Source organism: Melioribacteraceae bacterium 4301-Me, from assembly GCA_041538185.1.
Taxonomy (GTDB): Bacteria; Bacteroidota; Ignavibacteria; order Ignavibacteriales; family Melioribacteraceae; genus Pyranulibacter; species Pyranulibacter aquaticus.
Window position 1 is genome coordinate 692057 of record JBGORM010000001.1, and the last position, 57671, is coordinate 749727.

General features: G+C 32.2%; 52 protein-coding genes and 1 tRNA gene (2 of these 53 running past the window's edge). 14 read left to right on the forward strand and 39 right to left on the reverse strand.

From position 1 onward, the window contains the following. The 6 genes from ABRY23_03060 to ABRY23_03085 form a co-directional block, all read left to right on the forward strand. On the forward strand, nucleotides 1-702 hold the final stretch of the coding sequence (locus ABRY23_03060) for a TonB-dependent receptor domain-containing protein (GenBank protein ID MFA3782027.1). The gene continues 1461 nt to the left of window position 1, outside the view; 702 of the gene's 2163 nt are visible here — the last part of the coding sequence; its start codon lies beyond the left edge, outside the window; its stop codon occupies nucleotides 700-702. 161 nt (nucleotides 703-863) lie between these two features. Next, a complete protein-coding gene (locus ABRY23_03065) occupies nucleotides 864-1337 on the forward strand; it encodes a PepSY-like domain-containing protein (protein ID MFA3782028.1) in 474 nt (157 codons plus the stop codon). Nucleotides 1338-1489: 152 nt separating this feature from the next. Further along, a tRNA-Leu gene (locus ABRY23_03070) sits at nucleotides 1490-1576 on the forward strand. Nucleotides 1577-2567: 991 nt separating this feature from the next. Then, nucleotides 2568-4358, forward strand: a complete 1791-nt coding sequence (locus ABRY23_03075) for an ATP-binding protein (GenBank protein ID MFA3782029.1) — start codon at nucleotides 2568-2570, stop codon at nucleotides 4356-4358. Nucleotides 4359-4378: 20 nt separating this feature from the next. Continuing rightward, nucleotides 4379-4861, forward strand: a complete 483-nt coding sequence (gene tadA, locus ABRY23_03080; GenBank protein MFA3782030.1) for a tRNA adenosine(34) deaminase TadA — start codon at nucleotides 4379-4381, stop codon at nucleotides 4859-4861. A gap of 124 nt (nucleotides 4862-4985) precedes the next feature. After that, nucleotides 4986-5627: an adenylate kinase gene (locus ABRY23_03085; GenBank protein ID MFA3782031.1), complete on the forward strand. Its 642-nt coding sequence runs from the start codon at nucleotides 4986-4988 to the stop codon at nucleotides 5625-5627. Nucleotides 5628-6163: 536 nt separating this feature from the next. Here ABRY23_03085 and ftsE read toward each other — a convergent pair. From ftsE to ABRY23_03120, 7 genes are all read right to left on the reverse strand, one after another. Beyond that, nucleotides 6164-6847 (reverse strand): cell division ATP-binding protein FtsE, encoded by a 684-nt coding sequence (ftsE, locus tag ABRY23_03090; GenBank protein ID MFA3782032.1) that lies wholly within the window; start codon nucleotides 6845-6847, stop codon nucleotides 6164-6166. Then, nucleotides 6847-7584 (reverse strand): class I SAM-dependent methyltransferase, encoded by a 738-nt coding sequence (locus ABRY23_03095; GenBank protein MFA3782033.1) that lies wholly within the window; start codon nucleotides 7582-7584, stop codon nucleotides 6847-6849. Before ABRY23_03095 ends, ftsE begins: the two co-directional genes overlap by 1 nt. After that, nucleotides 7568-8581, reverse strand: coding sequence for a 4-hydroxythreonine-4-phosphate dehydrogenase PdxA (gene pdxA / locus ABRY23_03100; GenBank protein MFA3782034.1), 1014 nt, complete (start codon nucleotides 8579-8581; stop codon nucleotides 7568-7570). Before pdxA ends, ABRY23_03095 begins: the two co-directional genes overlap by 17 nt. Nucleotides 8582-8584: 3 nt before the next feature. After that, entirely contained in the window at nucleotides 8585-9832 is a 1248-nt protein-coding gene (gene rho, locus ABRY23_03105; GenBank protein MFA3782035.1) for a transcription termination factor Rho, read from the reverse strand. Between the two features lie 171 nt (nucleotides 9833-10003). Then, entirely contained in the window at nucleotides 10004-11293 is a 1290-nt protein-coding gene (locus tag ABRY23_03110; GenBank protein ID MFA3782036.1) for a folylpolyglutamate synthase/dihydrofolate synthase family protein, read from the reverse strand. 53 nt (nucleotides 11294-11346) lie between these two features. Next, nucleotides 11347-12273: a dihydroorotate dehydrogenase gene (locus tag ABRY23_03115; protein MFA3782037.1), complete on the reverse strand. Its 927-nt coding sequence runs from the start codon at nucleotides 12271-12273 to the stop codon at nucleotides 11347-11349. Continuing rightward, a complete protein-coding gene (locus ABRY23_03120) occupies nucleotides 12270-13028 on the reverse strand; it encodes a dihydroorotate dehydrogenase electron transfer subunit (protein ID MFA3782038.1) in 759 nt (252 codons plus the stop codon). The genes ABRY23_03115 and ABRY23_03120 overlap by 4 nt, the downstream gene beginning before the upstream one ends. 1073 nt (nucleotides 13029-14101) lie before the next feature. Between ABRY23_03120 and ABRY23_03125 the strand changes: the two genes are divergently transcribed. The 3 genes from ABRY23_03125 to ABRY23_03135 all read left to right on the forward strand — a co-directional run bounded on the left by ABRY23_03125 (nucleotide 14102) and on the right by ABRY23_03135 (nucleotide 16646). Next, complete coding sequence (locus tag ABRY23_03125) at nucleotides 14102-14653, forward strand: hypothetical protein (protein MFA3782039.1); 552 nt, start codon at nucleotides 14102-14104, stop codon at nucleotides 14651-14653. A 14-nt stretch (nucleotides 14654-14667) separates the two neighbouring features. Beyond that, nucleotides 14668-15345, forward strand: a complete 678-nt coding sequence (locus tag ABRY23_03130) for a hypothetical protein (GenBank protein MFA3782040.1) — start codon at nucleotides 14668-14670, stop codon at nucleotides 15343-15345. Between the two features lie 119 nt (nucleotides 15346-15464). Continuing rightward, the gene (locus ABRY23_03135) at nucleotides 15465-16646 is read left to right on the forward strand and encodes a T9SS type A sorting domain-containing protein (protein ID MFA3782041.1); all 1182 of its coding nucleotides are present in this window, start codon (nucleotides 15465-15467) and stop codon (nucleotides 16644-16646) included. 67 nt (nucleotides 16647-16713) lie between these two features. Here ABRY23_03135 and rpiB read toward each other — a convergent pair whose 3' ends face one another. Genes rpiB through ABRY23_03150 form a run of 3 tightly spaced genes read right to left on the reverse strand, consistent with a single transcriptional unit; the run spans nucleotide 16714 to nucleotide 19320 of the window. After that, nucleotides 16714-17355: a ribose 5-phosphate isomerase B gene (rpiB, locus tag ABRY23_03140; protein ID MFA3782042.1), complete on the reverse strand. Its 642-nt coding sequence runs from the start codon at nucleotides 17353-17355 to the stop codon at nucleotides 16714-16716. A 1-nt stretch (nucleotide 17356) separates the two neighbouring features. After that, nucleotides 17357-18424, reverse strand: a complete 1068-nt coding sequence (locus ABRY23_03145; GenBank protein ID MFA3782043.1) for a mannose-1-phosphate guanylyltransferase — start codon at nucleotides 18422-18424, stop codon at nucleotides 17357-17359. A 14-nt stretch (nucleotides 18425-18438) separates the two neighbouring features. Then, nucleotides 18439-19320: a hypothetical protein gene (locus ABRY23_03150; GenBank protein ID MFA3782044.1), complete on the reverse strand. Its 882-nt coding sequence runs from the start codon at nucleotides 19318-19320 to the stop codon at nucleotides 18439-18441. Between the two features lie 489 nt (nucleotides 19321-19809). Between ABRY23_03150 and ABRY23_03155 the strand changes: the two genes are divergently transcribed. Genes ABRY23_03155 through ABRY23_03165 form a run of 3 tightly spaced genes read left to right on the forward strand, consistent with a single transcriptional unit; the run spans nucleotide 19810 to nucleotide 22792 of the window. Continuing rightward, entirely contained in the window at nucleotides 19810-20910 is a 1101-nt protein-coding gene (locus tag ABRY23_03155) for a VWA domain-containing protein (GenBank protein ID MFA3782045.1), read from the forward strand. A 10-nt stretch (nucleotides 20911-20920) separates the two neighbouring features. Then, a complete protein-coding gene (locus tag ABRY23_03160; protein MFA3782046.1) occupies nucleotides 20921-22429 on the forward strand; it encodes a sigma 54-interacting transcriptional regulator in 1509 nt (502 codons plus the stop codon). Nucleotides 22430-22471: 42 nt separating this feature from the next. Further along, nucleotides 22472-22792, forward strand: coding sequence for a heavy metal-binding domain-containing protein (locus ABRY23_03165; protein ID MFA3782047.1), 321 nt, complete (start codon nucleotides 22472-22474; stop codon nucleotides 22790-22792). A 119-nt stretch (nucleotides 22793-22911) separates the two neighbouring features. On the opposite strand, the gene ABRY23_03170 is transcribed toward ABRY23_03165, so the two are convergent. From ABRY23_03170 to glgA, 29 genes are all read right to left on the reverse strand, one after another. Then, on the reverse strand, nucleotides 22912-24117 hold the full coding sequence (locus ABRY23_03170) for a dipeptidase (protein MFA3782048.1): 1206 nt from the start codon (nucleotides 24115-24117) through the stop codon (nucleotides 22912-22914). Nucleotides 24118-24202: 85 nt separating this feature from the next. Further along, nucleotides 24203-25801: an MFS transporter gene (locus tag ABRY23_03175; GenBank protein MFA3782049.1), complete on the reverse strand. Its 1599-nt coding sequence runs from the start codon at nucleotides 25799-25801 to the stop codon at nucleotides 24203-24205. Between the two features lie 85 nt (nucleotides 25802-25886). Then, a complete protein-coding gene (gene murB / locus ABRY23_03180; GenBank protein ID MFA3782050.1) occupies nucleotides 25887-26903 on the reverse strand; it encodes a UDP-N-acetylmuramate dehydrogenase in 1017 nt (338 codons plus the stop codon). 6 nt (nucleotides 26904-26909) lie between these two features. Then, complete coding sequence (locus ABRY23_03185; GenBank protein ID MFA3782051.1) at nucleotides 26910-29321, reverse strand: DNA internalization-related competence protein ComEC/Rec2; 2412 nt, start codon at nucleotides 29319-29321, stop codon at nucleotides 26910-26912. Next, nucleotides 29318-30211 carry a metalloenzyme gene (locus tag ABRY23_03190; GenBank protein MFA3782052.1) on the reverse strand — a complete coding sequence of 298 codons (894 nt, stop codon included), beginning with the start codon at nucleotides 30209-30211 and terminating at the stop codon, nucleotides 29318-29320. The genes ABRY23_03185 and ABRY23_03190 overlap by 4 nt, the downstream gene beginning before the upstream one ends. An 11-nt stretch (nucleotides 30212-30222) precedes the next feature. Beyond that, nucleotides 30223-30678, reverse strand: a complete 456-nt coding sequence (gene dtd / locus ABRY23_03195) for a D-aminoacyl-tRNA deacylase (protein MFA3782053.1) — start codon at nucleotides 30676-30678, stop codon at nucleotides 30223-30225. After that, on the reverse strand, nucleotides 30675-31535 hold the full coding sequence (gene prmC / locus ABRY23_03200) for a peptide chain release factor N(5)-glutamine methyltransferase (GenBank protein ID MFA3782054.1): 861 nt from the start codon (nucleotides 31533-31535) through the stop codon (nucleotides 30675-30677). The genes dtd and prmC overlap by 4 nt, the downstream gene beginning before the upstream one ends. A gap of 93 nt (nucleotides 31536-31628) precedes the next feature. Next, entirely contained in the window at nucleotides 31629-32987 is a 1359-nt protein-coding gene (locus tag ABRY23_03205) for a c-type cytochrome (protein ID MFA3782055.1), read from the reverse strand. A 10-nt stretch (nucleotides 32988-32997) separates the two neighbouring features. Continuing rightward, a complete protein-coding gene (locus ABRY23_03210; protein ID MFA3782056.1) occupies nucleotides 32998-33879 on the reverse strand; it encodes a protoheme IX farnesyltransferase in 882 nt (293 codons plus the stop codon). A gap of 1 nt (nucleotide 33880) precedes the next feature. Continuing rightward, nucleotides 33881-34507 (reverse strand): cytochrome c oxidase subunit II, encoded by a 627-nt coding sequence (gene coxB, locus ABRY23_03215; protein MFA3782057.1) that lies wholly within the window; start codon nucleotides 34505-34507, stop codon nucleotides 33881-33883. A 10-nt stretch (nucleotides 34508-34517) separates the two neighbouring features. Further along, nucleotides 34518-34811 (reverse strand): cytochrome C oxidase subunit IV family protein, encoded by a 294-nt coding sequence (locus tag ABRY23_03220; GenBank protein ID MFA3782058.1) that lies wholly within the window; start codon nucleotides 34809-34811, stop codon nucleotides 34518-34520. Between the two features lie 7 nt (nucleotides 34812-34818). After that, nucleotides 34819-35448, reverse strand: coding sequence for a cytochrome c oxidase subunit 3 family protein (locus ABRY23_03225; GenBank protein MFA3782059.1), 630 nt, complete (start codon nucleotides 35446-35448; stop codon nucleotides 34819-34821). Then, the gene (locus tag ABRY23_03230) at nucleotides 35438-37078 is read right to left on the reverse strand and encodes a cbb3-type cytochrome c oxidase subunit I (GenBank protein MFA3782060.1); all 1641 of its coding nucleotides are present in this window, start codon (nucleotides 37076-37078) and stop codon (nucleotides 35438-35440) included. Before ABRY23_03230 ends, ABRY23_03225 begins: the two co-directional genes overlap by 11 nt. A gap of 4 nt (nucleotides 37079-37082) precedes the next feature. Beyond that, nucleotides 37083-37874, reverse strand: a complete 792-nt coding sequence (locus ABRY23_03235; protein ID MFA3782061.1) for an SCO family protein — start codon at nucleotides 37872-37874, stop codon at nucleotides 37083-37085. A 21-nt stretch (nucleotides 37875-37895) separates the two neighbouring features. Then, nucleotides 37896-38825: a cytochrome c gene (locus ABRY23_03240; protein ID MFA3782062.1), complete on the reverse strand. Its 930-nt coding sequence runs from the start codon at nucleotides 38823-38825 to the stop codon at nucleotides 37896-37898. A 12-nt stretch (nucleotides 38826-38837) separates the two neighbouring features. Next, the gene (locus ABRY23_03245; protein MFA3782063.1) at nucleotides 38838-40025 is read right to left on the reverse strand and encodes a quinol:cytochrome C oxidoreductase; all 1188 of its coding nucleotides are present in this window, start codon (nucleotides 40023-40025) and stop codon (nucleotides 38838-38840) included. After that, on the reverse strand, nucleotides 40022-41161 hold the full coding sequence (locus ABRY23_03250; GenBank protein MFA3782064.1) for a quinol:electron acceptor oxidoreductase subunit ActD: 1140 nt from the start codon (nucleotides 41159-41161) through the stop codon (nucleotides 40022-40024). The genes ABRY23_03245 and ABRY23_03250 overlap by 4 nt, the downstream gene beginning before the upstream one ends. A gap of 2 nt (nucleotides 41162-41163) precedes the next feature. After that, on the reverse strand, nucleotides 41164-42531 hold the full coding sequence (nrfD, locus tag ABRY23_03255) for an NrfD/PsrC family molybdoenzyme membrane anchor subunit (GenBank protein MFA3782065.1): 1368 nt from the start codon (nucleotides 42529-42531) through the stop codon (nucleotides 41164-41166). After that, nucleotides 42531-45593, reverse strand: a complete 3063-nt coding sequence (locus ABRY23_03260) for a TAT-variant-translocated molybdopterin oxidoreductase (GenBank protein MFA3782066.1) — start codon at nucleotides 45591-45593, stop codon at nucleotides 42531-42533. Before ABRY23_03260 ends, nrfD begins: the two co-directional genes overlap by 1 nt. Before the next feature lies 1 nt (nucleotide 45594). Then, nucleotides 45595-45789 carry a hypothetical protein gene (locus tag ABRY23_03265; GenBank protein ID MFA3782067.1) on the reverse strand — a complete coding sequence of 65 codons (195 nt, stop codon included), beginning with the start codon at nucleotides 45787-45789 and terminating at the stop codon, nucleotides 45595-45597. A gap of 10 nt (nucleotides 45790-45799) precedes the next feature. Next, nucleotides 45800-46369, reverse strand: a complete 570-nt coding sequence (locus ABRY23_03270; protein MFA3782068.1) for a cytochrome c3 family protein — start codon at nucleotides 46367-46369, stop codon at nucleotides 45800-45802. A 204-nt stretch (nucleotides 46370-46573) separates the two neighbouring features. Then, on the reverse strand, nucleotides 46574-47473 hold the full coding sequence (locus tag ABRY23_03275) for a polyprenyl synthetase family protein (protein MFA3782069.1): 900 nt from the start codon (nucleotides 47471-47473) through the stop codon (nucleotides 46574-46576). 73 nt (nucleotides 47474-47546) lie between these two features. Further along, complete coding sequence (tatC, locus tag ABRY23_03280) at nucleotides 47547-48305, reverse strand: twin-arginine translocase subunit TatC (GenBank protein MFA3782070.1); 759 nt, start codon at nucleotides 48303-48305, stop codon at nucleotides 47547-47549. A gap of 8 nt (nucleotides 48306-48313) precedes the next feature. Next, entirely contained in the window at nucleotides 48314-49615 is a 1302-nt protein-coding gene (gene glyA, locus ABRY23_03285; protein ID MFA3782071.1) for a serine hydroxymethyltransferase, read from the reverse strand. A 30-nt stretch (nucleotides 49616-49645) separates the two neighbouring features. Continuing rightward, complete coding sequence (locus ABRY23_03290; protein MFA3782072.1) at nucleotides 49646-50911, reverse strand: tetratricopeptide repeat protein; 1266 nt, start codon at nucleotides 50909-50911, stop codon at nucleotides 49646-49648. A gap of 23 nt (nucleotides 50912-50934) precedes the next feature. Further along, nucleotides 50935-52200, reverse strand: coding sequence for a hypothetical protein (locus ABRY23_03295; GenBank protein ID MFA3782073.1), 1266 nt, complete (start codon nucleotides 52198-52200; stop codon nucleotides 50935-50937). A 7-nt stretch (nucleotides 52201-52207) separates the two neighbouring features. Continuing rightward, nucleotides 52208-53395: a DNRLRE domain-containing protein gene (locus ABRY23_03300; GenBank protein ID MFA3782074.1), complete on the reverse strand. Its 1188-nt coding sequence runs from the start codon at nucleotides 53393-53395 to the stop codon at nucleotides 52208-52210. After that, nucleotides 53396-53971, reverse strand: a complete 576-nt coding sequence (locus tag ABRY23_03305) for a D-glycero-alpha-D-manno-heptose-1,7-bisphosphate 7-phosphatase (protein MFA3782075.1) — start codon at nucleotides 53969-53971, stop codon at nucleotides 53396-53398. Nucleotides 53972-53977: 6 nt separating this feature from the next. Beyond that, on the reverse strand, nucleotides 53978-55471 hold the full coding sequence (gene glgA / locus ABRY23_03310) for a glycogen synthase GlgA (GenBank protein MFA3782076.1): 1494 nt from the start codon (nucleotides 55469-55471) through the stop codon (nucleotides 53978-53980). Between the two features lie 138 nt (nucleotides 55472-55609). Between glgA and hutI the strand changes: the two genes are divergently transcribed. Then, nucleotides 55610-56866, forward strand: coding sequence for an imidazolonepropionase (gene hutI / locus ABRY23_03315; protein MFA3782077.1), 1257 nt, complete (start codon nucleotides 55610-55612; stop codon nucleotides 56864-56866). Beyond that, a protein-coding gene (gene ftcD / locus ABRY23_03320) for a glutamate formimidoyltransferase (protein MFA3782078.1) crosses the window boundary here: on the forward strand, nucleotides 56863-57671 show its 5' portion. The gene runs 208 nt beyond the window's last position; 809 of the gene's 1017 nt are visible here — the first part of the coding sequence; the start codon lies at nucleotides 56863-56865; its stop codon lies beyond the right edge, outside the window. Before hutI ends, ftcD begins: the two co-directional genes overlap by 4 nt.

Consider the following 57671-nt stretch of genomic DNA (forward strand, 5'->3'; position numbering starts at 1 on the left):
TATGGAACCGGCTATCGAATTCCTTCACCAATCTCTTATTTGAATGAAATTGAAGGAACTACAACTGAAAGTACTAAAATTTATAAGCCGACAGGAGAGGAGTATTCAAAAAGTTATTCACTAGATTGTAATTATAATTTTACTTTTTCCAACAATTTCTTTTTGAAACTAAACCAGACCTTTTTTGCAGTTAAGATTAATAATCCGTATCAAAAATCACTTAACGATAGTAACCAATATAATCTTATAACTCAAGCAGCACCTTTAGAAAGCTATGGAACGGAAACAAACTTACGTTTTGGACTTGAGGATGTTAATTTTTTCGTAGGTTTGTCATATTTAAAAACTGTTAGAAAATATTATAACAATTCTCTTTTACCGTTAACCCCGAAATTCAAAATCGTCTCTATTCTGCAAATTGAAAATGAAAACTTCTGGGAGTTAGACTTAGGAAATATTTATATGGGAAGTCAATATTTAGATAGTGGAGAAAAGATATTACCCTTTGCAACATTCGAGGCGATGTTAAAAATTAAGTTTGGTTATTTTGACTTTATTCTCAATTGTGAAAACATTTTTAACTTTACCCAGTCCGATAGAGAACCACTTGTATTCCCCCCATATCAAGACCCAAGATTTGCCGAAATATGGGGACCAATCGAAGGAAGAAAATTTAATATAGCACTTGTTTTTTCTAAGTAATCGAGAACCCATTAATTATTTTTTGTAAAAAATCACTACTGGCAGCATAAACCAATTTTTAGATAATAAATTACTTAATACCCACTTCAGAATTACTTTAGAATCACTTATTATCTTTATATGGTAAAGAAATAATTATCAACAAAAAAAGGAGATTAAAAATGAAAGCGAAAAATCTTTTAATAGCATTTCTATTTTTTTCTTTCACTGCTTTTGCACAGCAGGTAAACATCCCAAAAGCTGCAAAAGACTCATTTTCAAAACTATATCCAAAGGCAACTGAAGTTAAATGGGATAAAGAAAAACAGGGTTACGAAGCCAGTTTCAAATTGAACGGGAAAGATATGTCTGTTATTTTCGATAAAGAAGGAAAAGTTGTGGAAACTGAAACCGCTATTGAGATTTCTCAGTTACCAAAAGGTGTAGAGAAATATGTAATGGATAACTATAAGGGATTTAAAATTACCGGTGCTGCTAAAATTATTAAAGCAAATGGCGAAGAGTTATTCGAGGCTGAGATAACTAAAGGAAAGAACAGTAAAGATTTATTGTTCGATAAGAATGGAAAAGCTGAGAAGAAGGATGTGAACAAAGAAAAAGAAAATGAAAGCGAAGACAAAGAAGACGAAGACTAACTTTTGTGTGAAAACTAACAGCTTAACAAGCTTTGATTCTTTGTGGATTTTTACTCGATAAAGATTCTGGTGCAGATGAAATATAAATTTTTCATCATTTCTTGCTTAATTAAATGATTAAAACTATTTTTTCAAAGTATTTTTTGAACGTTGCCGAAGTGGCGGAATTGGTAGACGCGCTGGACTCAAAATCCAGTGAGGCTTTAAACCTCGTGCCGGTTCGACTCCGGCCTTCGGTACTAATTCAAGGAAAAAGATAAAAGTAAAAAGTAAAAAGATAAAAGATGCTAGTAAAAAGAAAGAGAAATATCTAACGCCTTGTATGAGTAAGGAATTCCTAAAAATATCCTTAAACCTCGTGCCGGCCTGTCTACCGACAGGTAGATTCGACTCCGGCCTCCGGTACTTATTCAAGGAAAAAGATAAAAGTAAAAAGTAAAAAGATAAAAGATGCTAGTAAAAAGAAAGAGAAATATCTAACGCCCTGTATGAGTAAGGAATTCCTAAAAAATATTCTAACCTGCAACTACCTACATATAGGTTTGACCTCAACCCTCAGTTTTAATTCAAGGAAAAAGATAAAAGTAAAAAGATAAAAGATGCTAGCAAAAAGAAAGAGAAATATCTAACGCCTTGTATGAGTAAGGAATTCCTAAAAATATCCTTAAACCTCGTGCCGGCCTGTCTACCGACAGGTAGATTCGACTCCGGCCTCCGGTACTAATTCAAGGAAAAAGATAAAAGTAAAAAGTAAAAAGATAAAAGATGCTAGTAAAAAGAAAGAGAAATATCTAACGCCCTGTATGAGTAAGAAATTCCTAAAAATATCCTTAAACCTCATGCCGGCCTGTCTACCGACAGGTAGATTCGACTCCGGCCTTCGGTACTTATTCAAGGAAAAAGATAAAAGTAAAAAGTAAAAAGATAAAAGATGCTAGTAAAAAGAAAGAGAAATATCTAACGCCCTGTGTGAGTAAGCAATTCCTAAAAAATATTCTAACCTTGCAACTATCTACATATAGGTTTGACCTCAACCCTCAGTTTTAATTCAAGGAAAATGATAAAAGTAAAAAGATAAAAGATGTTAGTAAAAAGAAAGAGAAATGTCTAACGCCCTGTGTGAGTAATGTATAAGCGAATTATCATATTCATTTTAAAAAAATTAATGAATAAGCACGATTTTCATTATTTTAACACTGTAAAGCAATAAATATAACATACAAAAAATATATGAGCATATTCAAAACCTTACTTAGTAAATGGCATAGTATATCAGTAGAGAAAAAAATAATTGCTACTTGGTTAATTTCTTTATGTGCAATAGTTATACTAAGCAGCATACTTTATTTCTCAAAACAAGAACTTTACAAGAGTTCAAAAGTTGTTACTGATAATGCAAAACTTCGCTCTGAAACACAAGCTATACTAAAAACACTTCAGAAGCTTGAGATATATAGTAAGAATTATTTAATAGCAGGCAGCAAAAAAGATTCGATTAATTATTTTTCAAATCTCGATTCTCTTTTGAGCAATTTAAGGAAATTAGAAGCACTTATTAACAATAATCCAAGATTCTTAAAGTTTTTCACTCCACTTGCAGAAACAATTCGGAAACAATTGTATAAATTAAATCATCTGTCTTTTTCACTGAACCACTCAGAAGTAATGGATTTAGAAGTAATACGCTTAGAGGAAAATGTCTATAAAAAATTAGATAATTATTGGCAAATGTTAGACGATGAAGAAGAAAAAGCGGCTTTAGAACAAATTCAATCTCTTCAGTATAAGGTAAATAAAAACTTAACCTACTTCGTAATACTTATTTTAATCTATATTATTCTTTTAACAACATTGTTTATTGTAATTATTCTTGATGTAAGAAAAAGAAGGAAATTAGCTGTTGAAATAGCACGAAGCAAGAATGAACTTGAAACCATAATTAATACTGCTCCAGCTCTTATTTATGTGAAAAATTTAGAAAGAAAATTTACACTTGTAAATACATCTTTCCTTCATTTTTTTAATATAACAAAAGAAAAAATTCTTTCGCAAACCAATGAAGATTTGATTAGTAAAAATGACAGATGGCTCGCTGATGAAGAAGATAATGCTATTATAGAAAATAAAATTACATTAAATAACATTGAAAGAGAGATTCAGCTTTATAATGGAATTAAACGTTGGCTCAACATAAATAAAGCTCCGCTTATTGATGAAAATAATGAAGTAATAGGAATTGTCGGTGTTATGGATGACATCACCCAAAGAATAGAATTTCAAAACTCTTTATTGGAAAGTCAAAGAAAACTTGAGGAAGTCAACAATCAAAAAGATAAACTCTTTTCTATTGTTGCTCATGATTTACGCAGTCCATTTTACAGCTTACTAGGCTTTACACAACTATTACGAGACGAGTTTGACAATACACCTGACGAAGAAAAAAAAGAATATATTGATAATATTGCAGTCTCACTAAAGAACCTCTTAGCATTAATTGACAATTTGCTTACATGGGCACGTATTAACATGAACAAAGTAAATTTTGAACCTGACATAATATATTTAGATTATGTCATCAAGAAAGTAATTGATTCATTAAAATTTGCAGCCCATCAAAAATCTATATCCATAATAAATAATTGTCCACCAGAACAAAAGGTATATGCTGATTCCAATATGATTGAAACTGTAATCCGAAACCTTGTTTCCAATGCTATAAAATTTACACATGAGAATGGGAAAGTTGAAATTAATGTTAAAGATCAGAAAGAGAATATTTTAATAGAAATTAAAGATAATGGCATAGGCATGGATGAAACTTCTTTATCTTCTCTTTTTCAAAATAATTCTAATCGTTCTTCAAGTGGTACAAAAAATGAGCAAGGTACTGGACTTGGTTTAATAATATGTAAAGAATTCATAGAAAAGAACAACGGAAAATTAAATATCCAAAGTAAAGTTGGCGAAGGCTCTACTTTTTCGTTTACATTACCTAAAAATAATAATCAACAGATTTTATAATTAAGAGAAAAATAGTTATAATGTTATTTGCTGAACATGTTTATAAATTTATGTATTCAGCTTTGCAGGAAGCTGAAAAAGCATTAAATGAGGACGAAGTTCCTGTAGGTGCAATTGTTGTTTATAACAATAAAATTATTGGCAGAGGATATAATCAAACAGAGAGATTAAAAGATTCTACAGCACATGCTGAAATGTTAGCTCTTACCGCTGCTTCTAACAATTTGGGTAATAAATTTTTAACCGAATGTGACTTATATGTAACAGTCGAGCCATGCATTATGTGTACAGGCGCTATTCTTTTATCAAGGATAAAAAATCTATACTTTGCTGCGTTCGAACCTAAATTTGGAGCATGTGGAAGCTTATACAACTTGGTAGATAATTCTTTTTACAATCATAAAGTAAATGTATATTCTGGCATTTACTCTGATGAATCGAAAAAGCTGCTTGCTTCTTATTTTAAGAGAAAAAGAACAACCAATTTTTACTATCCACTTTAAAAAAATCTATATCTAAAAACAATCTATCTCAAAGTTTGCGATGTGTGTAAGTATTAATTAATTTTACAGAAAGCAAAATTATAATGGAAATCATTTTTAAAACCTAATAGCAGTCAAAAGTTCTATGAATATTATCATATTTGGAGCCCCAGGCGTAGGCAAGGGAACTCAAGCTAAAATTTTATCTCAGAAGTTAAATATTCTTCACATTTCCACCGGCGATATTCTTAGAGATGCAATTAAGAATCAAACTGAGCTTGGTAAAAAAGCAAAGGAGATTGTTGATAAAGGTGAACTAGTGCCCGATGAAATTGTTGGTGAAATTGTAAAAGAAACTATTAGAAGTCCTAAATGCAAAAATGGATTTATACTTGATGGATTTCCTAGAAATATTCATCAAGCCAAAATACTGAGTTCCATTTTAAATGAAATCTCAAATTCTGAACCAGTTATCATCAAACTTGTTGCTAATGATGACGTAATTGTTAAACGTCTTTCCTCTCGCTTAATTTGCAGTAAATGCGGAAATATCTTAAATGAAAATGAAGTAAGTGATAATTTTATTTGCCCAGTCTGCAAAGCAAAAAATAGTTATTATCGCAGAAGTGATGATGAGGAAAGTGTAATTAGAAAAAGGTTAGCAATTTATCATCAAACAACAGCGCCGGTTTTAGACTATTATCAAAACAAAGCAAGAATAATAGAAGTTGACGGTACCCTTTCTATCGAAGATGTTACAAAAGAAATCTTGAATAAACTAGAATAACATCATCACTAGTGTTTTATTACAAAATAATGGTCTAAGGAGTATTCTCATTAAAAAATTAGTTAAAATTATTCATGCCGAAGTGTTGTTAAAAGATAAATTCTGTTATAGTTTTGTTGCAATTTCTGAATATGATATAGTATCATTTCAACAGTTTTTCTCAAATGAAGGCTTTGCAAATGAGCACTGCTGTCCAAAATAATTTTGAAATCAAATCCCGAAGGGATGAATTACCAAATAAATTTAGAAAACTTCAAGATTTTGGACTATTCTACTTGTCTTGTAAATCAATCCCTATCTCGTCCCTACGGGACTTTTAACTTCAGTTTGATATTTATTTATTGTATAACTATATAATCCCTAAAGGGATTACATTGGTTTATGCATAATCAAAGCTTTATTGTCCCCTCAGGACAAAATATTTATAGGATAAAGAACAAAGAAATAGATTAAGTCCATTTAGGGACGAAATATATTGGACAGATATGCAAATGAGTGTCATATCAAGAAAGTAATTTTATAAAAAAGAAAAATAATTATAGTTTTTCTTCTTCTTTCTTTTTCAAAATTACTTTGACAGCTTTGCCGTTTTCGAGTTTAATTATTTTTGTATCAAATTTTCTTACTAAATCATAATTATGAGTTGCAAACAAAACTGCAGTACCTCGTGAATTAATTTTCTTTAAAATATCTAAAATTTCTTGGGCTGTCTCAGGATCTAAATTACCGGTTGGTTCATCAGCTAAAATTAAAAGAGGTTCATTTATTATTGCTCTGGCAATTGCAACTCTTTGTTGCTCACCACCGGAAAGTTCTTTTGGCATATTGGTCTGTTTATGTGTTAAACCAACTTCCGATAGCGCATGGTAGACTTTCTTTTTAATTATCTTACGTGGACAGCCAGTGACTTGCAGAACAAAAGCTAAATTATCATAAACTGTTCTGTCTTCAAGCAATTGGAAATCCTGAAAAACAATTCCTAATTTTCTTCTGAGATATGGCAAGTCTTTGGTCTTTATTGTTTCGGAGGAGAACTTATCGAATTGAACATAGCCTGATTGTGGAAGCAAATTCATGTAAATCAGTTGAAGCAAGGTTGATTTACCTATACCGCTTTTGCCAATCAGAAAAACAAACTCACCTTCATTAATCTGAAGATTCAAGTCAGTGAAAACTGGCTGGTTATAGTACTTAAAATCGACATGTGAAAAAGTAAGCATCAAAAGTCCTTTTTCTTTAGTACAAGCTGCACCCTTTCAGAGTTGTCATTACCATGATTAAATGAAAAAGCATCATAACATGCAGTTACATATAGACCTTCGGTCTCTGCTAATTTATAATAAACTTTTAGTGGATAAATTTTCTCTTTGTGAATTTCCTGAACAGTTAAACCATTTTCAAATGTTAATTCAAAAATATTGTAATGAATTCTAGTCTGCTCTTTGTATTTACTAATTTGTTTATAATGAATCCCGTTAAACTTCCCTTTTCTGTTCAGATATTTCTGATATCTTTTACTATTATTTTCAAGGCTAACATCAAAAGTAAAATATCCATAATCAGATAAAACTTTATTCACTTGATTAAACATTCGTTTTAATTGTGTTGTGTTAGTTAAATAATTAACACTATCAAAAATTGAGAATACAATATCGAACTTAGTTCGAAATGGCAGCATGGTCATATCACAGCAAACAAGCATTCTCTCAGGTGTCTCAAAATTTTTTAACATTTCCAATGAAATGTCGGAATAAATAATATTATTAAATTTTTTTTCAAGGAAACGAGATACTTTACCTGTACCACTGGCCAATTCTAAAATACGAGGTTGTTCAAAACCAAAACTCTCAAACAAATCAATTAAATATTTAGCCCAATTTTTATAGTCTACCGACCTCATTAAATATGAATAAATTTTTGCTAAAGAAGTATAAGGTTTTTCAATTTTTACTGTCATTTGGATTGGCAATAATAATTTTGTTGCTTCGATTTGCATAAATTTTTTCAGCCCAGTTTAGTGCAGAAGAGAGGCTGGAGTTATTAGCAATATTTTTGCCTGCAATATCAAAGGCTGTGCCGTGGTCAGGTGATGTTCTTATAATAGGCAACCCAGCAGTAAAATTTACACCTTTGTAAAAATTTATCATTTTAAATGGGATTAAAGCTTGGTCGTGATACATAGCTAATACAGCATCGAAGTTGTTAATTTTTTTTGTGCCAAAAAAGGCGTCGGGCACAAATGGTCCCTCAGCAAAATCAAATTTTTTAATGGCAGGATGGATAATATTAATTTCTTCTTTCCCAATATTTCCTTCTTCTCCAGCATGAGGGTTCAAACCAAGAACAGCTATTTTTGGCCTTTGAATATTAAAATCTTTCCTTAGTGAATCATAAAGAATTCTAACTGCAGCCGTTACTCTTTTTTTTGTAATTAATTTACTAACGCGAAATAAAGGAACATGAACTGTTACCAATCCAGCTTTCAATTGATCAGAAAGAAAAAGCATCAGATAATTTTTTTTATTTGACCATTTAGCTAAAAGCTCTGTATGACCAGAAAAATTTTGACCCGAAAGTTTAATAGCTGTTTTAGAAATTGGATTTGTAATTAGTGCATTGCATATCTTCAACTCATAAACAGAATTAAATGCATGTTTCAAAGATTGAAAGCTTGCTTCGCCCGATTGGCGTGTTGGAAAGCCAGCATTAATTTCATAATTGCCAATATTAATTATAGAAACTAACTCTGGCTTTTCACTACTTTTATAAATTGAATCAACAATTTCAAAAGGAAAATTTGGCTTTATAGAGCTACATATTTTTTCAAATGAATTTTTTGGTGAGAAATAATAGATTTTTCTTTTTTCTGGGTCATAGCATTCGTTAAAAGTTTTTATTGATATTTCTGGTCCTATTCCATTAATATCGCCGCATGTAAATGCTAATCTTATCATCTATCAACTATTCATACTTAACATAAATTCTTTGTTATTTTTCGTACCCTTTAATTTGTCCAACAAAAATTCCATAGCTTCAATAGGGTCGAATTCACTTAAAATTTTTCTCAAAATCCAGACTTTATTCAGTTCATCTTCTTTCAATAACAGTTCTTCTTTTCTTGTACTAGATTTATTAACATCAATTGCTGGAAAAATTCTTCTATCGGCAAGGTTTCTATCAAGTACCAATTCCATATTGCCAGTTCCTTTAAACTCTTCAAAAATAACTTCGTCCATTCTGCTACCTGTATCAATTAAAGCTGTGCCAATAATAGTAAGACTTCCGCCATCTTCTGTATTTCGAGCCGAGCCGAAAAATCTTTTAGGTTTATGTAGAGCTTGGGAATCAACTCCACCAGAAAGTATTCTTCCGCTGTGTGGAATTACAGTATTGTGTGCTCGAGCCAGACGTGTAATACTATCTAACAAAATCATAACATCATCGCCGGCTTCAACCATTCTTTTTGCTTTTTCGATCACCATATTTGCTACTTGAACGTGTCTTTCAGCTGGCTCATCAAAAGTCGAGCTAATTACTTCAGCTTGAACTGAGCGTTGCATGTCCGTTACTTCTTCGGGCCTTTCATCTATTAGCAACATAATAATTTTAACTTCGGGATGATTTCTTGTAATTGAATTAGCAATCTTTTGCAATAAAACAGTCTTACCTGCTTTAGGCGGAGAAACTATTAGGCCTCTCTGTCCTTTACCAATCGGAGCCAACAGGTCAACTATTCTCATGGAATATTCACCGGGAGATGTTTCTAATTTAAGTCTTTTTGTAGGATAGATTGGTGTAAGATTGTCAAATAAAGTTCTTTCTCTTATCTCCTCTGGGTCTTTCCCATTAACAGCTTCAACGCGTAAAAGGGCGAAAAACCTTTCCCCTTCTTTTGGCGGTCTAACTTGTCCGCTAACAAAATCGCCAGTCCTAAGACTAAACCTTTTTATTTGAGAAGGTGAAACGTAAATATCATCTGGCGATGGCAAATAATTATAATCAGCCGAACGTAAGAAACCATATCCATCGGCTAAAACTTCAAGGACGCCTTTTGAAAAAGTTAGCCCGTCTTTTTGCGACTGAGCTTCAAGGATTTTAAAAATAAGTTCTTGTTTACGAAGGTCGCTGTAACCTGTTAGTCCAAATTCTTTGGCTATCTTGTACAGGTCAACAATCTTCTTAGATTGCAGTTCTGAAATATCCATTGGCATAATAAATTCCTAAGAATTGTGAATAATTACTATTTGTTTATACGAGGCCACTCACTTTTGGGGCAATAATTAGACTTTTTTTCTTTGATTAATATTGATAACTCGAAGGAATACGAGGTACACTGAAAAATTAATTTTATTCATACAAAATGTCAAGAAATTTTATTAATTCCATAAAATTTTCTCAACCCCATTAAAGTTTTTTGCTAACATCTTTTTTACTTGACCAAGTAAATACATACTCCCTAAAACTACAAGGACCTCGTTCCCTTTATTTGAACTTATGAATTTCTTTATATACTCTTCAGGTTCTTTAACCATAATTGAATTTATTTTTAACTGCTTGGTAATATCTTGTAACATCTCAATTGAAGCAGCTCTTTCGTAATTAACTGAGGTTATAAGTATCTCATCAAAATGTTCCCTAAGCAAAAAAAGCATTTCAGGTATATTTTTATCTCTCATTACACCAAAAAGCAGTATTCGTTTAGTATATTTTTTCTTGTCCTTAATAAACTCGCCCAGAAAGGATTTTACGCCTTCAGGGTTATGTGCTGAATCAAAAATAACTAAAGGATTATTATTATAAATTTCATAACGCCCTTGAATACCGGAATTTCGAACTACGTTTCTTATTCCTCTATCTATATTTATTCCATTAGACAGAATTAGTATTTGATTTATAGCAGCTATAGCCAAAGCAGCATTAAACAACTGGAATTTGCCCTTTAATGGAGTCTGATAAATGTTATAGTAATTTGGGTTGTTTTTTATTCTTAAATATTCTCCTTTATCATCAACAATTTCTTTTAACAACAATACTCTACTTCCAATTTTCTCAGCAATTTCCTTAATAGAATCAATTGCTTCAGGTGGCATAATTCCAAGTACAACAGGTTTTCCCTTTTTAATAATGCCGGCTTTTTCCCTCGCAATTTTTTGAATTGTATCACCTAACACGTTAGTATGTTCAAGGCTAATTGTAGTTATAATTGAAATTAATGGTTCAATTATGTTTGTTGCATCTAAACGTCCGCCAAGACCAGTCTCTATAACAGCAAAATCAACTTTGTTTTCATAAAAATACTTAAAAGCCATTGCTGTGGTCAACTCAAAGAAAGTAGGGCTATTTTGGTCGATATACGAGTTCAACTCACTAACAAAATTTACTATATAATCATCATCAATTTCTTTTCCATCAATGCGAATTCTTTCGTTAAATTTCACAAAATGAGGTGAGGTATATAAGCCCACTTTGTACCCTTCTTCCATTAATATGCTTGCAAGAAAAGATGCCGTACTTCCTTTACCGTTTGATCCGGCAATATGAAAAGCCTTTAACTCTTTTTGAGGATTGCCTATAAATTCACACAACTTAGAAATATTGTCTAATCCTAATTTAATTCCAAACTGATGTAAAGAAAAAAGCTTTTTTATTGCAGAGTTATAATCCATTGTGCTTAATTCAAAAATTTATTCGATAAGCTAATAACTATAATAAATCAATCTTATTTGTCAATAATTTGATATGAAGCAACTAAGTCGCTTATTTTGTTAATAGAGGTTTTTATACAATAATTTTTCATTCCTTCAACAATTTCAACGCCGGCATTAGGATTAATAAAATTAGCAGTTCCTATTTGAACAGCAGAAGCACCGCAGATAATGAATTCAACAGCATCTTTCCAGTTCATTATTCCACCAATACCAATAATTGGTATATCAACATTTCTACTAATCTCAAGAACTTTGGCTAATGCTATAGGTTTAATCGCAGGTCCAGATAATCCTCCGGTAACATTGTACAATTTAGGTTTACGACTCCAAATATCAAACGATGTTCCCACCAAAGTATTAATTGCAGAAACAGCATCACCACCTTCTTTTTTTACAATTTCAGCAAATTCAGAAATACGTGACACATTTGGCGAAAGTTTTATTATTACAGGCTTCTCAGTAGCAGCACGTACTTTTTCGGTAATTCTTCCTACTGCATTCACATCATTTCCAAATTCGAGACCGCCTTCTTTAACATTTGGGCATGATACATTTATTTCAAATGCTTTTATTGTTTCCTGCTCATCTAAAATTTTTGTGCATTCGACATATTCTTCAATTGTACTTGCTGCAATATTGCAAATTAAAGTAGTGTTAATCTCTCTTAAGAAAGGAATTTTTTCTTTAATAAAAACTTCTACCCCAACATTTACCAGTCCAATTGCATTAAGCATACCCGATGGTGTTTCTACAATTCTCTGAGGCGGATTTCCTTTACGTGGTTTTAATGAAACTGATTTTGTAACAATGCCGCCAATCTTACTTAAATCTGTAAAATTGCTTATTTCATTTCCATACCCTACAGTGCCTGAAGCAAGTAAGACTGGATTTTTAAGTTCGAGCTTCCCTATTTTAATTTTAAGATCAACTTCATTCATAATTTTATATCTTTTGCATTAAAAACTGGACCATCTTTGCAGACTAGGTAATATCCATCACAGTTCGATTTTTCAATTGGACAGCCTTGACAAATTCCAAAGCCGCAAGCCATAGCACATTCAACAGACATTTCACAATTGATGTTTTTTGTAATACAGAATTCTTTAAGTGCTTTCAGCATAATATTCGGACCGCATGCAAAAACTTTTATTTTATTTTCACTAAACTTCTCTAAAGAACTTATAAAAAGATCTACCACATTGCCCTTAAATCCCTCTGAACCGTCATCAGTAGAAATACTAATGTTTTGCATTTTATACTTAATAACATTTTGTTTGGACTTACCGCCGACAAAGCAGTATATTTTTTTATCATGTAGTATTTCGTCAATCAAAAAAGGGAAAGGAGCAGCACCCAAACCTCCGGCAATAACTACAGCAGTATCGAAGTTATCGTTTATATTAAATCCTTTTCCAAGCGGACCAAGAATATCCAGCACATCACCTTTTATTTTTCTCGAAAGCAATCGCGTCCCTTCGCCGTGGATATCAAACATAAAGTAAACATTATCATTTTTAACTTCGCAAATGCTAAATGGCCTGCGTAGCAAAGGAAAATCTGTATCTGTTACTTTTATATTACAAAATTGACCAGGTCTTGCACTTTCAGCAATTCGAGGTGAAAATGCTTTAAGTAAGTAAATCCCGTTTTCAATTTCGGTAATGGATTCTACGCGGGCCTTTTCGATTAACAACCTAAATTTTCTCTTTTATTTTTTCAAAATTATGAATGTTGGGGGGATTTTACAAAAAAAAAGCCCATCCCTGCCCTACAAAGAGAAGGGTATTTTTTATAAACACTTTTAACCTATCTTCTCGTTCACAAATTAATTCAATCTCGCTTTGTATCAAAAAATTCAAAAGGTAATCCACGAATAAACTGCAAGAGACCTTTTTGATTAAAACTTCTTCTCTTTTGAACATAAAAAAAATTGAAATAAGGTGTCTTTATTATAACACCCTTGCCTCATTTCTTTTTTGTTGCATTTATTTATGCTGTTAAATTATGATCAAATTATATACCGCGTTTTCGGAGAAGGGGAATTCACTTACTTATATAAGAGTGAAATTAAAATCCGGTAAGTTGAATAACTCCGTTGATAAACGAGCGGTATAGAAATGTCTTCCGATCACAGACATTCTTTGACAGACAAACTGTCTGCTGCCGGAAAGTAGTTAACTACGCTGAAACTTCGTCAACTAAATAAGTTATACTTATAATTTGGTGATGACGCATTTTGCTATGGCTTTTTTTATTTTTAATTGAATAATATGTTTAGAGCATTTACTTGTTCATTGTGAGCAAATACTCAAATGTAGCTCTGTTTAATTTGGAGATCTATCTTACGGGGTATAGGAGCTGGCTATCAACTAAGTTCAAAATTTGCCTTTTTCTATAAAACATTCCTGTACTTGGGTAACAGGGCATGGTGGAAGTCATTTTTTCCTGCCTTCTGGAAACGGGCTTGGTTTCGATTTAAAATATTTTATAAACTTATGGGTTTTAATAATGTTTCATTCAACTACATCTATTACTTGTATGTTTCTAATATTTATGATGATACTTATGGAATAAGACCAAAGGGAAATTATTGTGAAATTAATTTCGGAAATGAAATAATTATAAGGGATATCAGAGGAAAACTTCAAATATTTTGATCTATAGGAATAGGCAGAAGTTCTAATAAGAACTACGGAAAAACACTTATTGCTCCGTCGCTCAAAGTTGGTATTTATCATAACATATTCTAGTTCTAGGAGAAAATTTATGAAAAAGTGTTTCTTAATTGTAATAATTATACTTACGATGACGTTGAATGATTTACATAGTCAACAAGCATATCGTCTTGAGAAATTTTATGCGGAAAATTATTTACTTACAGACAAGAAAGATAGCGTGAGGAAAATATTTATCTATTCTAACACAGGAATCTTGGAATTTCTTTCTTTTGGTGTTGGCTATCAAGTTTCACAGGATTTTGCAATTTCACTTAAGTATTCAAACACTTTCATAGGTTCTGGTTTTATATTCCCAAATACTGGCTCGGGTATCGGAATAAAGTTAAGTTATTACACTCCATTCTCTATCTTCAATTGTATTAATGCCGAATACGTTAGCTATCTGATATTATCCACCACTAAGAAAGTGAACTCTGTAACCAAAGGGAATTTTTTTGAAGCAAATATTGGAAAAGAGATTGTGAAAAAAGAAGGGTTAAGAGTTTTTTGGTCGTTAGGCCTAGCAATAAGTAATGCTAAAATGACCACTGTAGTTTTTGCACCTTCAATTAAGATTGGAATCAATTATAATTTATTTTAGAAACGGAGGTAAAAATGAAAAAGGTATCAATCATTGTACTTGTTTTTATAATGGCAAATATTGTATTTGCTCATAGGCAGCATGTTCATCAGTACATTTCAGTTCAAGCATATAAGCTACTGAAAATGCAATTAGGTGGAGATTTACGAATTATGAAGGATAAAATAGGTGGTCTTGATTCTTATTATGCTGGATCCGGACCTTTTCAATTAGGCTTTATTACTACCGGCGCTTGGAGAGAAGACGAAGAAGATGTTGTTTACGGCTATTCTAAAAGTAATCCACCAACGTTAACAAGCTTTAGCGGAAGCGTGTATGATTTTATTGCTGCTTTTGGTGGATTAAGTCCGGATGGATTTGTTAGCTCAACTCATTTTTGGTATGCTGATGAGGGTGATAACCTTCAAACGACAATGCGAGCAAATATTATAGTTTTAGGCATAGATAATGTCATGTTATTTACTATACCAAATGCTTATCAAAAAATGACTGCATTTGCTTATGGAGGATACGACTTGAATTTAGATCTGATTCTGTATGGATTCCCTACCAATGCAGATGGAAGTGGTGCTTGTGCAACACAAAGAGCAATCGTAACATTTCATTATAATTCACTTATAGATTTGTACAAGAACAAAAAATATTTATGTAACGAAGGTAACCTGGCTAACAGGTCAACAAACTATTTATAATACTCCTATTAAATTTCTGCCGCAACATTGGAGTTCGCTAAATAGTGGAACGTATGCCGGTTTCTTTGACATAGTCGCTTTTTAAAATTTTAGGTAGGATGTGTCATCTTTTACAAGATATGAATGTACCGGCGCACACCAATATTGATCCTCATGGAGATAATGATGGTCTTATTATTGATTATTACGAAAATTATTTTGGATATGACTTCTATTGGGATTACCAAAATACCTATTCACAAGTAGGAGGTTATATAAATCCTTACCAATCGTCTAATCCGCTTCATTTCTTGATGTATACAACAAATCAGATGGCTAACCACTTTGCAACGCAAGGTCCTCATTATAAACCTTGGAACGATAACTTCTGGGGAAATTCTTCCTCAGAAGAAATTAATTATTTGAATTCACAAAATGTTTATTCTTTTGGAGTGCCCACTAGTATAAATGGACCTTTTGACAATAATAGCATCATAAATGTTCGTAATCATATGTTCCCTCAGGCAATCCGTGCAACTGCGGGCCTACTTTATTGGTTTGCAAAAGAAGCCGATTTGTTACCTCAACCACTGGTCTCCGTTTCTTTAGGAGGCGATGTAACACTATATGAAGGCGTAACAGGTCATTGGTACGTTGGTTTAATAAATGGTATAGAACCATTTACCTACAATTGGCAAATAATGTATTTAGATGGAGCTGGTTATTTACAATCTTATGAGAGCGTTAAAAAGGAAAAAGAGAAAAAAGATAAAGAAAAGAAAAAAGATGGTGATATCATTATTGAGACTGTACCGAGCAATGAATGGATACCGATTGGTACAAATTCACCTGAATTCAGCAAACCACATAACCCTTACGATTTACGTGATTTTAAGCTGAGATGTATTGTTACTGATGCTACAAACACCACAAAAACTTCAAATGAACTCTATGTTGATGTTGTCTCATATCCTCCACCGGAATTTTCCATCGTGCAAAGTAATTATGAGAAACAAGAAACTTCGCTTGCCAAAGAGCATGAGACAACTCAAACACCTATAAATTATTTTCTTGAGCAAAATTATCCCAATCCATTTAACCCGTCAACTGCCATCAGTTACAAAATCAAAGAAAAAGGATTTGTATCACTGAAAGTTTATGGTGTAATAGGAAGAGAAATTGCAGACCTTATAAATGAGACACAAGAAGCAGGTTCACATTCTGTTATGTTCAATGCAGACAATCTACCAAGCGGAGTTTACATTTACACTTTGCGCGTGAACAATTTTGTTCAAAATAAGAAGATGATCTTATTGAGATGATATGATAATGTTCTAAAAAGGCAGAACTATTACGGTTCTGCCTTCTATTCATGAATAACGCCAAAGGCTAAAATTTCTTTAACAATTTTTGTTCAACGGCAGAAATTTTATCTAATCTTCTTTGGTGTCTTTCACCTAAAAAATCTGTTGTAAGCCAGATGTTCAAAATTGATTTTGCCTCATCATTGCTTAGTGTTTTCGCTCCTAATACAAGTATATTTGCATTGTTGTGTTCGCGAGAACTTTTAGCAGAAAAATCATTATAGCATGTAGCAGCTCTAATACCGGGTAATTTATTTGCAGCAATTGCCGATGGAATACCAGTAGCATCTATTAAAATTCCAAAATCGACTTCGTTTAACAAGACTTTCTTAGCAACTGCAAAAGCATAATCTGGGTAATCAACCGATTCTTCTGAAAATGTACCAATATCAATTACGTTAAAGGATTTTCTTTTGAGCTCATCCACCAAAACAGCTTTTAATTTAACACCTGTATGGTCTGAGCCAATAACACATTTTTTGGGGAGGATTGATGCCTGTGAATTTTTTAATATCTCTTCACTGCTTCGTTTTATAATTTTTAAATTCGAGTGACGAATGCGGTCATAAGCTAATGGAGTAATAATAACATTTTCATCAATCTCTATTTCGGTTGCACCAAGTCTAATTAACTTAAGAACGTCAAATTCAGTAATTAGCTTTTTCATTTTACAGAAGCTCTGTTCGTTTGTTCATTTTAAGATAATCTACTACTTCTCTCACCTCTTGTGCATTATTTCGGTGACAAATTAGCAAAGCATCTGTTGTATCAATTACAATAAGATTTTCTACACCAATTACAGCAGTAAATTTTCGAGGTGAAAAGATGTAACTGCCATAAGTTCTGGCTGTATAAACATCACCAACTATCACATTCCCATCTTCGTTTTTCTCTGAAATTTCATAAACAGCCTCCCAACTTCCTACATCATTCCAATAAAAATCTCCTTTTACAACTGCAACATTATCAGATTTTTCTAATATCCCATAATCAATTGAAATATTTTTTAACTGGCCATAAACTTGGGTTAAGACCTTTTCAAACTCGTGAGTGCCAATATAGTTTTTAACCATTTGCAAGCCATCGTAGAGGTCCGGCATATAAGTTTTAATTTCGTTTAAAATCACATCAACACGCCAGACAAACATACCGGAGTTCCAAAGGAAATCCCCAGATTCAATAAATCTTCTTGCGGTTGCAAAATTAGGTTTTTCAGCAAAAGTAAGAACTTTGTGAATGTTTTGACTTAATTGTTTATCATCGAATTGAATATAACCGTAGCCAGTTTCTGGACGGGTGGGCTTTATTCCTATTGTAATTAATTTTTTCGTTGAGTAAGCAAAGTCCACAGCCAACTTAATTGTGCTCTGAAACAAGTCAACATCTTTTATTATGTGATCAGCTGGTAAAACTACCATTAGTGCATCATTAGAATAACTTTCCAACAAAATTGCTGCCAGTCCAATACATGCAGCTGTATTTTTCCCAAATGGTTCATCAATAATATTTTTGGGGTTAATTTGAGGTAACTGCTCCTTAATTTTAAGCTTCTGAATCTTGTTAGTAATAATAAAAATTTTCTCTTCATCAATTAATCCCTTTAACCTGTAGACAGTATCTTGAATCATTGTATTTGAACCTATTATGCGAATCAGCTGTTTTGGTTTTTTCTCTTTACTTCGAGGCCAAAATCTGGTGCCAGCGCCTCCGGCCATTATAACAGCATAAATTTCCATTTCCCTCCTTATTGTTAAATTACTTTTTTATTAGAAAATATAATCTTACCAAAATTCTCAGCCATATTTAAATAATTAGTTATGTCTACTTCCTTGCCGCGCACTACTGCAACTATTACAATTAAGCACGCTCTTAAAGATTCAATAACATTTCGACTTGGCGAGATTTTTTTCTCCTTTATCATTTCCAAACCACGTTTAAAAATCTTATGCATATTCGATATAATTTCAAAGCCAATCTTTTGAGATATCTGTGCATTCTCTTCCATTAATTTAATTAAACTATTCATTTCATGCTCAGTATAATTATATTTAGCTACTCTTTCTAAAAACGAATCTAATGTTTTAATTGGTTTCAGTATTGCTTCTTCATAGTTTTCAAAATTAAAACCAAGCTCTTTATTTAACTCTTCAAAAATAAGTTCTTCTTTAATTTCATCAGCACGTGACCTTTTAGGTAGATTTATCTCAGAAAGTTTTTGCTCTAACTTACTAAATTCCTTTGTTGGCTTTGTCTCACGCTTAGTCAAGTCAACCTGTATTGTTTTTTCGTTGATTGATTCTATTATTTTCTTCATTCTCTCTGGATTAACAATGTCAAGTAGATAACTAATTTCTCTAACTAAATTTGAGCTGTGCTCTTTAAATTTATCAGAAATTTTTAGGAAATCGATTTTACCATTATCTATTGAACTAATAATCTCACTAATCTTAATGCCTAACTTTGATAGCTCGGTTATTTTTTTAAAGCGCTGTATTTCTGTATATATATCATCACATTTTAGCAAGTGCTCTTTCAATAAGGCAATTACTTCAATTTTTTCTGAGCTAAGTCTAAGTTGATTAGCAGAGGTTACAATACATTGAATAACATACTGTTTTGTAAAATCAATCATTTGCATCAAACGATTTTAAGTATCTTATTATAGTTTTGCAAAAAAATTTCATTAAATACAGCGTATTAGTTCATGGGCAAAAGATAATTAATACCTTCGGTTCAGCATGTTTCATTTCTCTTTCATCGAAAATGATTCCAAATTATTTTTATCTTAGCTTAATTACATATTGCAATAAATTTTACACATATTGATTTTGTAAAATTAATTACGAAACTTTGCAACAAATATATTAAAAATATGGCAGCGTACTCCGATAATATAAATTTCTCAAAGAAATCTAATGAATTTTGATGATTTATTTTAACCGATGTTTTTATAAAAACGTTTGGGAAACTACAATTTTACAGTCATAGCGAGACCCAGTAAAAAATAAACTTGCAAAGACCAATTTAGAAATTTTTGGGAAATCTCTATAAGCTGTAAGTGGGTCAAAAACACAAAAGCCATATTGCAAACAACCAATTAATATTTAATTAAGAAAGTATAATGATTGGATATAGATTTACAGATTTTATACCTAACTCACCGTTGGGCAATATTTTCCAACAATTGTTAAATATATTTTTGCAGTTACTTAATATCACAGCTGGCGATGTTTCTGAAGCACTTAACTTGCTAAATGAATTAGATAGGAAATACAATCTTACTACAAATGATTATGGAATAGGCGATTTTATTGAAGAGTTGAAAGAAAAAGGCTATATCGAAGAAGGGCAACAAAACGAGCATGTTTACTATATCACTACAAAAACAGAAAGAGAAATAAGAAGAAAGGCACTTGAAGAAATATTTAGCAAGCTGAAAAGAGGTGGCAAAGGCAATCACCCAACGCCATTCTCAGGACTTGGTGATGAAAAAACTTCAGACAGAAGAAATTATCAATTTGGTGATAGGCTTGACCAACTTGATGCCACTGCGTCAATTAAAAATGCACAGATTAATCATGGCATTAACAATTTTGAATTAACCGAAGATGACCTTGAAATTGAAGAACTTGAATACAAAACTGCCGCTTCAACAGTACTGATGATTGATGTATCCCACTCTATGATACTTTATGGCGAGGATAGAATCACTCCTGCTAAAAAAGTAGCTATGGCTTTAGCAGAATTAATTACTACCAAATTTCCAAAAGATACTTTAGATATTATTGCCTTCGGTAATGATGCCTGGCCAATTGAAATAAAAGATATTCCATATTTACAAGTAGGTCCTTACCATACTAATACAGTCGGTGGAATTGAACTTGCAATGGATTTATTACGCAGAAAGAAAAATCGCAATAAACAAATTTTTATTATTACTGACGGTAAACCTACCTGCTTAAAAATTGGTATGAAATATTATAAAAATAGCTTTGGTCTTGATAGAAAAATTATCAATAAAACATTAGATAAGGCCGCACAATGTAGGAAGTTAGGAATTACAATTACAACTTTTATGATTGCCCGTGACCCATATTTGCAGCGGTTCGTTCATGAATTTACTAAAGTTAACCAAGGCAGAGCCTACTATAGCAGCCTTACTAACTTAGGTGAATATATATTTGAAGATTTTGTGCGTAATAGAAGAAAGAACTTTAAATAAGAGGAAAACAATGATTAAAAATTTTGAGAATATAAAAACTTTAGGACAACTAAAAAATTCTGGTTATCAACCTATTTCCGTTAAAGACGAAATGCGGTTAAATTTAATACAGTTCTTAAAAGAAAGAAAAAATCCTTTTTATGGAATAATTGGCTACGATGAAACCGTTATACCAGATATTCAAACTGCAATTTTGTCAAAGCACAATATTATATTATTAGGTTTAAGGGGACAAGCAAAAACAAAAATAGCACGTTTAATGGTCAATTTACTCGACGAATATATCCCGGCAATTGAAGGTTCTGAACTAAATGATGACCCACTTCATCCACTCTCACGTTATGGCAAAGAAAAAGTGGAACAAATGCAAGATGATACACCAATAACATGGATTCATAGAAATGATAGATATACAGAAAAGTTAGCCACACCTGATGTTACAATCGCTGACCTTATAGGTGATGTTGATCCTATTAAAGCTGCATCTCTTAAATTACCCTACTCGGACGAAAGAGTTATTCATTATGGCTTAATCCCCCGTTCACACAGAGGAATTTTCGTTATAAATGAATTACCAGATTTACAGGCAAGAATTCAAGTTGCATTGTTTAATCTACTTCAAGAAAGAGACGTTCAAATTAGGGGATTTAAAGTAAGGCTGCCGCTCGATGTTCAATTTGTTTTTACTGCCAATCCTGAAGATTACACAAACAGAGGAGCAATAGTAACACCATTAAAAGATAGAATAGATTCGCAAATCCTTACTCATTATCCAAAGTCTATTCAAATATCCAAAAAAATTACAGAACAAGAATCTAAACTAACTGAATCGCAGAAAAACACAATTAAAGTCCCTGAGTTAATCAAAAATATAATTGAACAAATAGCTTTTGAAGCTCGCGAAAGTGAATATGTTGATTCCAAAAGTGGCGTATCTGCGCGTCTTACAATATCAGCTTATGAAAATGTTGTAAGCGCAGCTGAAAGGAGATTATTTATTAACAACGAAAAAAATACTACGGTAAGAATATCAGATTTAAACGGAATTATCCCTTCAATAACAGGTAAAATTGAGCTGGTCTACGAAGGTGAGCAAGAAGGACCTGTTAAAGTTGCTCATATCCTCATAAGTAAAGCTATTAAGAAACAATTTGTGAACTATTTCCCAAATCCAGATAACATAAAAAAATTAAATCAACCCAATCCTTACCAAGAAATAACAAATTGGTTTAGCAAAGGAAATCAAATTGACATTTTAAATGATTTGCCCAATAGTGAATACCAAAAAATAATTAGTTCAATACCAGGCTTAAAAAATTTAGTAAACAAATTTTATAAAGATGAAGATGATGAGATAAAATATTTATTAATGGAATTTGCATTACATGGACTCGCGGAATATTCACTTTTAAGCAAGCATTCATTAGAATACGGTCTTCAGTTCAAAGATATGTTAAGCAGCATGTTCACACTATCTGAAGAAGAAGATAGCGATGATGAAGAAAATTATCTTAGATAAGTAAAAAATGTTTATCTTGCAGCAAAAAATTTTGAGGAATATATGCTGATTACTACAACCAATAACATCGAGGGTAAAAAAATTGTAAAATATTTAGGATTGGTATCCGGTGAGGCAATTTTAGGAGCTAATATTTTCAAGGATATATTTGCAAGCATACGTGATATAGTTGGCGGAAGGTCTTCTGCTTATGAAAAAGAACTTAGAACTGCAAAAGAGATTGCATTGGCTGAAATGGCTGAGCAGGCAAAAAATTTAGGCGGTAATGCTGTAATTGCAGTTGACCTTGATTATGAAACTATAGGGCAAGGCGGCAGTATGTTGATGGTATCAGCAAGTGGGACTGCAGTTGTAGTTGAGTAATTTCCTTTTTATAAATCTTGAAAAACTTACAACAAGGAATAAACTTTTAATAAGAAATTCTTATCTAACTTTTCAACCATGACTCAAGTTAATTATAACCCAGCTGCTGCGCTCTCACCTTAATTTCTAGACTGTTGAATTTTTTTAGCTGTTTCCTCAACTTTTTGCCAGACACGCAGCAAATTACCGGACATAATTTTTTGAATATCCTTTTCACTATAACCGCGTTTTAGCAATTCATAAATCAAATTTGGATACTGAGAAACATCTTTAAGACCAACTGGTAAAGTGTCACCAAGTCCATCAAAATCAGAGCCAATACCTACATAGTCGATGCCTACTAATTTTACAACATGGTCTATATGGTCCGCAACATCTTTTACATCAGCAAACCCCATGGGATTTTCTTTCCAGAATTTTTCTTTATAACTTTCAGCTTCCTTACTATCTTCATTTAATTTATGTTCATTAAGGTATTCCTTAATTTGTTTCTTGCCAGCTTCTTCTTTCTTTAAAATCTCATCTTTCAAAAAATCTGAACCAAAGTTTATTTGTATTACTCCCCCATTTTTTGCCAGAGCCTTAATCATGTCATCACTCATATTTCTTTCCCAGCCTGGTGTGAAATATCTACAAGAAGAATGAGAAGCAATAACCGGTGCTTGTGTTACTCTTAATACTTGGTAAAATGCGCTATCAGATATATGAGAAACATCAACCATAATTCCAAGTCTGTTCATCTCTTTAACTACTAAAACACCAAATGGACTAAGTCCATTCCATTTTTTATTTGGGTCATAAGATGAATCACAAATATGATTTGATTTTGAATGAGCTAAAGTAATATACCTTATACCTTTAGAATAAAAGTACTCTAGATTTTTCAAGTCGCCTTCAATTGGCGAGCCATTTTCCATGCCCATAGGCAAAGAAATTTTGCCCTGATTAAAATTTTTAATAATATCTTTATAGGAGAACGCAAAAGCAAATTTATCCGTATTATCTTGAACAACATTATAAACAAGCGAAATTAATTTATCAGCATATTTTTTTGCTCCGTTATTTTCATAGTTTGCAGGTGTATAAATTGACATAAATGGAGCGTCCAAGCCCCCTTCTTTAGCTTTAACATAGTCGAAATTTCTATCATCATTTTTTTTGGTAATATCAGTCCATTTTTCGTAAAGCAGCAATGGAGCATCGATATGTGTATCAATCAAAATATACTTATGAGCTATTTTATTTGCTCTTTCTTTTAATTTATCACCACTTTGATTTATGTAGTAACTGAGAAAGAAGGCAAGTAATAAAGCTATTTTTTCCATAATACCACCTAATTAATATATTAAGATTATGTTATAACTAATTATTTTTCATTAAGATAACTAAATTTATCTTAGAAAAAAGATACTATTCATTTCTTGTTTTAAACCCTTTTATCATCCAATTTTTTGCTAGTAAAAGAGCTACAGGGCTTACTATAGCTATTATGCCATAAATGAGCCAAAGCATTTGTGTATTCTGTGGTAAACCACTTTCAGGTCTTGGGATATACTTTTCGACAAAATACCCCGAATAAAGACCAGTTATTACTTTTGTTAAAAACCATGGTAATTGTCCAATTCCCATATATGCTCCCGTTTTACCTTCGGGAGCTATTTCGGCAATCCATTGCAAAAATCTCGGTTGCCACATTGCTTCGCCTATTGCAGCAATCAATACATACGATAAAAATAAATAAATGTTAGGTCCAATTGCTAATAAAAAAGTCGGCAGTGCCATAACGAAAGTTCCAAGAACCATCATTCTATAAACATTGGCCTTAGATGTTAAACCAGCCACTAATGGAGCTAAAACAAAAATTAAAACGGGATTAATATTAGAAAAAAACTCGAAATATTTGCTTACTGCAGTACCTACAAAGGCTCTATCAGTATAATATGGAATTGTTAACCAATTATGAGCAAAAAGTGTCTGAACAGGAATTAAAATAAATATAAAAAAAACAAACCTTTTATCTCTAAAAGGATGTTCAGGCCGTTGTCTAAGAAACTCCCACACTGAAATTATAAAACTAACACAGGCAAGTAACAAAAATATAGTGGGAATTATTTCACTTTCCGTGTTAATTATTTTGTTTAATGTTAATATATATATTATGAAAAATAAAACAGTAGCGAATGAATAAATAAATAATGCTGTATTGTTGATATTTCTTTTAGCTTCGTTTTTGGTTCCTTTATTGCTTTTAGAGTCGGAAGCTTCGACTGACATTTGGTAAGCATCTTTATCTGACTTTTTTGTGATTAAAATTACAGTAAACAATAATGAAATTAATGTTAAGACCACATAAACCCAAAGGACAGCTGCCAGGCCATTTGGAGGAAAATTTTTTTCGTTATGATGCCTTACAAGTGGAGAAACAAAACCAGAAAAGAAAGCACCCAAGTTCATCAATCCATATATAGCACCGTACGCCATAGGAGCAGTTTTAGGTGTAGTGTATCTTTTAACTCCAGCATAAGCTGCCGGCTGATATAATCCATAACCTACGACCATAAAAAACAGTCCTATTATTAGGACAAAAAACATTGGACTAAGGAAACCGCTTGAAAAATGTAAAGTATCTGAACCTGCGAGGAATATCCTGCCTATTAACATAACAGCAAAAGCTAAGATTAATGAGCGCCGAACTCCTATTTTATCAGAATAACCACCTAAAATAACCATAGCAAGTGTGATACCCCCAGTAACAAAACTATAGACCCAACCTGCCTGAATATCAGTAAGCTTAACGTTTTCTGAACAAAACTTACCTAAAACTGTAAGAATACCGAAGTAAACTAATCCCTCAATTACATAAGGCAAGTTTATACCCCATAAAGCCTTAGGAGCTTTCACAAATGCTAAAAAAGTTTCTTCTAATTCTTTAAAAGACTCTTTTACTATTTGACTTATACTCTTCTTTTCACTTTCGTTGTTAAATTTTTCAGCAGCTGAAGAATCCATATTTTTTCCCTTTTATTTTATGATAATGTAAAAGTATTTAACAATTTCATCTGAAAAGCAGCAACAAACAACATAAAAAATAATGTTATACTATATTCACTTCTGGTAATAATTCTACATCAAACCTTTTTTTGACAGAAAGAGCTACTTTATCGGCTAAATCTAATATCTCAGCAGGTGTTGCGTTGCCAAAATTAACAATAATCAAAGGTTGTTTTTCATAGCAACCAACATTACCAATTCTTTTACCTTTCCAGCCACATTTTTCTATTAACCAAGCAGCAGGTAGCTTATAATAATTGTCCTTAAACTTGTAAAATGGCAAATCCGAAAAGTCTTTTTTAATAAATTCCACTTGACTATAGGTAACGATTGGATTTTTAAAAAAACTTCCAGCATTACCCAGAACGTTTGGATCTGGCAATTTGTTTTTTCTAATCGAGATTACCTTTTCTCTAACAGTTTGTAAAGTAATGTCATGCTTATTAATATTTTTAACACTTTCCTTTAAGGGGGGATAATCGAGGGAAAATTTTTTCAACTTGCTCAATCTTAGTGTAACGGAGGTAATTATAAACTTATCTTTATATTCATTCTTAAAGATGCTATCCCTATAATCAAACTTGCATTCACTCGTAGTTAAAGTACGAACTTGTTTTCTTAGAAGATCAATTCCCCTTAACGAATAAAATACATCTTTTAATTCTACACCATAAGCACCAATGTTTTGAACAGGTGCAGCGCCAACACAGCCGGGTATAAGCGATAAATTTTCTACACCATAATATTTCATACTGGTGCAGTATTTTACAAAATCATCCCATATCTCGCCAGCGCTTATTTCAATAAGAATCGATTCTCCATTTTCTTCTAATATTTTTTTGCCCTTTAAATTATTTTTAACTATCAAACCGTCATAATCTTTAGTAAACAAAATATTGCTTCCGCCGCCAATAACATATTTTGCAAGACCACTATAGTTAGAATCACAAAATAATTCGAATAAAGTTTCTTCGTCGTTGATTTCACAAAATAGTTTAGCTTTTACGTCAACCTTAAATGTGTTTAAATCTTTTAATGAGTAATTTTCTTTTAATATCATGTTATTTTATTCCAATATAAAATTCGAGGTTCGTTTTTTCCAATTTACTTCTGTTATAGTTTGTCCATCAGATTCAAAAACAACCGCACCGTTTAAGTCAGTCCTAAAAACTTTAATTTTATTACTTATCAATCGATTAATCACCTCTCTACTTGGATGGTTAAATTTATTTTTTATGCCCACACTAATTAGTGCATATTTGGGAATAACTGTTTTAAGAAAATAATCTCCAGTGCTAGTTTTACTTCCATGGTGCCCTACCTTTAGTAAATCTGACTTAAGAAAATCTCTATACCTATTTATATAATAATCTTCAACCTTTAGGCCCGCATCACCAGTAAACAAAAAAGAATTATTCCCATAAGCTATTTTCAAGAAGCCGCTTCTATCATTCTCGCTAAAATATTTATTAGTGTAAAAATCGTTAAGAATATAAATTCTTGTATTTCCTACTCTCAAAATAGATTTTTCATAATATCTTACCGGTAAATTTAACTGGTGCAAGTATTTCTCAAGTTGAACATCTTTGCTTAAGGAACTATCCAATAATGGCTTATACACCTTTTTAACAATTCCAGTATTGAATAAACTTAAAAATCCAGCATAATGATCAGCATCAACGTGACTAATAAATGCATAATTAATAGTATCTATGTCAAGATATTTTATTAGAGGATAAATTGTTCGCATACCGTTATCATAACTTGATGTAGAATTACCAGCATCAATTAAGGCTGAAGTACCATTTGGAAATTTTATCAGAAACGAATCCCCTTGTCCTACATCAATAGCTACTATTGTTAATTTATTCTTAGCTAAGAAACTGTTATCGTCTAATGTACTAAACGCTGCGTAGTTAACAATTACAAGAAAACATAAAATTATTTTCGACTTAAGACTACTAAACTTTTTAAAAAATATCACAAGAAAAAGCAAAGAAATGAAGTAAAAAAACAAATCTAAGTTTGAGAAGTGATTTAAGTATAAATGCGAGTATTTTATACTGCCAGTTTTATTTATTATCCAAAATAAAAAACTAGAAAGAAAATTTGTAACCGAAGCATAAACTAGAGCCACCCCAAAAGATAAGTAAGAGACAGCTAAACTAAGTATTGCTAAACCAACTATAATTCCAACTAATGGAATAACAATTAAATTAGTAAATATCGCAATTAGCGAAAGTTTCTGGAAATAAATAATTGTTATTGGTAAAGTGCCTACTTGAGCTGCAATTGAAACACTAATAAATAGCAACAAAGATTTCAGCATATTAGATTTTACATTTAGTCTGTTAATTGTGTTATTAAATAATGGATAAAAATAAAGAATAGATAGAACTGCTAAAAAAGAGAGTTGGAATCCGGCATTAAACAATTCAGTCGGCTTAATAAGTAAAACTACCAATGCAGATAAAGCAAGCGCATTGTAACCATTGTAATTTCTGTTTGTCATTACAGAAATTATAAAAATTACAGCCATAACAACTGCTCTAAAAACAGATGGAGGTGAGTTAGTAATTATTAGGAATACTACTAATCCTAAAATGGTGAAAATGTATCTGAGATAAATATTTATGCGTGATAATAAAAATAAAAAGATAAGCAATATATATCCTACATGTAAACCAGAAACAGCAAGCACATGCATTACTCCAGCATTAATAAAATTTCCCTTATCAGAAAAAGAAATTTCTTTTTTATCGGCTAATAATAAACTTTTTATTAACCCAGCTGTCGTTGAATCATACAATTTTTTTATTCTGTTGTTGATTCTTAATCTTATTTCATAAACAATTGATTTAAAAATACTTTTGGAGCTATCAATAATTAGCAAGTTTGATGTGTTATAAGTAGATAAAATGCTTGCAATACCTTTATCATTTAAATATCTACGATAATCAAACTCACCTGGGTTGCGCTGACCTCTCGGTTCTGTAAGCGTTCCTTTTACTTTTATTTTATTCCCGGGCTTCAAAACATTGACAAGTTTATTCAGTTTATTGTGTGAGTCATAAACATTTACAATTGATAAATATTTTTTTGTCGATTTGAAATTATTAAATTGAGTTGCCTCCACATTAAGCTCAAAGCTAAATCTATCATTCTGCAGCAGTTCTAATGACTCAACCTTACCTATTAGTTCTGTATCATAAATTTTTTTATCACTAAATGGGTAATAAGCACTTGCATTTGAGATTGCTAAATAATAACAAGCACCTATTAACACAATATTAGACAGCAAAAGAATATTTTTAAATATTTCTCCTAAAGTAAAATTTGTAAAATTAACAGCAGCATTAATTATTAATAAAAGCAAAGACGCAAAGGCAATATAAGTTAAACGGATGTTAAAGAAATAACCTACTAATATTCCTAGTATAAAAAACAAAACAAATTTTATTAAAGGATAATCTTTCAAGAATAAATATCCATTATTGCTTTTTTTATATGATACAACTTTTTTATTTTTTTTGATAAATATGCAGCATGTTTACCTGCAGTAATAGTTAATGCAGGATTAAGAGTATGACTTTTGGTAGAAAGATCTTCGAAATTGCCGTGGTCAGAACAAATAATTAACGTTAAGTTTGGTGGAAGATTATTAAGTAAAAAAAACAAAAAATCATCAAGGGTTTGAATTACATATTCAAATTCTGATGATATTCTACCATGTCCCAAGTGATCGGTTAGAAAGTATTCGAATAAAGTGAAATTATTTATTAATGCTAACTTTAACAAGCGTTGAGCAGCAGTTTTCGGCTTAATAATTGGGAGGTTGTAATTTAACTTTTCAACCCATCTCCTATTATCAATTTCTGCTGTTAAAGCTTTTCCCCTACGGACTTCAGTAACACCTTTAAGTTTAATGCCACTTAGTAAACAACTCAGCGAAGTAACGCTTAATCTTTTTTTCCCTTTATTTATATAATCAAAAAAAATTTTAGGGTAAGCATTAACAAAATCAGCTTTTAATTTTTTTTGAATAAAAGCCTTAAAAATATTTTTCTCTTTAATGACAGGAATTAAAGTTGAATAAGGGAAAGGACCGAAATGTTTGCCAATTAATTTAGGAGCGTTAACACCACAGAATATTGAAGTTTGTCCAGTACCACTTAACGGAATCCCAGGAACCCCAAGACAAGCATCTACAGGAAATATGAAAGCATTATTTTTTGAAATATGCTGTCTTTTTAAATGGGGAATTTCACCAAAGTAATCTTTAAGGAATTTAAAATGATATTTAAAAAAAGGGTTATTTTGAGAATTACTACTCCCAATACCAACACCGTCCAAAAAAATCATTAACACAGAATCCAAATTTATTTTCCTTTAGATTCTACCAAAATAGTAACTGGTCCATCATTAATTATTTTCACTTCCATCATTTCTCCAAAAATTCCAGTTTTAACTTTCTCTTCGCCCAAATTATTTTTTACTCTTTGGACGAATTTGAGATATAAATCATTTGCTTTTTTGGGCTCGGCTGCATCTACAAAACTTGGCCGATTACCCTTTGAAGCATCTGCATATAAAGTAAATTGAGAAATAATTAACACATCGCCATTAATATCTTTAACAGAAATGTTCATTTTTTGGTTGCCATCTTCAAAAATCCGAAGATTAGTACATTTATCAGCTAAAAAAATAGCATCACTTTCAGTGTCGTCTTCTTTTACTCCTAATAAAATAACCAAACCCTTTTTAATTTCTTGGTAATAATTATCTTTTTTAATTTTTACGGCTCCTTCTGAAACCCTTTGCACTAACGCCCTCATAACTTTTCTCCTGTTAATACTCTTTCTATTCCCAAATAATCTTTTTTAGTTTTTATATTCTTAAAATTATTCTCAATCATAATTTTTTTTACAAATTTTGCTTGTTCTTTGCCAACCTCAAAATATAATTTGCCATATTTATTTAATAGTTTTTGTGAAAGATTAGAAATAATTTTATAAAATCGAAAGCCATTCTCTTTATCAGTAACTGCATAAATTGGTTCATAGTCAGTTATTTCTTTTTGAAGCGTTTTATATTCGTTCAGCGGGATGTACGGCGGATTAGAAACAATTATATCATAGCTTGATTGAAGTTGAGAAATAGAGCCTTCTTTTGTTATATCTAATATTATAAACTGGATTAATTTATCAACAGAATTTAATTGGGCATTTTTTTTTGCGACTGTAATCGCATCTGTAGATATATCGACAGCTGTAATGTGAGAATTTGGTAAAAACTTAGCCAATGCAATTGCTATATTTCCGCTCCCAGTACCAATATCTAAAATTTTCTGTATTCCATTCGATTCATAATCATTTAAAATCGTTTCTACTAATATTTCAGTCTCCTGTCGTGGTATTAGAACATTTTTATTTATTAAAAAAGTTAGCCCGTAAAATTCTGTTTTACCAATAATATACTGCAGTGGTTCAAATTTGCCTCTTCTACGAATCCACTCTCGATATTTCGAAATTTCATTTTCTGTTAAAGGTTTATCGAAAGAAAGGTATAAATCCAACCGTTTACAATTTAGGATTTCCGCTAATAATAGTTCAGCGTTTATTCTAGGTGATTGAATGCCTTTATTTTTTAGATATTCAGCTGAAAGTTTTATTGATTCTAATACAGTAAGCATAAAGTCATTGAAAACTTCAAGGTAATTTAAAAAAATAAGGGGAAGGACAAAAATATTATTTTGCCTCCCCCTAATTGTGACAGTTATAAAACATTACTTACCGCTTTTATATGTCTGCAAAAGCCATTCAGCTACAGCCTTAGCTTCAGCTGGTTTTAGTCCTTGATTAGGCATTGCAGGATAATCTGGATTTTTCTTAACTGGGTTAAGTATAAACTTTATTAATTCATCTTCCTTACCTTCGTATTTAGGAAGCACAGAGTTATAAGGCGGACCTACCACCTTATGGTCAAAAGCATGGCATGCAATACATCTGCCGTTGTAAATGTCGGCACCATTTATTTTTGTCTCTACTGCACCTCCTAATAACTCCTTTTCTTTCTTTTCATATTTATTATAATTATCTGCAAGTCTTGCAAATTGCTCTTTAGTAGAGGTATCAAAAGCTAACTGGTCCTTAATTATTCCAAAAAGGAAAAAGAGAATTAGTAAATAAATTAAAGAGCTGCTGTAATTGAGCGTTCCTTTTTTAATCATAAAGTAAAAATAGTTTGCAATAATAAGTACTAAGAATAAAAGAATAACACTCACACCAAATACACCAAATGATAATGAATCCTTGGGTTTAATTAACACACCAGCAACTATAATTAATGGTAAGATTAGCGTGGAAATTAGTCCAATTGATAACAAAGTTTTCTTAGCATAATCGGAATACTCTTCATCTCTAATTTTCCTTTCAGAATTCGGCCGATAATGCAGGTAAATAAAATACCCTGAAGTTAGCAGTAAAGAGCCGGCAATAAACTGCAAGACAGAAATTATAGTTTTTAATGAAAAGACAACACTAAGTAAATCATTCGAGTTTCCCCAACTGCTTGAATCAATAGCAAGATTAACAGCACCTAAAAACAAATATATAGTAATAAATAAGAATATTAATCCGTACTTACCGGACTTTTTTATCAATCTTTCAGAATTAACTTTGTACTGTTTAACATCATCATATAAAGCATCATTTTCATTTGCTACTGCATTTCTTACATAATTAAAAATATCTTTTAAATGGAATGAATACTTATAAGTATAAATTAATATCACTCCAATTATGAAAAACAGTAAAGAGAGTAAAATAAATTCTGGTACTTTTAGTTGTGTTTGATGAAGTAATTGAGAGTAACAGAACATTGAACTTAATAACGGAATAAAACCTAAACCAAATGGAACTGACTTGTTAAATGTTACCAAGTCAATTAAATCTTTGGCAAAAAGAGAGAACTTATGATTATTTTCTTTCTGGGCTTTACGATTGAAATAAATTGATAAAATAGCAGAACCAAACAATAAACTGAAATATGATATAAATAAAATAAAAGTAAGTACTAATAAGTATTTTAGCAGAACCATATGTTCTGCTGATTGTGGTATGACTAATTTATCTAAGAATTCCATAAGGCAGCCATTATAATTCTTGTAAAAATAATTTATCTAATGATAAAGATAAAATAACCGCAAGTACGTAAAGGTTAATACTAATGAATGCATTTCTAAAAATTCTACGTTCGATATATCTTGATAGTATTCCTTTAGTTTTCCAAAGAAGTAAAATGCCCAACAAGCATAAAACAAATACTGTAATTTTATTAGCAGTAATTTCAATTGCAGGTATCAGAAGGCACCATGTAGAAAGCGCAGCAATCCAAACATAAGTTATTCTGCTAAGCTGTTGATTTGAGAATATCCTTGTAAGTGTAGGAAAGCCGGCCCTTTCATAATCATTACTATATATTAAAAGCAAAAGCCAAAAATGTGGTATTTGCCAAATAAAAAAGAAGAGAGCGAGTGCAATAATTTCGAAATCTAATGGACCGCCGCCTGCAGCTGTCCAGCCTATAACCGGTGGAATAGCACCAATCAAAGAACCTGGCACAACTGCAAGAGCATTCACTTTTTTTAACGGGGTATATATAAAATTATACCATATCAACGCTAACCAACCTAATAAAAGTGAAATAAAATTCGACGAGAAATATATTATTGCTGACCCAAATAATACGAGGATAAAAGCAAACAATAATGCTAATTGAGCAGAAATTTTGCCTGAAGGAATAGGACGCGATTTAGTTCTTAGCATTAAAGCATCAGTCTCTTTTTCTTGGTAATGATTTAATGCAGAAGAACCGCTGGCTAATAAAAATACACCCGTTGTCAATACGAGCAATTGTATGCTTAAATTTTTTGAATAAAATAAATAACCAATTGAAGTGGTAACTGCAACAAAGAAGGTAATACGTACTTTAGCTAATTCAAGAAGCACGTTTATATGTTTTTTTATTTTTTTCATTTCATTGTTTCTTAGCTAATGAAGCATTTCCCTTCTTATACCACAAATCAAATTTATCGCTGGGCATAACAACTAATTTCGTATACATATTCCAATGGTCCAAACCGCAATACTCAGCACATGCAATATCGAATGAACCAACTTCATCTGGAGTAAATACCATATAATTTTTCCTGCCGTAAATAACATCTTGTTTTATTCTAAACGCCGGAATATAGAGAGAGTGATTAACATCAACTGATTCAAGATTTAATTTAATGGGTTTGTTAACGGGAACATACAAAGTATCAGTCGTTACACCATTATCATACTTAAACTGCCATTGCCACTGTCGAGCTGTAACATCTACCACAAATGCTCCTTCTGGGACATATCGAAATTCCTTAAATCCCATATAACCAAAGTAAAACATCGAAAGGACTAAAATTGTTGGAATAACTATCCACACTGTTTCAAGTACAACATTACCATGTATATCTTGGGGTTTATGCCCTTTTTTTCTGTTGTACTTAAAGACAAAATAAATCATTGTTGATGTTATCCCGATTAAAAGTATAACAGCAACAGCAACAATATAAAACATTATAAAATCTACGTGAGCTGCATGACTCGATGGTCCAGAAAACATTTCTTTATCCTCAACGATAAATGACATCAAAAAAAGTTAATATAAAAATTACCAAAAGAGTAAATCCACTTAAAGACAAGAAGACTTTAAAGATTGGTTCATCATATTTTATATGCATAAATATGTTAATTACCAGTCCAGATTTAATAGCAGCTATTAAAAGTGCGACAAACAACGTAAAAGCTCCTAAATCAACCCCGGCAACAGTAACTGTTATTGATGTTAAAGCTAACAAGGAGATCCAAACTAAAATATAAGTACTATATCCTGAATGGCTCTTATGTTCTTTATTGTTTTGGTCCATTACTGCCTCAATGAATTAAATAAAATAAGGGGAATAAAAAAATCCATATTAAATCTACTAAGTGCCAGTATAAACCGGCATTTTCCAATTTTACATAGTTTTCGGGTGTAATTTTACCCTTTGCAATAAAAAAAAGCATAAAAGATAAAACTACCATACCAATAAGAACGTGAAGACCATGCAAGCCTGTCATTACATAATACAAACCATAAAAAATTATTTCACCGTTTTTCATGTTTAACAACTCTGGTGATTTAGGATATAAACCTTCAGCAATATGACCAGACCATTCAAAATATTTATTAATCATAAAAAACAAAGCAAGAGCAAGAGTGAAAAAAAGCATTACCATTGAAAGAAATTTATTGTTTTTCTGCATAGCAGCAATAGAAAGGGCTACTGTTAAACTGCTAGTTAGCAAAATTATTGTATTTAACGTGCCTATCCCAGTATTAAGGTCCATTGCAGCCAAACGAAATTGTTCATGATAATCGTATCTATAAACAGAATAAGCTAAAAATAGCCCGCCAAATAAAAGTACTTCGGTAAATAAGAAAAGCCACATACCCATTCTAGCACCAACATCGTCTCGGTGAACATGATGTAAATTAGCAGCAGCTTGCTGGCTATTTGTCATATTCCATCTCCTTCAATTGACTAAAATCGTAAGGTTCATGAGTGATAGTAGGAATTTCTTTAAAGTTTTCCATAGGTGGCGGTGAGGGTATATGCCATTCTAATGTTACTCCTCCCCATGGGTTGCTAGATGCTTTCGGACCCTTTTTCAATGCATACAAAAGATAACCTGTAATAAAAAATATAGTGCCTACTAAAATCCATGAGCCAATGGTAGATATTTCTTGAAGATGTGCAAATTTTGGTAAATAATCATAATATCTTCTTGGCATTCCCATGTATCCCATGATGAACTTTGGGAAATAGAGCATGTTGAACCCGATGAAAAAAGTAATCACAGAGATAGTAGCAAATTTTTTATTATACATTTTACCAAACATTTTGGGGAACCAATAATGCATTGCGCCGAAAAATATCGTGCCAGTTCCGCCGAACATCACATAATGAAAATGAGCAACTACAAAGTAAGTATCGGTCAAATGGACATCAGTTGCTAACGAACCAAGTACTAGACCCGAAAGTCCACCAATTGAAAAAAGGAAGATAAAATTCATCACCCAAAGAAATGGAACTTGCGGGTCAATAGACCCTTTATACATTGTAGCAACCCAATTGAAAATTTTAACGCCGCTCGGCAAAGCAACAATAAATGTAAGTAAAGAAAAAATCCATGCAGCGGTATCGCTCATACCACTTACAAACATATGGTGTGCCCAAACCAAATAGCCCACAAAAGCAATAGCTAAACTAGACATAGCAATTGGTACATAACCAAAAATTGTCCTTCTGCAAAAAGTTGTTATTATTTCTGATACTACTCCCATAGCAGGCAATATCATTATATACACTGCAGGATGTGAATAAATCCAAAACATATGTTGGTACAGAATTGGGTCACCGCCTAATGCCGGGTCAAAAATTCCAACTCCAAATGTTCTTTCTATAACCACTAATAAAATAGTAATTCCAACTACAGGTGTAGCAATAATTTGAATCCATGCTGTAGCGTAAGTAGCCCAGACAAATAAAGGCATTTTGAACCAACTCATTCCTGGAGCCCTTAATCTATGCACTGTTGTTACAAAATTTATCCCGGTTAAAATTGAAGACAGACCAAGTATAAATGCCGCAAACAGTGCCAAGGAAACATTTGTGCCCGTCCTTACACTATATGGAATGTAAAAAGTCCAGCCAGTATCGATAGGTCCACCAGGTAAAAACAATGAGACTAAAACTAAAATAGCACCAGTTACATAAATATAATACGATAATAGATTTAATCTTGGGAAGGCAACATCTCTTGCCCCTATTTGAATAGGCAAGAAGAAGTTTCCAAATATTGCAGGTAACCCAGGAATTATGAACAAGAATATCATGATTACACCGTGAAGTGTAAACAAAGTATTGTAAGTCTGTGCACCCATTATTGTTCTTCCCGGGGTTAGCAGTTCTAAGCGCATTAACAGACCAATAGTTGCACCCACTAAAAAGAAAAACGCAATCGTAACTAAATACATTATTCCAATTCTTTTATGGTCTGTTGTTAATAACCAAGATAAAATACCGCTATGCTCGTTGGTGGAAACTTCATAAAAGCTTTTTTCTGCAATAGCGATAGTTCCATTAGCCATTTATTTACAACTCCTTTTCTTCTTTTTTTAATTTTCTTTTTTTTATTGTAAGAATGCCAACAAATATTCCTACTGCAATTAACATGATTGAACCAGCAATTCGTGTAGCATTTAATGAATATCTCCTGCCCGCAGGGTCGTAGCTAAAACAAAATTGTAAAACTTTTGCAATTGTAGGATTAGTTTGACCTGCACCAGCTTCTATTAAAGCCATTTTTAAATCAAAAGGATTAAAATCTATTCCATAGCTGTATCTACAAATTTTCCCCTTAGGGGAAATAGCTATTACTGTTCCAGCATGTACAAAATTTTTTTCATTTGGTTTAAAATAAAAACCTGCAGCATCAGTAACTTTTTTTATACTAATACTATCACCAGTTAAAAAAATCCAATCGCTGTCCGCAAATTGTCTTTTAATAATGTGTAAATAATTAGGTTTCCATTTAGAAGAAATTTTTGGGTTTTCATGATGATCAAAGCTCAATGAAATAACCTTAAACTCTTTACCTGGGACCATTTCTATTTTATCTACAGCTTCGGCAAGATTTGCTTGTAACGGGCTGCAAATACCAGGGCATTGATAATAAACGAGCGCTAACAACGTAGGTTTATTCAATACTTTTCCTAAGGTTACTGTATCACCTTCAGATGTAACAAACTTTGCATCCAAAGGCAAAAAATTACCCAGCTTTTCATCAATACCAATTTCAACATGACTTTTTTGAGCAAATAGGCAAAATTTGTAATGGGAAATTATTATCAGCAAATACAAAGCTATTTTATTAAAACCACTCATCTTATTTTCACACAAAAAAATTTAACTTGTAATTTTAACTAAGAATTCAAACAATTTCCTTAGCTTTTCAGAATCTAATTGAACAATTAGCGGAGAGAAACCTAAATCATTTGGTTCAGATGAAACAGTTGTTACAAACTGTTGAAAATTCTTCCCTAAATCTGCCTTCAAAAATGATACAAAAACTCTTTTTTTATCAAGTGCAAACTTATTGACCAATAATGCACCTTCATTTTGTGGGCTATCAGACATTTCTTTAATTGCTTGTTCTGCTTTGAGCAATAAATCTTTATTCTCATTAGAAATTTTTTCTATTGCAACTTCTACTGGAATATTATTGGGTTCTACAATTCCTTTAGATAATTTATATGTATTGTCTAAGTCGACAACTTCTTCTTTAGTAATTTTAGGAAAATCTGCAAGTGTTCTTATGTATTGAATTATTGCAATTCTATCTTTTGGTGACAAATATTCATAAGCCACCATACCGCTGTTAGGAATTCCTTCTTGTAAAGTTTTGTACATATCATTAAACTTTCTTCCGTTCACCCATCCATCAGCAGAATGAAAATTTCTTGGCTTGGGATTTAATGCCGCTCCAGCAGGTCCATCTCCCTTGCCTTCCGTGCCATGGCAGGAAGCACATGTAGTCTCAAATAATTTTTTACCTTGTGAAATCAAATCGCTTGTCGGGTTTTCAATTAAATTTAGATCAACAGCGGGCATAACCCCACCTTTTTTGAAAGGTATTTCTTTAATTACTCCGCTGCTATCAGGTAAAATAACAGGCTGTTCATTAAAAGAAATCTGAGTTAAGTTTTTTACATAAAAAATACCTAAGATTAACAGCACGATTATGAAATAAGGGTAGACCCAGCCAAATAATCTTATTGGAGTTTTTATTAATTCTTTGAAATTTATTTCATCTTCTATTTTTCTTTTCTGGTTCATATTTTTCCCAAACTATAATTTAAAATCAATCCCTCTTTTTAATTTAGGGTCGCCAATTGGGACAAGGTTTATCTTTTTAGAAATCAAAACAAAAAGCATTATTAATAAGCCAAGAGTAAATAATGGAAATCCAATTTCAATCCATCCAAAGATTATTCCTTCTTTACTAAAAGTAGGAATAATCATCCAATAAAGATCATAAATATGAGCGAAGAGTATCCATATTGAGATAAACAATAATCTTTTTGGGTCCATTTTCGAGGGTTGCGATAACAAAGCAAAATATGGCACTACAAAGTGAACAAAGATTAATCCTATTGAAACAAATTTCCAATTACCCTCCCATCTTTGCAAAAACCAGAAAGTTTCTTCAGGTAAATTTGCATACCAAATCAATAAAAATTGGGAAAAAGCTATATAAGCCCAGAAATTAATGAAAGCAAACATTAACGCACCAAGGCTATAGTAATGGTCGCCACCTAATCCATCGACAAAGTAACCCTTTTCGTTTAGCAAAACAATAATTATTGTACTAGCAGCTAAAGCGCACAAGACCGTACCAGCAAAATAATAAACTCCAAAAATAGTTGAATACCAATGGGGCGCTAAACTCATCAGCCAATCAAAAGAGCTAAATGAAAGGCTAAAAGCAAATATTGGCAAAAATACCGCTGAAATAATGATATTCTTTTTTGTTAATAATTGTTCTTTAGTGAAATCCTGCTTTACTGAATTTTTGAATAAAAGTATAAAGAAGAAAATCCAAACAGCAAAAAAAGCAATTGACCTTAGAATAAAAAAGGTAGTATTTAAATACGGGGCTTTTGCCTCCATTAAAACATCATTTTTAAATGCTTGAGGATGAGTCCATTCAAAAACATTATGCAAATTAAAAAATAATGGAACAGCAAAAATAGGAACTATCACTAAAGCGAAGGAAAGAATTTCTGGCACTCGTCTAAATGGTGTACTCCATACCGCGCCGGCTACATATTCAATAGCTATCAAAAATAGAGAACCAGCTCCAAGACTAATAAGAAATGTAAGCAAAATGATATTATTGAAAGCAGTTCTTACAGGATTAACAATGTATCCAAATATTATAATTACCAGTCCAACAAGAAATAATGTTAAACCTACTATATTAAGTTTTTTTGGCAGTTCTTTTTTATGATATTCTAATGTGAAGGAATTATTCATTTTAAGTCAGACTCCTTAGCATTTAGAGATCTTTGTAACGCTCTTATATATAAAATTACAGCCCATCTTTCCTCAGGGGTTAATTGTGTAGCGTAAGAAGGCATTATATTTTGTCCTTCAGTAATTACATAAAATATTCTGCCGTCGGACCAATTCCTCACCTTTTCAGAATGTAAACTTGGTGGATTTGGGAATTGTCCTTGCAATCTGCTGTCGCCTTCTGCATGATAACCATGACATGGACTGCAGTATATATTAAATTTTTGCTCACCTAACTTTAAATTTTCTACTGAAGGTAATAAAGGATTTACCAAATCTTTAGCTGCTTCATCTGGATTGTTTTTATATAAGAATGGTATTTGCCCGCGTGCAACAGTACCATTCACTGGTTGCCTCATGCCAAAACCGTCAGCAAATATTTTACTTGGCTGTTGCGGTATTACCTTCGCTTGTTCATCCATCCAATTAAAAGGAACCATGTACATTAGTTTATTTAATGTGAAGTAAGTTGTAGCACTTGTGAACAAAGCTACAAGGACTAAAAAGCCGACAAATTTTGGTTCAAGTAGTACATGCTTATAATTTATTTCTTCTTCATTAAAGTATATTGGTGTAATATCAGAGGCATTTAAGGACTTCAGTAAAGATTTAACTTCTTCTTCGTTAAACAAAGGGTCATCTGCTTGAATGCTGACCCCATACTTATCAGAAGAAACTTTCTTCATATAATCTGTTGCATGCAAAGGATGGCTATTGTTAGGCAATTTAAAAAAGATAAACAGCATTACAAGAACTGTAATAACAGAAGCTGAGAGTACAGTTATTTCAAAAGTTATTGGAATATAGGCTGGAAAAGAGAAAAATGGTTTGCCACCAATAACAAGTTTATAATCAATAGCAGCCATCCAAAACAAAGTTAATATAGCAGAAATTGCACCCGACAAACCTAAGACTAAGGAGACATATCCAATCTTAGATGGCTTCAATTTCATTGCTTTCTCCATACCATGTAACGGGTATGGAGTATGGATATCGTAATTCTTAAAACCTTTCTCAGCAATTTTTTTAGCTGCATGAATAATTTCATTTGGAGTATTAAAAATTCCAGTGTAACTATATAATCTTTTTTCGTTCATTACTAATCAGCCTCATGGGAAGGTTGTGAACCATCTATTACTGCTTTTACCTCAGCAATTGAAACAACAGGCAAAGCTTTTGTAAATAATAAAATCCAAGTAAAGAAAAAGCCAAAGCTTCCAAGTAAAATTCCTAAATCTACTAAAGTAGGTTTATAATAAGCCCAACTTGAAGGCAAGAAATCTCTTGAAAGAGAAGTTATAACAATTACAAATCGTTCAAACCACATCCCAACGTTAACAAGAACAGCAATTACAAACATTGCAGGGATGTTTCTTCTAATCTTTCTAATCCAAAATAATTGCGGGAAAATCACATTGCAGCTAAACATAATCCAATAAGCCCACATGTAAGGACCAAAAGCTCTATTAATAAAAGTAAAAGTTTCTGTAGGGACTCCACTATACCAAGCAATAAAAAATTCCATTATATAAGCATAGCCGACCATAGAACCAGTAACAAGCATTATTTTATTCATTTTTTCCAGGGTATCAACAGTAATTATATGTTCATAATTGAAAATTTTTCTCACAAAGATTAAAACATTTTGTACCATAGCAAATCCAGAGAAAACAGCTCCAGCCACAAAGTAAGGCGGGAAAATAGTAGAATGCCAGCCAGGCAAAATTGATACAGCAAAGTCAAAGCTAACTATTGTGTGTACTGAAAGCACAAGAGGAGTTGCAAAACCAGCTAAAATTAAGTAAACTCTTTCGTAATGCTGCCAATGTCTATTTGAAAATCTCCACCCCAAACTAAAAATTGAATAAACAATTTTCTTAATTTTTGTCTTAGCCCTTTCACGTAATACTGCTAAATCCGGAATTAAACCAACATACCAAAAAACTAAAGAAACAGTAAAGTAAGTAGATACTGCAAATACGTCCCACAATAAAGGTGATATAAAATTAGGCCATAGTGAATGTTGATTTGGATAAGGGAATAAGTATCCGGCTAACCATGGTCTGCCAACGTGAATCAATGGGAAAAGACCAGCTGTCATAACTGCAAAAATTGTCATTCCTTCAGCAAAGCGGGCTATTCCCGTTCTCCATTTTTGCCGCAATAAAAATAATATTGCAGAAATAAGAGTTCCGGCATGACCAATTCCAACCCAAAAAACAAAATTAATTATTGCAAATCCCCAACCAACCGGATTATTATTGCCCCACAAACCTATTCCATAATAAAATGTGAAGGCTAAACAGATGACACCTGTAATAAGCATAGTTAGGGTAATAGAAAGAGCAATGTAAAACTTTTTATCTGGCTTTGAATCTAATGGTTTAGAAATCAGCTCATCTATTGAACGTAACGGGGGACGTCCTTCAATTACTGATAATTCTTGTGAATAGTCTACTACACTCACTATACTTCCTCCGAATGAGTATTTCTTAATTTTGCTATGTAAGTAACATTTGGTTTTATGTTAAGCTCTTCTAAAACATAATAAGCTAAGTCATGCTTTCTGTATTTACTTACTACAGAGTTTGGGTCGTTCATATCACCAAATACTATTGCATTAGCAGGGCATGCAGACTGACATGCAGTCTGAACATCACTTCCTTTTAATTCTCTATTTTCTTTAATAGCATTTTGTCTTGCTTCCATTATTCTCTGAATACAAAAAGTACATTTTTCCATAACGCCACGCGAGCGTACAGTAACTTCGGGATTGTTAACTAAGGCAGTTAAGTCATTTTCGTAATAAGCATTTGCAAAATGGTCTCTAAAGTTAAAGAAATTAAATCTTCTTACTTTATATGGACAGTTATTCAAACAATACCTTGTACCAACGCATCTGTTATATACCATTTGGTTCAGTCCGTCTGGGCTATGGTTTGTTGCGCTAACTGGACAAACATTTTCGCAGGGTGCGTTATCACATTGTTGACAAAGCATTGGTTGAGTACTAACAATTGGGTCATCTGGAGTGCCTGAATAATATCTATCAATTCTCATCCATTGCATTTCACGTCCTACTGCAACCTGGTCTTTACCTACGACAGGAATATTATTTTCGACATTACAAGAAGCAACACAAGCCGAACAGCTAGTACATTTATTTAAATCAATTGCCATTGCCCATTTTAATCCATTATAAACAACCACTGGATTAGTTATGCTTTCCAGTTCAACTTTTTCTTTATGCAGAAATTCTGGCTCTTTCTGATATTTTAATACAGTACCTTCTCGAATAATTTTTCTTCTAAGGTGAATATCTTTGAGAAACTTATCATCCAGTGAATGATGTTCTTGTGTGGAGACCAACTCATAATTTCCACCTGCTGAAGTTACTTTTGCATTATTAAACAAGTAAGGTGAATGTTCAAAGTTTTTGCTCATTAAAACTATACCATTAAAACCAACGTTCTTGCCAGCTTCACCAACTACTGTTCTTCCATATCCTAACTCTATATACACAAATTTGTCTGCACATCCTGGTTGGATCATTGCGGGAATTTTTAGCTTTCTTCCATCAACAACAACTTCTAAGAAATCACCATCACCTACTGCTAAATGCTTTGCAGTATCAGGTGAAATCATAGCATAATTATCCCAAGTAACTTTAGTTACCGGGTGAGGCAATTCCAAGAGCCATCCATTATTTGAAAATCTTCCATCACCTAGAAAATAACTTTCACCCAATTGAACAGTGTAATCGTTGCTTTCAGTAACAGTATAATTAAAATCTGAAAAAACTGAGTAGTTAAATTTATTTGGTTTATTAATGTTAAAAGTTAGTTCAACAAAACCAGCCTGTAACGAAGCATACCAAAAAGCTTCGAAGTTTACACCCGTGTTCTTTCTGTTATAAACAAACTCCTTAAAACTATTCATTAAATATTTATGATAAATGTCATCAGTGTAATTGATTGGCTCGCTAACCCAGTTCAACAAAACAGCTTCTTTTTGACGAGTATTAAAAATTGGAGCTATAACAGGCTGCTGCAGGCTATAAATACCCTCTCTTGTGTAATAGTCACCCCAGCTTTCAAGATAATTATTAATTGGTAGAACGTATTTACTTAAATCTGCTGTTTCATTTTCTTGCTCTGTCAACGTAATTACTGTGCTAACTCTTTTCAATGCATCTTGATAATGTAAATCTGCCGGCAAATGATAGACTGGATTAGTATCAAAGTGAATTACAACGCTAACTTTTCCTTGATTAATAGAATTAATCAAGTTAGAAAAATCGGTTAGTGAATTTTGTTTTACATCTACGATGGGATTATCGTAGTCGTAAATATCTTTTGCATTTAATAATTCATTTAATAGGTTGACAACAATATGTACTTTCTCCGGCAATGTGTTCCCGGCTACTACAATTGCTTTTCCTTTAAAAGAAAATAAATCATCAATAAGATGTTTTATTTTCTTTTCATCAACTTTATTTTTCTTAGCAAAAGAAAAAATATCGAAGCTGTTCAAATGCGAAAGTACTTCCGAAGGAATGTTGAAGTCACCAGCACCTTTTTTAATAAATTCATTTAATAAACTCATTGCAAATTCGAACTGCTGGTCTGGTTTTATCCTCAATCTATAATCTGCCATCATTCCAGTAGCTGACATTCTGCCTTCGGCAACATATAATCTTGTGTAATTTACATCATTTACAAACTCACGATTGGATGAATACTTCCGCATATTTTCAATGAAATTATCTTCATTAACCAAAAAATCGTTATCGAGACTTAAAATCAATTTAGCTTTATCATATTTAATTGAGGGCATTATTCTTGTCGAGTAGCATTTTTCCCACGCATTAACTTTTGACAAATTATTTATTAAAGAATAAAAATAAAATTTAGTTGTAGGGTACTTTTTCTTAAAGTCTTCGAATAGTTTTTGTAATGTGGGTGAATAATTAGGTTGAGCTATTATTGAGATTTCTTTTTGGTCAGCGACAGCAGTTTTTAATGCTTGAACAATTTCAGTATCGATTTTCGACCAGTTTGATTTCCTTTTCAGAATCATTGGGTCAGATACTCTATCTGGGTCATAAAGATTCAATATACTTGCTTGACCTTTCGCACAAATTTTACCTTGATTAATTGGATGGTCTGGATTGCCGTCTAATTTTATTGGTCTGCCTTCACGAGTTTTTATTAAAATACCGCAAGCATTTGGGCATGCATTACAAGTAGAGGCGTAATAATTTGCAGTGCCAGGTAAAACATTTTCAGGTCTATTATTATATGGAATTATTTCACCTTTATCACGATAGTTAGAGCAAGCAGTTGCTGCAAAGGCAGCAGAGGCTGTTAATAATGCAACGAACTTCCTTCTTGAAATGCTGTTCATTTCCGAAGGATTAAATTCATCTGTTACGCCGCTTGCAAATTCATTTGATTTTAACTCTAAAACTTTTGGGTCATCATAGTAATCGCGTAAACTTTTCCAAAACTCTTTATTTTTATTCTTCATCTTAAACCTTTTTATTTCTCATTACAGCATTTGGGTGAATATTAATCTTTATTTTACTTGTTTTGTTTTTCATTAAAGGATTACTTTTTTTGCTAAAAATTTTGATTGGCAAAAAAGAGAGCAACAATGTAGTTAATGAACCAATCACTAAAGAAATTAAAAATTTTTTTCGTGAAATAATTTTGTTTTCATCCATAACTTTTCTCTTATCTATGACAAGCAAAACAATTTTCAGGACCTTTTTTTACATTAGTTAAGTAAGGTAAAAATTTTTGTGGCTCACGATGGCAATCTAAACAAGCTGTCATTGTAAAACTTTTTACCTGCTTAATCACATCCATAGCTTTAACATTGCCGTGACAAGTTTCGCATTGGATTCCCTTATTAACATGAACGCTATGATTAAAATAAGCATACTCAGGTACTTTATGCACTCTTTTCCACGGAATTGGTTTACCTTCCTTATAATAAGTAGTCAGCTTTATAATTTCCGGTCTATCTTTTCTAGCAATTGTATGACAGTTCATGCAAATATTTACTGATGGAACTAAAGCTGCCCTTCCTTTAGTAACACCTGTATGACAGTATTGGCAATCAATCGACATTGTACCGGCGTGGAGTTTATGTGAAAATTGAATTGGTTGAACTGGTGCATAACCAACGCTGTCTCTTTCTGCACGCGAAATGTAAAATGTAAGCATAAATGAAATTACAATTACAAACAAAGTTAATGGAAGGCGAATTTTAAGAGCGTAATCTAGAACCGTATTTTTCATTATCAATATTAAATACTTTTCTTTACGTGTTGTTATGTTTTTTCTTAATTCCCACTTATCAAAGTCTTGATTTGTAGGTTTTATTTAAGATATGATATACAATTTTTGTTTGTCAAAAATAAAAAAAGAATTTTTAATTCCAAAAAAATGTCTACAAAAAATGGAATGAAATATTTAGCAGTGTAAAAGAATTACTAAACAAAATTAATTTTTTCTAGTAACAATAAATTCCACTAAATCTTTCAAAGAATTTTTGTAAATGCTATCTTGAAAAATTTCTAAGTGAGATAAGGCTTTGGCAGCAAATTGATTAGCAATTTCATTTGCATAATCAATACCACCCATTTCTTTTACAAATTCTATAACATACTTTATATCGTTAGCAGATTTACCATTTTTAATTATCCTAACAATTTTTTTTGCATCAGCTTCGGATGAGTTTTTCAAAGAATAAATTAAAGGAAGGGTTACTTTTTTTTCCTTTATATCTCCGCCTAAAGGTTTGCCCAAAATACTTTTTTTGCCAATATAATCTAAAATATCATCTCTTATTTGAAAAGCCATACCTAAACTTTCACCAAAATTTTTCATCGCTTCAATTTTTTCAATGTTGGATGTTACAGCTCTGGCACCAATTTCGCAGCAAGTGGACAACAAAGAAGCCGTCTTGTCAGAAATTATTTTAAAATATGTTTCTTCATCGTTAGCAAAATTACGAGTCATTTTAATCTGGAGTAATTCACCTTCCGACATTCTTTTGACGGTATTGGTAATAACTTTCAAAAAGTCAAAGTCGTTACCTTCCACAGCTATCATAAGTCCACGAGCCAACAAATAGTCCCCCATCAAAACAGCTACTTTATTTTTCCATACAGCATTAATAGAAGGGAACCCGCGCCTTGTTTCAGCATTGTCTACAACGTCGTCGTGAACTAATGTTGCAGTATGAAGAAGTTCAACTAATATTGCCCCTCGGTAAGTTCTATCTGTTATATCACCAGCAATTTTACTGGACAAAATAACCAACAGCGGTCTAATCTTTTTGCCCTTTTGCTTTAAGATATATCTTGTAACTAAATCTAATAATCCAACCTTAGATCTCAACGATTCTTTAAATATTTCATTGAAACGCTTGAGGTAGTTGTCGATGGATTGACTAATTTGGGAAAGTGACTTATTACTCACTCTTCTTTTGCGAAATTTTTGCAACGAATATACTTATTTCATATAAGAAAACCAATGGAACTGCAAGTATTATTTGGGAGACAGGGTCAGTTCCTGGAGTTAAAATAGCAGCTAATATCATAATTGTCACTATTGCATGTCGACGGTATTTTTTCATCAAGCCTGCATTAATAATTCCAATTTTTGACAGAAAAAAAGACAACATTGGCAGTTCAAAGACAAGTCCTGCACCCAATATTACGCTTAAAATAATCGAGAAGTATTCATCAATAGCAAAATTATTTTCGATGTTTGCCGAACCAAATTGAGCAGCAAATTTTAGTGTAAGAGGAAGCATAACAAAATATGCAAATACAACACCGCTAAAAAAACAAAAAGTAGTAAAGGCAACAATTGAAGTAATATATTTTTTTTCATTGGCGCGAAGTGCTGGAGAAATAAATTTCCACATTTGGTAGAAAAAATTTGGAATGCTTAAAATAAAGCCAACTATAATGGCAACTTGGAAATAAAGAAATAATTGTCCAAAAGGTTTGAGATTTTGTAAATGTATATTAGCTTGTTTAGCCGGGCGAAGCAAAATTCCATCAATTAAATAGTCTACAAAAATCCATGCTATTATGGTACCAATAACAATTCCAATTAGGGAATAAATAATACGCCACCTAAGTTCTTCAAGGTGTTCGAGGAAAGACATTTCTGCTTCATCAGAAGCAGGCTTATCAGTTTTTCTTTTTTTTAGAAATAACACAATGGTCGTTAATTTTGAGAAAGTTCAGGATAAAGTGGGAAATTCTTACATAAAGCTTTTACATCCGCTCGAATTGATTTTAACATTTCTTTATTTTCAGCATTGCTTAATGCCTTATCGATAAAATTAGCAATTAATTTCATCTCATCTTCTTTCATGCCACGAGTTGTTAGAGCTGGCGTACCAATTCTAATTCCGCTAGTGACAAAAGGACTTTTAGTATCAAAAGGAATCATATTTTTATTAACAGTTATACCAGCTTCACCAAGTGTATTTTCTGCTTTTTTCCCACTTATGTTTTTATTTGTTAAGTCAACAAGCATAAGGTGGTTATCTGTGCCGCCTGAAATTACATCGTAACCTAAGCTCATAAGTTCTTTTGCAAGAGTTTTAGCATTCTTAATAATTTGCCTCGAATAATCAGCAAAAGAATCTTGTAATGCCTCACCGAATGCAACAGCTTTAGCCATTATGATGTGCATTAAGGGCCCGCCTTGAATTCCTGGCATAACCATTGAATCAAAAACTTCTGACATTAATTTTAACCTATCTCCTTTTGGAGTTTTTATACCCATAGGGTTTTCTTTATCTTTACCTATTAAGATAACACCGCCTCTAGGACCGCGTAACGTTTTATGTGTAGTAGAAGTTACAACATCGCAATATTCAAGTGGATTATTTAAGAGACCTTTAGCAATCAATCCTGCTGGATGCGCCATATCACACATTAAAAAGGCACCGACTTTATCAGCAATTTCTCTAAACTTTTTATAATCCCAATCTCTTGAATAGGCACTAGCACCAGTAACAATTAACTTCGGTTTTTCTTTCTTAGCTAAATCCTCAATAATATTATAATCCAAAAGTTTCGTTTCTTTATTAAGAGTATAGCCAACCGAACGATAAATTTGTCCAGAAAAATTAACTGGTGAACCATGAGTCAAATGCCCGCCATGATCCAGACTAAGACCTAAAATAGTATCACCAGGTTTAAGAAGAGACATGTAAACAGCCATATTGGCTTGAGAGCCACTATGCGGCTGAACATTAACATATTCAGCATTAAATAATTTTTTTAATCTTTCTCTTGCCAATTCTTCTGCCATATCAACAAACTCACAGCCGCCGTAATATCTTTTACCAGGATAGCCTTCAGCATATTTGTTTGTTAATACAGATCCAGCTGCGCTTAAAACAGCTAAGCTAACAAAATTTTCGGATGCTATTAATTCTAAATTATTAGCTTGGCGATCAATTTCTAATTGTACAATCTTTAGAATTTCTAAATCAGAATTAAGATAATTCAGCATATATTTTAAATAATGTTATAAAATTTCTATTTAAGGAACTATCACTGATCTTTGAATCCAAGAGTAACATGGACCTTCAATCTTTATTGTATCGCCACTCTTAAGCTGTCTAAAGAAATAATCTTCTTTAGTAGGAATAGAATTAGCCAATGCTTTTACTCTTTCAGCTGCTTGCGAAGCAAACGGTCCATTTAAACTGGCTGCTTTTTTGTAAGTATTAACAGCTAATAAATAAACACATTTTGCCATAAAATCGAAATCACATGCTCTTGCTGCCTGTTCGTATAGCTGTGCTTCAATTACGTAAGGGTAATCCCAGTCTGGACTAATATTCATTGCTTTTTGCAAGTAAGTTCTAGCAACCGCAAGCTGGTCTATTTTCTTATATACAAGAGCTATATTAACATAGTTATCTCGATTATCCGGCTGGAGTTCTATTAAGGTTTTATAAGCTTGCAAAGCTTTATCATTCATATCCAGTTTATCGTAAGTATTAGCAAGCTGTTTCCAATAATTAATTACTTTAGGAGCTTTAGACACTAAGAACTCAAGTGGTTCTAAGGCTTTATTAAGTTCCTTTGCCTGCAAACAAATTGATGCGTATTTCCAGGCTTTTTCTAAATTATTTTTATCTAAATCCCATGCCTTCTTGGTAATATCAACTAACTGCTCAATATTTTCGGCGAGGCCTTCAATTCTTTGTACCCACAATTCATTATTAGGCTCAAGTTCGGAGAGTTTAGAATACAATTCTAATGCTTTCAATTTATAATCGTTTTCGTCAGTAGCATTTTTAGCATAAAGTAATCCAAGCTGGTCTTTATAAAATGAAGGTAATGTCGAATCTTTTTTAATTGCCTCCTCGTAAGTAGCTATTACCTTAGCAGGATTTTCATTTTCCCAATTCCCCATTACAAAAGCTTTCTTAGCAAGATAATATCCTGCACTTACAGAATCATATTTTATCGCCTTATCATACAAATAAAGTAAAGTATCTGCTATTTTCTTTTTGGCTGCCTCATCAATTTTAGTACTATCATGAATATACCAAAGTGCCTCTTCCATTTTAGGGAATAATTTATATTTCACAAAATTTGTCGGGTCTGTATTAATTACTTTCCACCCGTAAGGAATAGCACTAGCATAATCTTTGTTTTTTTGATATTCATAAAATAAACTAAAGTCAGCCATTAATTGTTGATTGCTTACATTGTTTTGAGCAACAATTAAATTGTTTGACAAAAATGATAATATTAGGTAAGAAAAAATCACAAAAATTTTAATTGTTCCTTTCAATTTTGAAGTTCCTTATAATGTTATTATCTATTTAATCGTATGAACCAAAGTTCTCCGAAGTTGAAAGTTAATGAAAATCTGTAAATATTTTCACTTAATAAGTTATTTTCGGTCGTACCTCTTTTGCCAAACTGAAACGCAAAATCTATTGTATTCTCAAAACCAATTGGGGCAGAAAAACCAAAATATATTGATGTTTCATTGATATTTGCTCCATAAAAAGTATATTGTGTTTGTTCATAGCTTAGACCTCCTCTAACTGATACCTGTTCCCAAAAGCTATTATACTTTGTCGGGTCCTTTTTGTATTCTAATCCTATACTAAATCTGTTTAAATCTTTATAGAAGTTGGAAGTTTTATTCTGAAATTTATATTTAGACCAAGGTTGGTAGAAATAGTCTAAAATTATCAGGTAAGAATCTTTGAACTTAAGACTTGCCCCTATGCCAAGTCTTTCGGGAATATGAGTTTGACCATAACCATCGTCATAAGATAATGCAGTAGCCGAATTGATTGTAGTAGAGCTGGTGGAAACAGTATCAGTTGGGATATTGACTGAATTACTATAGCTGAACCCAAATCTTAAATCAGTAATTGCGTTAATTCCTACTAAATGGGAAAGATTACCGGTTAACAGACCAAAAGTAAAACCCACGCCAGTGAATATATAATCTTTGTTAAAGTAAGCATTACGAAACGAGGAAGTTGATTGAAACTCCGCATTAGATTGATGCTGAATTTTCCCCGTGTAATATTCAAAGCTTGAGCCAATAGCAATATCAAAAGGCAGTTTATATGATAAACCAAAATACACTTTTGAAAGTCCACCAGTACCTTTGTATGTTACTTTATAAGGATCGACTAAAGAACTTGAGTCGTTTTCTGTTATTTCATAGTTTACTCGCGAGTATGGTTCCATTCCCATCACTAGACTAATTCCATAATCTTTATCAATTGGGATTCCAAATTTAAATCCAGAAAAATAAACTTGATTGTAAAAAACATTTGTCGAATTGTTGCTAATTGCAAAACCGTTAATATCTAAGCCAGTTTCAATTCTTGTCATTCTCATTTGATAAAAACTTGCTGGATTAAAACTATTGACATAATCAAAGTCAGCTAAAGCAATTCCGCCTTCACCAAATGCAAGTCGACGAGCAGTTAATGAAAACTTCAAATCACCAATACCGTATCTTGTATAAATTGAGCCGCCGCCAGCAATTAAGTCCGATGAAAAAATAGAAAAACCCAGCACAAAAAATAAAGTTATGTAAATGTTTTTCTTCATCTAAGGTCTAGTTTTTTTGTGAATAAGTAATTATAAGTCGCGGTCTTTTATTTGTTTCAGCATAGTTACTCCCGTAAATTACAAGTCGTGAGGCTGAGCCTAATTCATCACCCATAGTCAATCTCAGTCCAAAATTGTTTCCATTATTAAGCCAGCTTTGAATAAAAAAAGTAACATCGCCCGAATAAATATTACCACTTCGCTTAAGGTTAATTGGGAAAAGACTATCGCTTGTCAATTTTGTTTTTAGGCTATCGGCATATCTAACAGCTGCGACAACCGAATCATTAAAAATAGTGCTTAACATTGATTTAGATTCATCCATTGTTAATTCCAAAACTGCTTTATTAATTACCGCGCCTTTTTTTAGCTTAGATAAATCAAAAAATAATCGCCCTCTTAAGCCATAGCCAGCCTGCAAATAAATTTCGTCGTTACTGTATGGCATATTACTTAAAACAACATGTTTATTTTGAGATGGCAAGATGTAAAGTGTATCAAGCCATTCATTTGGTTTTTCAAGAACAAAATAAATAGTTGGTTCAGTTGTATCTGGATTTGGAGAAGCGCCTTGAAACCCTAAAATTTGTTTCGTGTCTGGCGTTGGCACAAAATACAATCCATAATTAACAGTACTTATTGTAGAATCAAGGTACTGAATCCATTCATCTATTAAATTTGTTCCTAAATTAATGCGTAAAGTAGTATCGGTTATAACTAAATTAGAGGCAGCATTTGAATTATCATGCTGAAATGTAGCTAAGCTATCCTCATTAAATCCTAAGCCCCAATTTTGTCTTATTTGATAAACAAAAAAATTAAAGTTAGAGCTTTTACTGCCAAGTCTGTAAAGAGGCTTTAACTTAAGCCATGCCTCTTTTACTCTAATTTGATTTGCCTTGTAATAGCTTTTCAATGAATCTGGCAATGTTGGGAAATATTTTGCCAAGAGTCTTGACTCAGCATAGTCAGTCTTACCAAGCAAAACTACACTTGAACCTGCAAGATTTAGTGAATCTTTGTAAAATGAAGACTGCTGAACTAATGAATCTTTGTTTGAATCTAACACTTGAAAAGTAACATTATCTTCGTTAGGCAGTAGGTTACTTCCTATGGAAGTTGGATTATCACTGCAGGCAAAGAATGCAATCCCTATCACAATTATAATAAAAATCGCAAGAAAACTTTTTATCAATTAATTTCCTCCGGAAAAGTCAGAAATTATATAGTCAGTAGCATTATAAAAATTATCAGCTACAAAATTGGGAGTTTTTCCTTGATTAAGCAAGATAGAAATTTCCTCTTCATAAAAATCAGTTTTAATTAAGATTGTTTTTAACTTTGCATTCAATCCCGCTTCAATATCAGTTGCTTTATCACCTACTAAATATGACTTACTTAAGTCAATATTATGTTCTGCAGAGGCATCAAAGATCATTTTGGGAGAAGGTTTTCTGCAAAGTGATTCAGATTGACTACTATAATCTGGATGAAATGGGCAATAATAAAAAGCATCGATACTAGTGTTAAACTTTTTCAATAATTGATTTATTTTATTGTTAACTCTTTTTACGTCTTTGTGGGTTAACAATCCCCTAGCAATACCCGATTGATTAGATATCACAATCAACTTGAACTTGTAAATTTCTCTCAGCTTAAAAAGACATTCACCAACGTAAGGCATCAGCACAACTTGACGTGGGTTGGATATATAGCCTGTATCAAAATTTATTGTACCATCTCTATCTAAAAAAACAGCATGTGAACTCATTAAACTTTAGTCGGTAAGCTTTTTATACAAATCTACGTATTTTTTAGCAGAATTCATCCAAGAAAAATTTGATTTCATGCCGTTCTTCATAATTTTTCGCCAAGTATCTTTATCGTTACTAAAAATCTTTATTGCTTTTTTAATTTCAGTTAGCATTTCAGAGGCATTATACTTATAGAATACAAAACCGTTGCCGGTTTCAGTTTTAGGATCGAACGGCTGAACAGTATCAGCTAAACCGCCAGTTGCTCTTACAATTGGAACGGTACCATAAACTAAGCTGTACATTTGATTTAATCCGCATGGTTCATGTTTAGAAGGCATAAGGAACATATCTGAACCGGCCTCGATTAAATGTGCAAGTTCATCATCAAAGCCAAGATAACAAGAAAATTTTTGAGGAAATTTATGTGAAGCAGATTGAAAAAATTTTTGAAATTGTTTATCACCAGTACCTAATAGAACTAAATGTATGTTTAATTTCATCAGTTCGTTGAATGCTTTTTGAACAAGGTCTAATCCCTTATCAGGCAACAATCGTGAAATCATCCCTATGATAGGTACAGACTCGTCCGCTTCAAAACCAAAATTTTCTGCTAAAGCTTTTTTATTTTCGAACTTATCATCAATATTCTTAACAGAATACTTTTTCTTAATCAACGAATCAACCTCAGGATGCCATATTGTATCATCAATTCCATTTATAATTCCATATATACACTCTTTCCGCTTAGAAAGAACAGGCAACAAATCCTTAGCAATATCTTTATCAGTATATAACTCTTTTGCATAAGTTTCGCTTACTGTATTAATAATATCAGAATATACTAACCCTGCTTTAAGAAAATTCACTTTTCCTTTATGAATAATTCCCTCCTCATTATCCACTTCTTCCGGTAAACCAGTTTTAGCAAAAGTAGAATGAGGAAAAATTCCTTGGAATGATAAATTATGGATAGTAAAAAGTGTTTTAATAGAAGTAAACAAAGGATGGTCTTTAAATTTTGTTTTAAGGTAAGCAGGTACTAAGCCGCACTGCCAATCATTACAATGAATTAAATCTGGCGTCCAGCCTAATTTCTGAATTAACTCGAAGACGGACTTTGCTAACAAAATAAATCGTTCATCATTATCAGGAAAGTCCTCGCCGCTTAAAGGATCAGCATAAAGACTATGCCTGCTCCCAAAATATTCATGATTGTCTAAAAAATAAATTTGTACGCGGGTTTTGGGACCAATTAAAAACGATGACCTAAGGGAAAAAACTACTTCTTTTTCACCAATTTTTGTAGTGATATCTTTCAATCGAACTACTTCATGAATCTTATGTTTTCTTTCATCAATTGCGCCGTATTTTGGAACAACAATTCTAACATGATGACCCAATTCCTGTAATTTTTGCGGTAAAGCAGAAGAAACATCTGCCAGTCCACCTGTCTTAATAAACGGTACGACTTCTGAAGTAACAAAAAGGATTTTAAGTTTTTTTCCTGAGGGCATTTCGGTTAATCCTTTGATTTTTAATATCGAAATTTATGAAAATAATGACCCATTGACAAAAATATTAGCATATTTAATAGTTACTCGCTAAGTTAAGGTGTCTTTTTTGAAAATTACTTTGTCTTTACTCTTTTCCAAATGAAAAAAATTCTTTTAAATCCATCTCAAATAGTAACTGTTAATACTAATGGTAAAAATTTGAAAAGAGGTGAAGAACTTGCCGATATTGAAGTGCTTACCGAACATTCAATTGTAACCGAAGACGAAATAATTAAAGATATAATTCCAAATTCAAAGGTAAACAAGTACAAATTTGATTTAATAATAGATGTAAAAAACAAGACGATTTTGCCTGGATTGGTCGAATGCCACACACACACTGCATTTATTGGCTCAAGAGCAAATGAGTTTATTCTGCGAACGCAGGGATTGCAATACGAGCAAATTGCAAATCAAGGCGGTGGAATACTATCGACAGTTAAATCAGTACGTAATGCTTCTTACGATGATTTAATAGCAGCTATTAAACCAAAAATAAATAATTTCATTCAACAAGGTATAACAACGTTAGAAATAAAAAGTGGCTACGGTTTAAGTTATTATGATGAAATCAAGCTGCTACAAGTAATAAACCATTTTAGAAAGACAGAAGCAATTGATATAGTGCCAACCTTTCTTGGTGCACACACATTTCCATTAGAGTATAAGAATGAACAAGAAAAATATATCGAACTAATAAATAAACAGATATTGCCATTTATATCTAAAAATAAATTAGCTGAATTTTGTGATGCTTTTTGCGAGAAGACAGCTTTCAATCCTAAGCAAATAAGTTCTATATTTAATAAAGCCTTAGAGTTTGGCTTAAAACTAAAATTACATACTGACCAATTTCACTCTATCGGCGGAATAAATTTAACATCTGATTATAAAATAACCTCCGTGGATCACCTCGAAGCAGTTACTGAAGAAGGAATTAATAAAATATCTAAGTCAGACACTGCAGTTGTTCTTCTGCCTGGGGTTTCTTTTTTCTTAGACTATGAATACGCTCCGGCAAGAAAACTAATAGATTCAAATGCTATAATTGCTCTCTCTACTGATTATAACCCCGGCAGCTCCAACATTCAAAATCTTAGTTTAATTTTTGATCTTGCATTAATAAAAATGAAAATGAAACCAGAAGAAATCATTTCTGCTTATACGATTAATGCAGCAAAAGCCTTAGATAGAAATAAAATAATCGGCAGCATAGAAATAGGCAAACAAGCTGATTTTTCTGTATTCGATGTTGAGAATTACAACGAAATTTTTTATAACATTGGACAAAATACATGCAACATGACAATTAAAAAAGGAAATATTATTTATAAAAAAAATGAGAAGGTTTTATGAAAATCATCGAATGTGTACCTAACTTTAGCGAAGGTAAAAATTTAGATACCTTCAATAAAATTAGAGAAGCAATTAATTCTACAAAAGATGTCAAATTACTGAGTCTTGAACCAGATGCAGATTATAATAGAGTTGTAGTTACTTTTGCGGGAAATGAAAGTGGAGTGCTTAATGGTGCTATAAACGCATGCAAAGCAGCAGCATCATGCATAGACATGAGAAAGCACAAAGGTGAACACCCTCGAATTGGTGCAATTGATGTGGTACCTTTCATTCCAGTTGCTAATACTTCCACAGAAGAGTGTGTAAAAATATCCGAAGAATTTGGGAAAATCATTTCAAAAGAACTTAATGTGCCAGTATATTTATATGAAGATGCAGCAAAAAAACCTGAACGCAAAACTTTAGCAAATATCCGTAAAGGTGAATATGAAGGACTAAAAGAAAAACTAAAAGATCCAAACTGGTATCCTGACTTCGGTGAACCTGTATTTAATGAAAAACTAGGTGCTATTGTGACTGGTTCAAGGTTCTTTTTAATTGCATACAACGTTAATATTGATTCTACAGATGTTCAATATGCAAAAAGAATAGCAGAAATATTAAGAGAAAGCGGTTACCCCAAAAGAGATGAAAGTGGCAATGTTATGAAGATTAATGGACAAACCATAAGGGTGCCTGGCAAACTTAAAGCTGTACAAGGAATGGGAGTAACTCTGGAAAAATTTAATATTACTCAAGTATCTATGAACTTAAAAAATTATACTGTTACACCTCTACATGTTGCTTATGAGGAAGTAAAAAA

What these genes read in the sequence shown, in the direction of transcription:
- prmC (MFA3782054.1), bottom strand. Translation starts at nt 31,535, where the DNA reads ATGCTTACTGTATTAGAATCAATAAAACTTTCAGCTGAATATCTAAAA.
- ABRY23_03095 (MFA3782033.1), bottom strand. Translation starts at nt 7,584, where the DNA reads ATGACAGTAAAAATTGAAAAACCTTATACTTCTTTAGCAAAAATTTAT.
- coxB (MFA3782057.1), bottom strand. Translation starts at nt 34,507, where the DNA reads ATGTTTTCTGGACCATCGAGTCATGCAGCTCACGTAGATTTTATAATG.
- ABRY23_03175 (MFA3782049.1), bottom strand. Translation starts at nt 25,801, where the DNA reads ATGGATTCTTCAGCTGCTGAAAAATTTAACAACGAAAGTGAAAAGAAG.
- ABRY23_03305 (MFA3782075.1), bottom strand. Translation starts at nt 53,971, where the DNA reads ATGAGTTCACATGCTGTTTTTTTAGATAGAGATGGTACAATAAATTTT.
- ABRY23_03245 (MFA3782063.1), bottom strand. Translation starts at nt 40,025, where the DNA reads ATGAATAATTCCTTCACATTAGAATATCATAAAAAAGAACTGCCAAAA.
- hutI (MFA3782077.1), top strand. Translation starts at nt 55,610, where the DNA reads ATGAAAAAAATTCTTTTAAATCCATCTCAAATAGTAACTGTTAATACT.
- ABRY23_03270 (MFA3782068.1), bottom strand. Translation starts at nt 46,369, where the DNA reads ATGAAAAATACGGTTCTAGATTACGCTCTTAAAATTCGCCTTCCATTA.
- rpiB (MFA3782042.1), bottom strand. Translation starts at nt 17,355, where the DNA reads ATGAAAAAGCTAATTACTGAATTTGACGTTCTTAAGTTAATTAGACTT.
- ABRY23_03145 (MFA3782043.1), bottom strand. Translation starts at nt 18,424, where the DNA reads ATGGAAATTTATGCTGTTATAATGGCCGGAGGCGCTGGCACCAGATTT.
- pdxA (MFA3782034.1), bottom strand. Translation starts at nt 8,581, where the DNA reads ATGATAAGATTAGCATTTACATGCGGCGATATTAATGGAATAGGACCA.
- ABRY23_03205 (MFA3782055.1), bottom strand. Translation starts at nt 32,987, where the DNA reads ATGGAATTCTTAGATAAATTAGTCATACCACAATCAGCAGAACATATG.
- tadA (MFA3782030.1), top strand. Translation starts at nt 4,379, where the DNA reads ATGTTATTTGCTGAACATGTTTATAAATTTATGTATTCAGCTTTGCAG.
- ABRY23_03150 (MFA3782044.1), bottom strand. Translation starts at nt 19,320, where the DNA reads ATGATTGATTTTACAAAACAGTATGTTATTCAATGTATTGTAACCTCT.
- ABRY23_03110 (MFA3782036.1), bottom strand. Translation starts at nt 11,293, where the DNA reads ATGGATTATAACTCTGCAATAAAAAAGCTTTTTTCTTTACATCAGTTT.
- dtd (MFA3782053.1), bottom strand. Translation starts at nt 30,678, where the DNA reads ATGAGGGCGTTAGTGCAAAGGGTTTCAGAAGGAGCCGTAAAAATTAAA.
- ABRY23_03065 (MFA3782028.1), top strand. Translation starts at nt 864, where the DNA reads ATGAAAGCGAAAAATCTTTTAATAGCATTTCTATTTTTTTCTTTCACT.
- ABRY23_03165 (MFA3782047.1), top strand. Translation starts at nt 22,472, where the DNA reads ATGCTGATTACTACAACCAATAACATCGAGGGTAAAAAAATTGTAAAA.
- ABRY23_03230 (MFA3782060.1), bottom strand. Translation starts at nt 37,078, where the DNA reads ATGGCTAATGGAACTATCGCTATTGCAGAAAAAAGCTTTTATGAAGTT.
- ABRY23_03085 (MFA3782031.1), top strand. Translation starts at nt 4,986, where the DNA reads ATGAATATTATCATATTTGGAGCCCCAGGCGTAGGCAAGGGAACTCAA.
- ABRY23_03235 (MFA3782061.1), bottom strand. Translation starts at nt 37,874, where the DNA reads ATGAGTGGTTTTAATAAAATAGCTTTGTATTTGCTGATAATAATTTCC.
- ABRY23_03135 (MFA3782041.1), top strand. Translation starts at nt 15,465, where the DNA reads ATGAATGTACCGGCGCACACCAATATTGATCCTCATGGAGATAATGAT.
- glyA (MFA3782071.1), bottom strand. Translation starts at nt 49,615, where the DNA reads ATGCTGAATTATCTTAATTCTGATTTAGAAATTCTAAAGATTGTACAA.
- ABRY23_03130 (MFA3782040.1), top strand. Translation starts at nt 14,668, where the DNA reads ATGAAAAAGGTATCAATCATTGTACTTGTTTTTATAATGGCAAATATT.
- ABRY23_03075 (MFA3782029.1), top strand. Translation starts at nt 2,568, where the DNA reads ATGAGCATATTCAAAACCTTACTTAGTAAATGGCATAGTATATCAGTA.
- ABRY23_03265 (MFA3782067.1), bottom strand. Translation starts at nt 45,789, where the DNA reads ATGGATGAAAACAAAATTATTTCACGAAAAAAATTTTTAATTTCTTTA.
- ABRY23_03160 (MFA3782046.1), top strand. Translation starts at nt 20,921, where the DNA reads ATGATTAAAAATTTTGAGAATATAAAAACTTTAGGACAACTAAAAAAT.
- glgA (MFA3782076.1), bottom strand. Translation starts at nt 55,471, where the DNA reads ATGCCCTCAGGAAAAAAACTTAAAATCCTTTTTGTTACTTCAGAAGTC.
- ABRY23_03220 (MFA3782058.1), bottom strand. Translation starts at nt 34,811, where the DNA reads ATGGACCAAAACAATAAAGAACATAAGAGCCATTCAGGATATAGTACT.
- ABRY23_03295 (MFA3782073.1), bottom strand. Translation starts at nt 52,200, where the DNA reads ATGAAGAAAAACATTTACATAACTTTATTTTTTGTGCTGGGTTTTTCT.
- ABRY23_03240 (MFA3782062.1), bottom strand. Translation starts at nt 38,825, where the DNA reads ATGAACCAGAAAAGAAAAATAGAAGATGAAATAAATTTCAAAGAATTA.
- ABRY23_03115 (MFA3782037.1), bottom strand. Translation starts at nt 12,273, where the DNA reads ATGAATGAAGTTGATCTTAAAATTAAAATAGGGAAGCTCGAACTTAAA.
- ABRY23_03155 (MFA3782045.1), top strand. Translation starts at nt 19,810, where the DNA reads ATGATTGGATATAGATTTACAGATTTTATACCTAACTCACCGTTGGGC.
- ABRY23_03210 (MFA3782056.1), bottom strand. Translation starts at nt 33,879, where the DNA reads ATGAAAAAAATAAAAAAACATATAAACGTGCTTCTTGAATTAGCTAAA.
- ABRY23_03260 (MFA3782066.1), bottom strand. Translation starts at nt 45,593, where the DNA reads ATGAAGAATAAAAATAAAGAGTTTTGGAAAAGTTTACGCGATTACTAT.
- ABRY23_03225 (MFA3782059.1), bottom strand. Translation starts at nt 35,448, where the DNA reads ATGACAAATAGCCAGCAAGCTGCTGCTAATTTACATCATGTTCACCGA.
- ABRY23_03250 (MFA3782064.1), bottom strand. Translation starts at nt 41,161, where the DNA reads ATGAACGAAAAAAGATTATATAGTTACACTGGAATTTTTAATACTCCA.
- ftsE (MFA3782032.1), bottom strand. Translation starts at nt 6,847, where the DNA reads ATGCTTACTTTTTCACATGTCGATTTTAAGTACTATAACCAGCCAGTT.
- murB (MFA3782050.1), bottom strand. Translation starts at nt 26,903, where the DNA reads ATGATATTAAAAGAAAATTACTCATTAAAAGATTTAAACACATTTAAG.
- ABRY23_03125 (MFA3782039.1), top strand. Translation starts at nt 14,102, where the DNA reads ATGAAAAAGTGTTTCTTAATTGTAATAATTATACTTACGATGACGTTG.
- rho (MFA3782035.1), bottom strand. Translation starts at nt 9,832, where the DNA reads ATGGATATTTCAGAACTGCAATCTAAGAAGATTGTTGACCTGTACAAG.
- ABRY23_03170 (MFA3782048.1), bottom strand. Translation starts at nt 24,117, where the DNA reads ATGGAAAAAATAGCTTTATTACTTGCCTTCTTTCTCAGTTACTACATA.